This window comes from Streptomyces viridifaciens (assembly GCF_001888885.2).
Taxonomy (GTDB): Bacteria; Actinomycetota; Actinomycetes; order Streptomycetales; family Streptomycetaceae; genus Kitasatospora; species Kitasatospora aureofaciens.
In genome coordinates, this window is record NZ_CP090841.1 from 5707915 (window position 1) to 5763648 (window position 55734).

Here is a 55734-nt window from a genome sequence, read left to right on the forward strand (position 1 = left end):
GGGCGTGCTCAGCCCGGAGGACCTCGGCACCTCGGTCGCCCTGGCACTCAAGCGGCAGGGCGCGCAGGAGCTGATCTCCTCGATCCCGCACTGAGGCGGGGTTCGGTGCGCTGTGCCCCGGCGACCGGTGGATCCGGCGTCCGGTGGCCCCGTTGTCCGGTGGCCCCGGCGACCGTGGCCCCGGCGTCCTGTGAACCCGGCGTCCTGTGAACCCGGCGTCCTGTGAACCCGGCGTCCGTTCCGGCCGTTACGCGAGAACCGACCGGGTGTTCGGGGCGTCCGTTGAGGCGTGATCAGTGCGGTGCTCGGCGGGATGCCGAACTTCTGGCCCGGGCTGCTGCTCTCGCTGGTGCCGGCGGCCCTGCTGAACCGGCCGGTGGGGCGGCTGCTGCGGGCCCACTGGGTGGTGGGCTTCCTGCTGCTGCTCGGGCTCGGCGGGGTGGTCGTCGCGACGCTGCTGCCGGAGGCGTTCCGGCCGTCGGTGCTCCGGCACGCGGCGGAGGCCGCGCGGCACTGCTCGGTGGCGGGCGCCCGGCCGCGTTCGCCGTACGAGCTGCTGCACGTGCGGCACATCGAGCTCAAGCTGGCGACCTACGCGCCGGTGGGCTTCGCGGCCGCCCTGGCCGGGACGCGGCGACGGGCGGCGGTGGCGCTGCTGGGTACGGCGATGCTTCCGTTCGCGGTGTCGGGGCTGCAGTACGCGGTGCCCGCGCTCGGGCGGGCGTGTGACGTGCAGGACGTCTGGGACGGCGTGCAGGGCGTCGTGCTGGGGGCGGCGCTGGGGCTGGTGGTGGGACCGGTGGCCCGGGCGATGACCAGGGCGCGGGCGGTCTGACTACCGGTCGAGCAGGGGGAACAGGCGCGCCACGGCCGCGACCGGACGGGCCCCGGCGGGCCGCGTCCGCGGGTCGGTATCCCGGCCGCGGTAACGGGCGAGCAGCTGCCGCACGGCGTCCGCGACGGCGGTCAGCTCCTCGGGGGTGAGGTGGACGACGGTGCTGAACGCCTCGTCCTGCTGCCACTCGGCCGGGGCTTCGGCGCGCCGGGCGAGCCAGTGCCGGTAGCTCTCGTCCTCCAGGCCGCGGGCCAGCTCGCCGAACCCGTCGCCGGTCGTGGGCGGTTGGGCCTGGGCCAGTCGCCACGGCCGGGCCCGGCCGTCGGTGGCCGGGGCCTCCTCGATCACTCCGTACCGGGCGAGCTGCCGCAGGTGGAAGGAGCACAGGCCGGAGCTGTACCCGAGTCGGGCGGCGGCCTCGGTGGAGGTGAGGGTGCGGCGTTCGGCGAGCAGTTCCAGCAGCGCGGTGCGGACGGCGTGTTCGGGGAGGGCGCCGGTTCTGACGATGTCTTCGGTCACTTTGCAAAGTCTGCTACTTTGCAAAGTGGACAGCAAGGCCATCGAGCAGGTTCATCGAGATGAGGGGGAGCGACAGTGTCCGAGTCGCGCGAACGTCCGACCGTCCTACGGATCACCGAGGTGGGGGAGGAGATCCTCCGCCGCACCTGCCGCACGGCGACCGGGGAGGACTTCGGCAGCGAGCGCCTGGCCCGGCTGATCGACGACATGTTCGCCACCATGTACGTTGCCGACGGCTGCGGACTCGCCGCCAACCAGGTCGACGTGGACCTGCGCCTGTTCGTCTACGACTGCCCCGACGACGACGGCGTCCGGCACGTCGGGCACGTGCTCAACCCGGTGGTCGAGGAGCAGGACCCCGGCCGCCCGCTGATCGAGGACGTCGAGGGCTGCCTGTCCGTACCCGGAGCCAACACCCGGCTCGCCCGCCCGGCCCGCGCGGTGGTGCGCGGTGTCGACCAGCACGGCGAGCCCGTGACGATCGAGGGCACCGGTTACTTCGCCCGCTGCCTCCAGCACGAGACCGACCACCTGAACGGGGGCCTCTACATCGACCGGCTCTCCGCCCGCGACCGCAAGCGGATGATGAAGCAGACCGCCGACCGCCGCGAGCAGGTGTTCGCCGAGCGCGCCGCCAAGGCCGCGAAGACGGTCGGATGACGCCCGGATGACGCGGTCCGGGCGGGGGCGCGTCAGCCTGCTGGCGCATGCCCGACTGGCTCTGCCGGGGGAGGCGGTTCGATCCTGCGGTCGAGGTGGGGGCGGGGTGGTCGCGGCGAGGGTGGACGCATGTTGAAGAACATTCCGGTCGGTGACACCGAACGCCCCGTTCCCCGTTGGGCGTTGCGCCTCGCCAAGGCCCTACCGTTCGTCCTGCTGCCGCACTGTCTGTGGCGGCTGCCGTTCGCCTTCGACTTCACGATGGGCACGGTCGAGCCGGGCCGGCCGCCCCTCACCTGGTGGGCCGCCCCGTACGTCTTCGCGCTGAGCCTGGTCACCGAGGGGCTGGCGCTGCTCACCCTGGGCCTGGTCAGCGGGTGGGGCGAGGTGTTCCCGCGCTGGGTGCCGTTGCTGCGCGGGCGCCGGGTGCCGCCGCTCGGGCCGCTCGTCGCGACGCTGCTGGGCGGGCTGGTGCTGTTCGGACTGTTCGGGCTCCAGCCGCTCGCCTGGATCGGGGCGCTGGACGAGGTGGGCTTCAGCAACGGGTGGTGGGAGGCGCTGGCCCGGGTGTGCATCGGCCCCGCGGCGCTCTGGGGTCCGATCACCATCGCCCTCGGCATCGCCTACTACCGCCGCCGCACCGCGTGAACCCGGTCGCTGCGCAGGAAGTCGGACCGGCCGACTTCCTGCGCAGCGCCGCGTCTCAGTGCGTGCGGTAGTACTCGCCGACCGCGGCGAAGGCCTCCTTCGGCTCCCAGGGGAACCCGGGGAAGGTACTGCCCGGGCGGTCCTCGTGGACCTTGACGATGCCGTAGCTGGCCAGGTCGAGGTCCTCGCGCGGATCGCCGTCCGGGCGGTGGACGAAGTCGTGGAGCGCGAAGGTGAACACGAAGGCGGCGTCGATCCCGCCGGCGTCGAAGGCCGTCAGCAGTTCGCGCAGGTGGGCGGCCTGGCCGGGCTCGTCGCGCTGGTAGCTGCCGTCGAGGCGCACCGGCCCGTCGGGGCCGTACTCGACCACCGACAGGCCGAGCGCGCCCCGGTCGCCCGCGCCGCGGTAGGTGGCGGAGCCGAACTCGGTGACGGCGACCGGCTTGCCCTGGGCGGTCAGCTCGCGGACGCGGTCGGCGGTCCCGGCGGAACGGTAGAGGTCGAGCGAGACGACGTCGAAGGGCGTCCAGAGCTCGCGCTCGACGACCTCGGGGTCGAACAGCTTGCGTGAGTACGAGCCGCCCCGGACGAATCCGGTGTCGTAGCTGATTCCCCTGGCGCGCATGGTCTCCTGCCTCCACGGAGGATCGGAAACTTACGGTACGGCCAGTACCGTAGTTGCCGTGGCCCCAGCGCGGCAAGTAAGCATGGTGGCGGTACGGGCGGCAGCGAGGGCGGAGCGGGAGCATGGCCGGGCAGACGCGGCGGCGCGGAGCGGCGCTGGAGGAGGCGATCCTGGCGGCCGCCGTCGCGGAACTCGCCGAATCCGGGTACGCGGGGCTGACCATGGACAAGGTCGCCGCCCGCGCGGGCACCAACAAGAACGCCCTCTACCGGCGCTGGCCCAACCGGCTCGCCCTCGGTATCGCCGCCTACAAGCAGCTCGCCAAGGCCGCCCCGCTCCCCGACACGGGTGAACTGCGCGGCGACGTCCTGGAGTTGTTGCGCCAGGCGAACCGGCACTGGAGCTCCCCGCTCGGCGGCGTGCTGCGCGAACTGCTGGCCGCGGCCGGTGGCGCGACGGAGTTCCTGGCGCAGCTGCAGGACCAGTCCGGCGACGCCGCGGCCGCCCCCTGGCTGACCGTGCTGGGCCGGGCTGTCGCCCGGGGCGAGGCGGCGCCGGAGGTACTGCACCCGCGGGTGGCGACGGTGGCGGTGGTGCTGCTGCGCAACGAGTTCGTCGTCCGGGGCGTGCCGAGTGCGCCCGACGACGTGCTGGTCGAGATCGTGGACGAGGTGTACCTGCCGCTGGTCCGGCGCCGGAGCGCTAGCTGACCCGGTTCCCCTCGGTGAGGGTGGCGGCGAGGCGTTCGGCGGCGGCGGCGTCCAGCGGGGCGTGGCCGAGCAGGAAGCGGTACCAGAACAGTCCGTAGACCTGGTCCACGATCAGGTCCAGGTCGGCGCCGCCGTCCAGTTCGCCGCGTTCGCGGCCCCGGGCGAGGAGTTCGTGCAGCGCGGTCCGCCGGGTGGCGGTGAAGGTCTGCATCAGTTCGGCCAGGTGGGGGTCGCGGGCGGCCTCCCGGACGACGGTGCGCAGCGCGGAGGCGGTGGTGCTGCGCTGCGCGGCGTCGAAGGTGGTCTCGATGAAGGCGCGCAGGTCGGTGCGCAGGCTGCCGGTGTCCGGCTGGTCGGAGACGTCTCGGTCGGCGCGGTCGGTGAGGGCGTCCAGCAGGACCGCGCCCTTGGAGGGCCACCAGCGGTAGACGGTCTGCTTGCCGACGCCGGCCGTACGGGCGATGGCGTCGACGGTGACGGGTGTGCCGTCGGAGTCCGCGAGCAGGTGCAGCGCCGCGTCCAGGATCGCCCGGTGGGCCGCCTCGTTGCGGCGGCGGCCGGTGTGCGGCCGGGCGGAGGGGGCCTGTTCGGCCGCCCGCGGGTCGGTCTCGCTCATCGTGTTCCCTTTCGTTCTGCCCCCGCTTGACAAGACTAGCAGTCTCGGCAACCATCATTACCAGAACTGACGGTCTCGACAAGTTGGCGAACAGGTAGCCGGAAAGGCCAGAACCATGAGCACTGCATCTGCATCGAACGTCTTCGCCGGACAGCGCACCGTCGTGATGGGCGGCAGCTCGGGCATCGGCGAGGCGACCGCGACCGCCTTCGCGGCGGACGGCGCCGAGGTCGTGATCACCGGCCGCGACCGCGAGAAGCTGGACGCCGCCGTCGCCCGGATCGGCGGCAGCACCAGCGGCGTCCAGCTGGACGCGACCGACCCGGCCGCCCTGGCCGCCTTCTTCACCGCGACCGGCACCGTCGACCACCTGGTCGTCGCGGTCAGCGGCGCGGCCGGCAGCGGCGCGTTCGCCGATCTGGACCTCGCCGACCTGGCGCACGGCTTCGACGCCAAGTTCTGGCCGCAGGTCCGGGTCCTCCAGGCGGCCCTGCCGCACCTGCGCAAGGACGGCTCGGTCACCCTGATCACCGCCGCCTCGGCCCGCGCCGCCATCCCCGGCACCGCCGGACTGGCCGCCATCAACGGTGCCCTGGAGGCGATGGTCCCGCCGCTGGCCGTCGAACTCGCCCCGCTGCGGGTCAACGCCGTCTCGCCCGGCGTGATCGACACCCCGTGGTGGGACCGCGTCCCCTCCGAGCAGCGCACCGCCCTCTTCGACGGCCTGGCCGCCACCACCCCGGTCGGCCGGGTCGGCCGCCCCGAGGACGTCGCCCGGGCGATCCACATGTTCGCCGCCAACACCTTCGTCACCGGCGTCGTGCTCGACTGCACCGGCGGCGCCAACCTCCCCACCGGCCGCTGGGGGCGCCCTCAGCCCTGTTCGGGCCGGGCCCCGCCCGTCACCACTCCGCGACCCGGTAGTCCTTGAGGAACACCTCCGACACCGGGTCGCCCGCCTCGCCGCGGACGATCGGGTCGTAGACCCGGGCGGCGCCGTCCACGATGTCCAGCGGGGTGCGGAAGCCCCGGGCGGCGATCCGGGTCTTCCTGGGCGCCGGGTTCTCGTCGGTGATCCAGCCGGTGTCCACGGCGCACATGTGGACGCCCCGCGGGGCGAGCTCGGCCGCGCTGGTGCGGGTGAGCATGTTGAGCGCGGCCTTGGCCATGTTGGTGTGCGGGTGGCGTGCCGTCTTGTTGCGGACGGCGAACCGGCCCTCCACCGCGGTGACGTTGACGATGTAGCGGGCGCGGTGCGGGGAGGCGAGCAGCAGCGGCAGCAGCCGGTCGCAGAGCAGGGCCGGGGCGAGGGCGTTGACCAGCTGGGTCTCCAGCACCTCGGCCGGGTCGAGCGAACCGAGCGTGGCGGACCACGAGTTGGCGGGCGCGAGGTCGGGCAGCAGCCCGGCCTCGTCGGTGAGGTCCAGCAAGGAACCCGCCCCGGAGGGGAGTTGGGCCGCGCCGGTGAACGGCCGGAATCCCGGCGCCCGGGTGACGGCCCGGCGGTCGGCGGCCGGCAGGGCCGTGGTCTCGCCCGCCGCCAGCAGAGCGTAGGACTCGGGCGGGCGGCGCAGCGTCTGCGCGGCGTTGTTGACCAGGATGTCCAGTGGGCGGCCGTCGGCGCACAACTGATCAGTCAGGCCGAGGACTTGGCGCGGGTCGCGGAGGTCGATGCCGACCACCGTCAGCCGCTCCCACCACTGGTCGCTGCCCTCGGCGGCGCGGAAGCGGCGCACGGTGTCCTGCGGGAAGCGGCTGGTGACGGTCAGCTCGGCGCCGTCCCGCAGCAGCATCAGGGCGAGCTGGAAGCCGATCTTCACCCGCCCCCCGGTGAGCAGCGCCCGACGGCCCCGCAGGTCGGTGGAGAGGCCGCGGCGGGCGGTGTTGTCGGCCGCGCAGTCCGGGCAGAGCATGTGGTAGAAGCCGTCGACGCGGCGGTACGGCTGCTTGCAGACGTAGCACCTGCGCGGCACCTGCAGTTCGCCGACCGGCCCGGTGGGGACTGCGGTGAGCGGTGCGTCCTCGCGGCGGTGCCGGGCGCCGGTCGCGGTGGCGGCGAGCAGGTCGGCGTCGGCCTGCCGGAGCGCCTCCTTGGCCTCCTGGCGACGGCGCTTGCGGCTCTCCGTCACGAAGGAGCTGAGCTGCCGCTCGGCGTGCAGCCGGGTGCGGTCGTGGGAGGGTAGGCCGCGGAGGCGGCCCAGGGTGCGGCTGAACGCGCTGAGTTCCTCGGGGGTGAGGCCCGCCGCGCACGCGGCTTCGCTGGTCGTGGTGTCGATGATCAGCTGATGGTGGTCGTCCCGGACCGTCATGTCCGCCCCCTCGTTCCGTACAGGTGGGAGGGACTGTAGTTGACGGTCCGGAAGGATGAGATGCCAATTTCCGCCGGGGGTGGCCCGGGCGCTCAGCCGCAGTCGGGCGTCAGTGAACCGACCCGGCGGCCGTCGAGCTCGTGGGGTCCGAAGTGGGCGAGCTCCTGCTCGTCACCGGCGAAGTGGGGCTGGTCGTTCAGCCGGATGATGCAGCCGAAGTCGTTCGGGAGGGGGGCGACGGCCGAGCGCGGGTGGATCGGCGGCTCGATGTCGTCCAGTTCGCGCAGGCTGAAGCCCTCGCTCGTGACGTGCGCGTCCTCGTTGAGCAGGATGCGCCCGGTCTGGTGCGGACCATCGAACAGGCACAGGTGCCCCTTGGGACACCTCGGGGCGGTCGGCATGGCGTGGACGGCGGGCGCGGTGGCGGTGGCGAGGGCGATCGCGGCGGCGGGGGCGAGGGCGGCGCGGAGCAGGCGGTGACGCACGAGAGGTCCCAATCGTTCGGCACAGGGGAAGCGCAGGGAGCGCAGGGAGGCGACTACCATCCGTGTGGTCGTCGTCACCGCATGCTAGATGGTTCCCGGGCGAACGACGGAGCCGCGCGCCGGTTTCCGGACACCCGCGCCGGAACGCGCGGAGGTGCCGGCCGCCCTTCCCGGGCCGCCGGCACCTCGTTCCCGCTACCGGGCTCAGCCCGTGTACTGGCTGAAGATCTTCGCGAACTCGTACGGCTGCTGCGGGACGTTGGTGCACTTGGCCAGCGAGCCGCCGGTGCAGGCGTTGGCGTCCCGGGTGGCGTCCCAGAAGGCGAGCAGGCCGAGGTGGTTCCGCTTGGCGAAGGTCACCAACTGCTGGGCGGCGGCCTGGTTGTAGATCTGGTGGTCGTCGTTCTCGCCGATCATCGGGGTGACCCCGACCATGGCCCACAACTGTGTGTCGGTCTTCGCCGGGTAGAGCGCTTTGAGCTGGCCGAAGGTGGACCGGGCGGCCTGGACGGTGGCGTTGCCGTAGTCGGTGCCGGAGCGGTAGTAGTCCATCGCCATGACGTTGACCAGGTCGAGGTTGACCCCGGCGTCCCGGGCGGACTTGACGACGGCCACGCCGTCGCCGGTCAGGCCCTCGGGCAGGACGGGCAGGGTGAGCGAGACCTTGAGGCCGGGGTGGGCCTGCTGGAGTTTGGCGAGCGCGGCCGAGCGGCGGTCGTTGGAGGCGGTGTCGGCGATCGCCGCGCCCTCGATGTCGTAGTCGACGTAGCGCAGGTCGTAGGCGTTGACCACGGCGTCGTACTCGTTGAACAGCGAGTCCACCGAGGTGCAGGCGGCGGCGAGTTCGGTCCCGGCCGCGCCGCCGAAGGAGAGCTTGACGTCGCCGCCCGCCGCGCGCAGCGCGTCGATCTGGTCCTTGGCCCAACCGGTGCGCGGGTCGTAGGCGTTGAACCAGCTGGCCTTGCAGCCGACGCCGGTGACGAAGCCCATGCTGTAACCCCTGGCGCCGCCCGCCCTGGCCATGTCGGGCATGGACGGCGTGGGCCAGGCGCCCATGTCGATGTACGGGGCGACCGGGAGGGCGACGTTCGGCGGCGGGGTGGTCGGGCCGCCGGTGGGCGGAGTGGTCGGCGGGGTGGTCGGGGGAGTGGTCGGACCGCTGCCGCCGGGGCCGGCGAGCGTGACGTCGTCGGCGACGTAGCCGCCCTGCCCGTACCAGCCGTGCAGGTAGACGGTGACGCTGGTGGTGGTCGGGCCGGTGGTGAAACCGGCGGACAGCTGCTGCCAGTTGGAGCCGCCGGGGGTCCACACGGCGGGGTCGGTGACGCCGCTGCCGGTAACGCCGAGGTAGACGTACTGGCCCTGCACCCAGGCGCTGAGGCTGTACGTGGTGTTGGGCTGGACGCTCACGGTCTGGCCGCACTGCGCGGTGTCGCTCGCGCTCGCCGCCCCCTTGAGTGCGTACGTCCCGCTGTGGGCGCCGGAGTTGACGACGCTGCCGGTGCCGGCGGAACAGCTCCACGGGCCGAGGGCGCCGCTCTCGAAGCCGCCGTTGGCGAGCAGGTTCGCGTCGGCGGCGCCGGCGTTCCCGGCGAGGGTGGCGAGGCCGCCGGCGGCGAGCACCGCGGCGGCGGCGAGGCTCAGCAGTTCGGTCCGGCCGGTGGGGCGGCGGTGCGTGGGGGCGTGCTGGAGCGCACTGGGCATGGGGGTGCCTCTCGGGACGTGGGGCCGCCCGCGCCGTGAAGGGGGGGACACGGGGCGGGCGGCAGCATGGGGGCTGGTCCGGTGCGGGGAGGAGCGCGGTGCTGAGGATCAAACTGGACTAGACCAGCTGTGCACGTCAAGCACTTCCCGGCTTCCGGAAGCCGTCCCGGGCAGGTTTTAGGGCGGGTTTAAGGGCGGGTTTAAGGACCGCCCTCCCGCGGGCCGTCTCAGCCGCAGCAGGACTTGCACTCCTTCACCTGCACGTTGTCGAGCACCGGGCCGTACGGGCCGCCCACCGTGCTCTCGAAGGCCAGCGTGGTGCTGGAGTTCTGCGCGACGAAGCTGAACTGCCGTCCGACGTAGCCCATCGCGGCCCTGGTCCTGCCGGTGACGTCGAAGGAGTAGTCCTGGAAGTCCTGCCCGTCGATGAGCGCCCGCCCGGTCCGGAGGGCGACCCCGCCGTCGGGGTTGCCGGCCAGCGCGTACGTCACCGAGTAGGTGGCGCCGGGGACGGTGGTGAAGGTCTGGGCGATGGTGCCGGCGGCGTTGCCGTTGAGGTCGAGAGCCTGGTCGCCCTCGGCGGCCTGCCACATGCCCGCCCCGATCAGGTCGACACTGCCGCTGGTGACCCGCCACGGGCCGATGGTCTGCCCGGCGGCGAACTCGGTGAAGTTCCCCGCAGGCGCCTTGGGGGACTCGAAGCTGCCGTCGTCGAAGCGGCTGAACGCGCGGTGGCCGGCCGCCTGGGCCGGGGCGGCGAGCGCGGTGGTGGTCAGGGCGGTGGCGGCGACGGCCAGGGCGAGCGCGGCGGTGCGGGTGCGCGAGAACGACATGGGTTCCTCCCCGAGTTCCGTGACTTTTCGGTCACTTCCGTGGTGCCGGGCCGAGTTGATCGGCCGCGAACAGAGCGTCGACCGTCCCGGCGAGCCGTGCCAAGACCGGGCGGGCGGCGCCCGGTGGTGCGGGGTGCCCCGGGGCGGGCTCTCGCGCGCCGGTTTGGCGGGGGCGGGGCCGCCGGGGCCCGGCGGGCCGTGCGGGGACGAACACCCCGGGCCGACGGCCGGGTGGGGTAGCCCGGTGGTGAAACCGGAGCCGCGCGCCCCGTCCGCGCCTCCATGGTGGGTCGATGAGCATATGAACAGCCCGATGGTTGATGAGGGGTAGAGGCTGGAATCGCAGGCCAACCTGGAGCTGGTCGGGCGGGTCAGGGCGATCGCCGACCGGCTCGGCGCCACACCCGCCCAGGTCGCGCTGGCCTGGACGCTGGCGCAGGGCCGGTACGTCTTCCCGATCCCCGGCACCAGGACACCGCGCTACCTGCTGGACAACGCGGGCGCCGCCGGGCTCACGCTCTCCGCCGACGACCTGGCCGAGCTGGACGCGCTGCCCGCCGTCGAGGGCGGGCGCTACTACTGACCCTCAGCGCTCCTTCACCCACACCAGCTGCCGTCCGGTCTCGCCCGGGGCCCGGGCGGCGGCCTCGGTGACCCGGTCCAGCCGGTAGCCGAGCTTGCGCGGGACGGCCGCGCTGGCGCCGTTCGCCTGGTCGCAGCGGATCTCCACCCGGGCGATTCCCGGCAGGGCCAGGGCGGCCTCGGTCAGCGCCCCGGCCGCGGCGGTGGCGATGCCGCGGCCGACGTGCCGGGCGGCGACCCAGTAGCCGATCTCCAGCGCGCCCGGGCCGATCCGCCCGTGCAGGCCGAAGGCGCCGACCACCCGGCCGGGTGCGTCGTCCAGGTCGGCCAGGTACATGAAGTCCGTGCCGGCCTCCCAGGCGGCGGTGCCGGCCCGGGTCAGCTCGGCGGTCCGGGCCCGGGTGGGGGCCTCGGCCGCCCACTCCATCCAGGGCCGCAGGTGCTCCAGGTTGGCGCGGACGGCCCGGTTCAGCGCCGGGGCGTGGGCGCTGCGACGGCGGTGCAACCGCAGGCCGCCGGGCAGCCGCAGCAGTTCGGGCGGCCGTCCGGTGGTCGCCTCGGGCGCCTCCGTCGGTACCGCCGGGGCCGCCGTGCCCGCGGGTGCCGCCCGGGCGGGCTCGCAGGAGTGCGACTGTGCTCGGCTCATGGCCGCGATTATGTCCTTGCCCCGGACCTGCCACATCCGGAAGGGGGCGCGACCGGAGCTCCCGACCGGGGGTGCGGGCGGCGCGCCCCCGGCGCCTCAGAGCCGGACCATCACCTCGTCGAGATCCTTGCGCCGCAGGTCCGGCACGCGCGCCCCCTCGGCCGGGTAGCCGACCGGGATCACGTACGCCGCGCGCTCCTCCGCCGGGCGGTCGCACACCTCGTTGAGGAACCGCATCGGGCTCGGCGTGTGGGTCAGCGTCGCCAGTCCGGCCTGGTGCAGCGAGGCCAGCAGCAGCCCGACCGCGATCCCCACCGACTCCTTGGTGTAGTACGGGCGCGGCGAGTTGGGCCCCTTGTGCACCTCGAAGACCACGATCACGGCCGGCGCGTCCTCCAGGAACGGCTTGTGCCAGTCGGTGCCGATCGGCGCCAGTGCGGCCAGCCACTCCTCGGACGCCCGGTGGCTGTAGAACTCGCGCTCCTCGGCCTCGGCCGCCTCGCGCAGCAGCCGCTTGCGCTCCGGGTCGGTGATCACCACGAACCGCCAGGGCTGGACGTGCGCGCCGCTGGGCGCGGTGCTCGCGGTGCGGACCGCCCACTCGATCACCCCGTCCGGGATCGGGTGGCTGTCGTAGTCGCGGACGGTCCGGCGCTGCGCCATCACGTCGTGGAAGGCCTTGCTGCGGTCCTCGGCCTGGTGGGCCGGCACCGTCATGGGGGTGAGCGGGACGGTCGGGTGGGACGCCCCTGCCACTGCGCTGTCAACCATGGCCGACAGCACAGCACATGACGGCCACTCCGGGAAGAGGTAGAGACCAATTCCGGGAGTGGCCGTCCTGCGCCGGGGAGGGTTGGGGAGGGTTACAGCTCGTGCACCCGGCCGTCACGGACCTCGATCCGCCGGTTCACCGCCACGGTGTCCAGCATCCGCCGGTCGTGGGTGACCAGCAGCAGGGTGCCGGTGTACGAGCCGAGCGCCGACTCCAGCTGCTCGATCGCCGGCAGGTCCAGATGGTTGGTGGGCTCGTCCAGCACCAGCAGGTTGACCCCGCGCGCCTGCAGCAGCGCCAGCGCGGCCCGGGTGCGCTCGCCGGGGGAGAGGGTGCCGGCCGGGCGCAGCACGTGCGCCGCCTTGAGTCCGAACTTGGCCAGCAGGGTGCGCACCTCCTCGTCGGTGAACTCCGGTACGGCGGCCGCGAAGGCGTCCGCCAGCGGCTCCCCGCCCAAGAACAGGCCGCGCGCCTGGTCCACCTCGCCGACCACCACGCCGGAGCCCAGCACGGCGCTGCCGCCGTCGAGTTCGAGCCGGCCGAGCAGGGCCGCCAGCAGGGTCGACTTGCCCGCGCCGTTGGCACCCGTGATGGCGACCCGGTCGGCCCAGTCGATCTGCAGGTCCACCGGGCCGAAGGCGAAGTCGCCGCGCTTGGCGACGGCCGCTCGCAGGGTGGCGACCACCGAGCCGGAGCGCGGCGCGGTGGCGATCTCCATGCGCAGCTCCCACTCCTTGCGCGGCTCCTCGACCACGTCCAGCCGCTCGATCATCCGCTGGGTCTGCCGGGCCTTGGAGGCCTGCTTCTCGGTGGACTCGGCGCGGGTGGCGCGGGCCTTCTTGTCGTTGTCGCCGCCCTTGCGGCGGGCGTTGCGGACGCCGTGCTCCATCCAGTTGCGCTGCATCTGCGCCCGGGCCTCCAGCGAGGCCTTGGTGTCGGCGTACTCGTCGTACTCCTCGCGGGCGTGCCGACGGGCCACCGCCCGCTCCTCCAGGTACGCCTCGTAGCCGCCGCCGTACAGGTTGACCTGCTGCTGGTGCAGGTCCAGCTCCAGCACCTTGGTGACGGTGCGGGCCAGGAACTCGCGGTCGTGGCTGATCAGCACGGTTCCGGCGCGCAGGCCCTTGACGAAGGACTCCAACCGCTCCAGGCCGTCCAGGTCGAGGTCGTTGGTGGGCTCGTCGAGCAGGAACACGTCGTAACGGGAGAGCAGCAGCGAGGCCAGGCCCGCGCGGGCGGCCTGGCCGCCGGACAGCGCCGTCATCGGCAGGTCGAGGGAGACCTTCAGGCCGAGCGAGTCGGCCACCTCCTCGGCCCGCTCCTCCAGGTCGGCGCCTCCGAGGTCCAGCCAGCGGTCCAGGCTCGCCGCGTACGCGTCGTCGGCGCCCGGACGGCCCTCGACCAGCCCCTCGGTGGCCTCGTCCAGTGCGGCCTGGGCGGCCGCGACACCGGTGCGCCGGGCCAGGAAGTCGCGCACCGACTCGCCCTCCCGCCGCTCCGGCTCCTGCGGGAGGTGGCCGACGTTGGCGCTCGCCGGGCTGAGCCGCAGCGACCCGCCCTCGGGGGTGTCCAGCCCGGCCAGCAGCCGCAGCAGGGTCGACTTGCCGGCGCCGTTCACGCCGACCAGGCCGATCACGTCGCCGGGGGCAACGACCAGGTCCAGGCCGGAGAAGAGGGTGCGTTCGCCGTGGCCGGCGCTGAGGTCCTTGACTACGAGTGTGGCGCTCATGATGGGCCGATTGTAGGAGGACCGGGCCCCGAGCCGGAAAAGCCCGGGGCCGCGGCTGTGGCAGCCGCGGCCCCGGGGGTGATCCGTGGATCACTGCCTATCGGGTCACTTGGCCTTCTTGGAGAAGTAGTCGAACATGTGCGCCGCGACGTCCTCCAGGTAGGGGCCGGCCTCGTAGGTGTTGGCGCCGTTGCCGACGGAGGTGTCGCTGACCAGGGCCGGCTTGCCGTCCTTGGTGGCGTACCAGCCGCCGCCGCTGCTGCCGCCGGTCATGTTGCAGCCGATCATCAGCATCGCCGGGCGGTCCGGTGCACCGGGCTTCGCGGCCGGCTTGCCGCCGTCGCAGTGCTCCAGCTCGACGCCGTCGAAGGGCTTGCCCTCCGGGAAGCCGTAGTTGGAGACGGAGGCGAGCTGGTCACGCGGGGCGTTGAACCACAGCGGCACCGAGCCGCCGACGGTCTCCTCCAGCGACTTGCCGTTCGGGTCCGGGTTGGCGACCTTGATGATGCCGAAGTCGTACTGGCTCCAGGGGCCGCCCTTCTCCGGGTCGGCCTCCTGCGTCCACTGCGGGGAGACCATGCCGGCGGTCGCGCCCCACTCGCCGTACGGCTCGGCGTCCTCCAGCTTGGACTTCTGCTTGTTGCCGTTGCTCAGCACGCCGTTGCTGTTGAAGGCCGGGGCGAAGGTGATGTCGGTGTAGTACTTGTTGCCCTTGCCGCCGTGCAGGCAGTGGCTCGCGGTCCACACCAGGTTGCTCTTGCCCGGGTTGGCCGGGTCCGAGACGACGGTGCCGGAGCACACGTAGTCGTCGTTGCCGTCCTTGAAGAAGATCTTGCCGTTGACGTGCGTGTTCTTCGGGAACGGGTGCGCCACCGGCTTCGCCGCGACGACCGCGGGCAGGTCACCCGGCCCGGTCGGCGGCTGGGCGGCGGTGGGCTGGGCCGGGGCCGCGCCGGTCGGCTGCGCGGTCGGCTGGGCCGGGTCCTGCGTCGGGGCCTGGCCCGGCGCCTGCGGCAGCGGCTTCGGCTTGGCGTTGAGCAGCTTCTGCAGGGTCCAGTAGCCCTTGACCGCCGGGGTGATCACGTTGGCCTGGGCCCACTTGTCCCAGTCCTCCAGCTTCCAGGTCTTCAGCTCCTGGACCGTCGGCAGCTTGAGCGGCGCGGCGCCCGGCTTCCCGGAGGCGGAGGCCGCGACCGTCGGAGCCGTGCTCTGGGCACCGGCCGGGTCACTGTTGTCCGGCCCGCAACCGGTGGCGACCACCATGGTCAGCGCGGCGACGGAAGCGCCGAGGACGGCACGGCTCGGCCGGGATATCGGTGACATGAGTTCAAATCCCCCTGTTGACTACCGCCATACGCCCTGTTCCTCGGGTACGGCCTTCGGGCCGCAGGTATGGCAGGTGAGGAGTCTGCCATGCGGATGAGGAACTCCTTACATCCGCCCCTGGCCGGGACGGAGGCTGTCACCGGATCGGCACGGGATCGGCACCGGGCCTTCGCCGGGGGGAGGAAACGGCCCCGGCGGCAAGGCCGAACAAATCGGTTGCCCCCGTCCACCGGCCCGCCTAGCGTGGTCCGTGTCATCCGCCAGACAAGGAGAAGGCCGTTGATCTACTGAGGTCCCGGGACACCGCCCCGCCACGCCAGGCCCTGCTCCTGCCGCGTGGTGCGCGAGTGTGCGACCTCAGTCACGGCCCCGTGGCGCCCCTTAGCGCCGCCCTGTCCCTCGGCCGTTCCGGTTCCGCACCCGCGGTGTCTCCCCGTGTTGCTCCTCGTTCCTTCAGCAACCACCCGGGAGGCCTTGCATGGCACAACCCACCACCGCCGTCCTCTGCACCGACCTCGCGTTCGAGTGGCCCGACGGCAAGTCCGTCCTGGACGGATTCCACCTCGCCGTCGGCCCCGGCCGCACCGGACTGATCGGCCTCAACGGCGCCGGGAAGTCCACCCTGCTGCGGCTGCTCGCCGGCGAGCTCACCCCCACCGGCGGCACCGTCCGGATCGCGGGCGAACTCGGCTACCTGCCCCAGGGGCTGACACTCGACACCGGCCTGCGGGTCGACGAGGCGCTCGGCATCCGGGCCGCCCGCGAGGCCCTGCACGCCATCGAGTCCGGCGACACCGACCAGCGGCACTTCGACGCCGTCGGCGACGACTGGGACGTCGAGGAGCGCGCCCGCGCCACCCTCGACCGGCTCGGCCTGCACCGGCTCGGCCTCGACCGCACCACCGGCGAACTCTCCGGCGGCGAGGCGGTGCTGCTGCGACTGGCCGCCCTGCTGCTGCGCCGCCCCGACGTGCTGCTGCTCGACGAGCCCACCAACAACCTCGACCGGGCCGCCCGCGAGCGGCTCTACGAGGCGGTGGCCGGCTGGCACGGCGTCATGGTGATCGTCAGCCACGACCGCGAGCTGCTGCGGCACGTCGACCAGATCGCCGACCTCCGGGACGGCGAAGTCACCTGGTACGGCGGCAACTTCGACGACTACGAGCGCACCCTCGCAGCCCAGCAGGAGACGGCCGAACGGCTGCTGCGCAACGCCGAGGCCGAGGTCCAGCGCCAGAAGCGGGACTTGGTCGACGCCCGCAGCAAGTTGGAGCGCAGCGCCAGCTACGGCCGGAAGCGCTCGGTCACCCGCAACGACCCGCACATCTTCGCCGGAATGCTCAAACGCAAGGGCCAGGAGACGGCGGGCCGGCTCACCGGCATGCACACCGAGCGCCTGGAGGAGGCCAGGGCGCGGCTCACCGCGGCCGAGGAGGCGGTGCGCGACGACGCCGAGATCCGGGTCGACCTGCCGCGCACCGCCGTGCCGGCCGGGCGCGGGGTGCTCACCCTGCAGAAGGTCCGGCTGCCGGGGCTGCCCGGGCTGCCCGAGGGCGTCACCGTCGACCTCGACCTGCGCGGCCCCGAGCGGATCGCCCTGGTCGGCCGCAACGGTTCCGGCAAGACCACGTTGCTGCGCACCATCGCGGGCGAACTCGCCCCGCTGGACGGCATGGTCACCACCCAGGTGCCGCTGCGCCACCTGCCGCAGCGGCTCGACCTGCTGGACGACGAGCTGACGGTCGCGGAGAACGTCAAGCTGTTCGCCCCGGGCGCCGGGGACAACGCCGTCCGCGCCCGGCTGGCCCGTTTCCTGTTCCGCGGCGGCCGGGCCGACCAGCCGACCGGCACGCTGTCCGGCGGCGAGCGGTTCCGGGCGACGCTGGCCGCCCTGCTGTTGGCCGACCCGCCACCGCAGCTGCTGCTGCTCGACGAGCCGACCAACAACCTGGACCTCGCCAGCGTTCGGCAGCTCACCCAGGCGCTGGCCGCCTACCGGGGGGCGCTGGTCGTGGTCAGCCACGACCTGCCGTTCCTGCGCGGCCTTGGGCTGACCAGGTGGCTGGAGCTGGACGGCGGACTGAGGGCGGTGGATCCGATGTAGCTAGTGCTGCGAGTCCTGTGCGCCACGGGCCCCGTGGTCGTCCTGGGCGCCTTGGGCGAGCTGGGCGGCCTGGGCGTCGTGGTCGTCCGGTGAGTCCTGCGCCTCCTCGGCGAGCGCCCGGCGGGCCGTGCCCGCGACCAGCGTGCCCAGCCGGTCCAGCCCGACCACGAGGGCGCCGAGCACGACGAACTCGACGGTCAGCTGGGCGATCTGGCCCCAGACGTAGCCGTAGCCCTTGCTGGTCGGGTCGAAGAAGAAGTACGGGTAGGGCGTCGGGAAGTCGTCGAACAGGGCGTTGCGGGCGAGCACGACCGCCGCGTAGCCGAGCGGGAAGGCCAGCCAGAGCGGGATGTCCTTCCAGGCCGCCGCGTTGCGCGGCTTCAGCACCAGCCAGTCGACCAGCACCATCACCGGCGTGACGTAGTGCAGGAAGAAGGACGACCAGTGCGCCAGCCGGTCCGGCCCGCTGACCAGTCCGGGCAGCGGGTTGGCGCCGTGCTGGAGCAGGATGTGCGAGACCAGCCCGGTGATCAGGATGTACAGCGTGGCGGCCCCGCGCAGCCGGGGCGCGGGCGCGTCCACGGTGTCGCGCTCGGCCATCCAGTACACCGCGCCGATGAAGTAGCCGAGCACGATGACGTTGCTCTGCACGGTGAAGTAGACCAGCGAGGACTCGCCGAGGACCAGGCCGAGGCCCGCCGAGAGCACGATGCCCGCGCGCCACCACAGCGCCGGGCGGGTCCGGACGGTCATGCGGCCACCAGTTCGTTCCAGGCGATACGGGAGGTATCGGACAGTTGATCGGAAGTTCGTACTCTACGTGCTGCGCCCGGGAGATCGGAATCCGCGTTCCGGACCCGCGGACCGCCGGGCGGCCGCGGGTTCAGCCCGGGAGCACGAACCCCGACTCGTACGCCGCGATCACCGCCTGGGTGCGGTCCCGGGCGCCCAGCTTTGCCAGCACGCTGCCGACATGGGTCTTCACCGTCTCCTGGCTCACCACCAACTGCCGCGCGATCTCACCGTTGTTCAGTCCGGTGGCCATCAGCCGCAGCACCTGACCCTCCCGCTCGGTCAGCCGCCCGATCGGCCCACGGTTCGGGGCGGCCTCCCGCCGGCCGCCCGCGCCGTGCCGCAGCGCGAGTTCGCGTACGGCCGCCGGGAACAGCAGCGAGTCCCCGCGCGCCACCAGTCGCACCGCCTGGACCATCTCCTCCGCCCGCGCCCGCTTCAGCAGGAACCCGGCCGCGCCCGCGCGCAGCGCGTCGTACACGTGGTCGTCGTGCTCGAAGGTGGTGACCACCAGGATCCTCGGCGGCTCGGCCATCCCGCCGACCAGCTGTTCGGTGGCCCGGATGCCGTCGATGCCGGGCATCCGGACGTCCATCAGCACCACGTCCGGGCGCAGTTCGCGCACCAGCGGGACGACCTCGGCGCCGTCGGAGGCCTCGCCGACCACGGAGAGGTCGGGCTCGGCGTCGATCACCACCCGCAGGCCCATCCGGACCAGCCGTTCGTCGTCCGCGATCACCACCCGGATGGCACCGCTCCCGTCGGTCCGGTGCCCACTGTCCTGTTCGGTGCCCTGTGCGCTGTCCCGTGCGCGGTCCTGTTCGGTGTCGTGTTCGGTGCTCATCCCGCGGTCCCTCCCACCGGCAGCCACACAGCCAGCCGCCACGTCGTTCCGTCCTCGCTCGGCCCCACGGCGCTGCCGCCGTGCAGGGCCGTCGCGCGTTCCCCGATCCCACGAAGCCCGCGCCCGCCGCCGGGGCGGCTCGGGCGGGCCGGGCCCAGCGGGTTGGTCAGTTCGATCTCCAGCCGGTCGGCGTCGAGCGCGACCCGCAGTCCGGCCGGGGCGGGCCCGGCGTGCCGCAGCACGTTGGTCAGTCCCTCCTGCACGATGCGGTACGCCTCGCGGGAGACCTCGGCCGGCAGTGCCCCCAGGCCGGGCGCCAGCTCGGCGTCCACCGTCACGCCGGTGCGGGCGAGTTGGCGCAGCAGGTCGTCCAGCCCGGCCAGGGTGGGCCCGGCCGCTCCGGCGGCGGCGTCCTCCTCCTCGCGCAACAGCCCGAGCACGGTGTCCAGTTCGGCGACGGCCCCGCGGGCGGTCTCCTCGATCGCCCGCAGCGCCTCGGCGGCGAAGTCCGGGTCGGTGCGCAGCACCCGGGCGGCCGCCGAAGCCTGGATGCCGACCGCGCTCAGCGCGTGCCCGACCGAGTCGTGCAGCTCGCGGGCCAGCCGGTTGCGCTGGGCGAGTACGGTGGCCCGCCGCTCGGCGGCGGCCAGCCGCTCCTCCGGAGTGGGACCGAGCAGGACGGGCGCCCAGCGGGCCAGCAGTGCGCCGCAGGCGGCACTGGTCCCGACGATCAGCAGCAGCAGGGCGAGGCCCAGCGCCGGGCCGGTGAGCATCCAGCCGGGGAAGCGGTCCGTCCAGAACCTGGCGAGTTCCTCACTCCCTACGAAGCCGAACAGCAGCACCACCGCGAACGGCACCCCGGCCAGCGTCATCCCGGCGACCACCCCGCCGGAGAACAGGTGCAGCACGAACCAGAGCGCGGTACGCCGACGGGCCGCCCAGGACCGGGCCGGCCCGGTGGCCAGCTCCTCCGGCCGTGCCACCGCGCACAGCGCCCGGGCGGCCGCCCCTTCCAGCCCCCGGACGGTCGGCACCAGGGCGGTGACCGCGGCCATCGGCAGCGAGGTGAACAACGCGAGGAACTGCAACAGGACTCGGCGCACCTCCCCCTGGTCGGGATTGAGCGCTCCGAGCGCCACCACCGACAGCAGGTAGTACGGCATGAGCAGCGCGCCACCCAGCACTAGGTGCACCCAGCGCAGTCGGGCCCGCCGCCCGAACAACGCCGCTCCCGCCCGCCGAATCCGGCCGCCCCCCGTGTCCACCCGGGTGACTCTACGACAGCGCCGCGCGCCGCGGCCGCCCGTTCGACCAGCGCCACCGCGCCGGCGGCCAGCACCAGCACCGCGGTCAGCACCTGTGCGGCCTGGACCAGGGCCAGCGGGCCGGTCGTCCCGGCCGCGGTGGCGCCGAAGGCGACCAACTGCCAGCAGCCCCAGCCGAACAGCGACCCGGCAGCCGTCCAGACCACCAACAACGGTACGCGCAGCGGCCTCAGAGGCCGGAGCCGGAACACCAGCACCAGCAGCCCCGCGGGGGCGGCCACCGCCATCACCGCCGTCACGGCGTCCATCACCGCCACACCCCTGGACCGGTCCTGTGCCAGGGCAGCCGGCAGCCCGGCCGTGCCACCCGCCGCCCAGTACGCCCGCGCCACCGCGGTACCGAGCCCGAGCAGCGCGGCGACGCAGGCCAGACTGCGCTGCACGGCCAGGGTGGGGGAGCGCGGCAGGTCGCCGGTCCCGGCCCGCAGCAGTGCGGCCCAGCGGTGCCGGGCGTACAGGACGAAGGCGGTGATCAGCGCCAGCCCCTGGACGGCGAACCCGCCGTACACCACGGGGAAGACCCAGCCGCCGAGGCCGCCGCCGGGTTCCTGGCCCGTGTTCCGCTCCGGTCCCAGGAGCAGACTGCTCAACAGGTACAGCGGCAGCGCCAGCAGGATGGTGCCGAGCAGCCCGGTCGCCACCCACATCGGGAAGAGCACCAGCCCGGCCGGGGCCCGTCGTCCCCAGGGCCGGACGAAGGCCAGCGCCAGGGCCGCGGCTATGGCGTCCATTCCGACGGTCAGCAGGTTCACCAGCCACAGCTCGTCCATCGCCCCGGGATCGCCCGATCCCACAGGGTGCCCGGTCAGCCACAGCGCCTTGAGCGTCAGGTACGGTCCCGTCGCCGCCACGGCGGTCCACCCGGCGAGGGCCCGTACCCGCCCTTCGTCGATCCTCATGCCCCCAGGCTGCCTCCGGACCCGGCCCGCGGCCTCCGCCGTGGGGGCGAACCCCCTCCCTCCGGCGGGGGATCCCCGGCCCTGCCGTTCACGCCATCCGGTGGATCAGGCGGTCCTCATGGTCCACCCGCCCGTCCGGGTCCGCCACCAGCCCGAGCCGCCCGGCGAGCCGGCGCGAGGGCAGGTTGTCCTCCCGGATCAACGCCGTCACCGGGATCCCCGGGAATCGCGGCAGCGCCTCCGCCATCGCCGCCCGGCACGCCTCCGCCGCGTAGCCCTTGCCCCAGGCGGACGGCCGGAACCGGTAGTACAGGTTGAACACCGGCTCCCCGTCCAGGCTGTGCAGGAACAGCCCGGCGACCCCGATGACGACCTCCGGCTCCTCCCGGGTCGACACCATGCAGTACCCGACCCCGTCCCGCGGCCAGTCCGCCACGAACCCGGCCAACTGCTCCCGCGCCTGCGCGATGTCCCGCTGCGGCCCGTCCGGGTTGTACCGGTTGGTCTCCGGATCCCCGTGGATCGCGAACATCGCCTCGGCATCCCCCTCCTGCGGCCGCGTCAACACCAGCCGCTCGGAAACGGCGACGATCGTGCGTCCGGTGACGACGGCCTGCTCAGCGGTGGTCATGCTGCTTCCCCCGATGTCGTACGTAATGGATCGCTCGCACGATAGACCATTACGCCGACATTCGCCCGCCCCATTTTCCGTCCCTACACGATCGGCTCGCATCCGATCGCCCTGCCCCCGGCGGTGAGGAACTGCTTCCAGGTCTCGTCGCTGTCGGGGACGAGCTTCTGGATGCCGTCCCAACTCATTCGGAAGTAGGCGGGCTTGCCGTGGCAGGTCGTCACCATCTCGCCGGGTTCCACCCAACGGGCCCGGCCGAGCCCCGGCTCGTCCTTCGGGGCGCCCACGGTCAGCAGCCGCGGCTCGGTGCCGATGGTGAAGGCGGCCGAGGACGTCGGGTCCCCGGTCGAGTGGATGCGGCAGGCCCACAAGGGATCGGTGGCGGTGGTCACGGTCTCCCGGAGACCGGTACTCCCGGGGGCTTCGGCGAGGGTGAGCCCGGGTAGACCGCAGACGGCGTTGCGGTCCAGGTCGTGCTCCTTCCCCGCCTCGGACAGCTCCCGGGGTGCTGGCATCGGCGCCTTTCCGCAGGCCCGCTGCATCGCGACGCGGTTGGCAGCCGACACGGCGAGTCCGGCGAGCTTCCGGGCGCCTGGCCTGTCGCTGCCACCGGATCGGACCGCGACCCGCAGCCCGCTGCCGCAGTCCTCGGGGAGCAGCGCCCACGCCCGGTGGTCGAAGGCCGCGCCGGCCGCGCCGCCGTTGGCCGAAGCGCCGAACATCCGGGCCTCCGCCTCGTCCGCGTTGTCCGCCAGGATGGAGAGGCCGGTGTCCTTGCGGAGTTCCACCGTGACCGACCGCTCGTTCCCGAACACTCCGTAACTCACCGTCGCCGTGCAGAACGCGGTGCCGCTGCGCAGGCTCCCGTCGCCGTACTTCTGCTCACCGACCGTGCCCGGCCCGAGCGCATCGTGCAGCGCGTCGGCGCTCACCGCCCCCTCACAGACGCTGCCCGGCCCGAAGGCATTGCTCAGGTTGCCTACGAGGAACGCCCCCACCCCGGCCGCGACCACCGCCAGCGCCACCCCAACGACCGCCGCCCGCGCCCGCAGCGCCCGCGTGGTGAACCCGCGCCGCTCGAGTGCCGCACCGATCCCCTCGGCCGTCCCGTCGGAGGGCGTTCCGTGCTGTCGTCCCGTCACCGGGTCACCCCTTCCCAAAGGCTGCGTTGTGGGCCTGGGTGATCGATGTGTAGTAGTGGACATTGGCCGAGTCGGTCAGTTGGTCGAGCAGGACATCACGACTTGGCACGCCCATGTCGGCGGCCTTCCGCTGGAGCATGACCTGCATTTGCGACTGTCCCGTGGTGTAGAGGCTGCTGAGGTCGCCTTGCGCCTTGGTGTCGATCGCTGCGTTGACCTTGTTCGCCCAGTCGGACGTGGCGACGTCGACGTAGCGTTGGGCGATGTCCCCCACTGGCAGCCAGTCCGTGCCCGGCAGCATGTTCGCGAGCGTGCCGATGTAGTGGTAGTCCATCTTGGCTTTCCAGTTGGTCGTTGCCGACCTTGACCAGGAACGCCTTGTCGTACTTGCCGCCGCCTCCCATGAGAGTCGTCAGCGCCGGGTAGTTGTCGTTCCACCCCGCCGCGGAGCCGCCCGGGCGGCGGGCGGCCGCGAGGAGGCCGTCCTCCCAGTCCTTGCCCATGCCGCCGTCGCGGGTGGCGGTGGCGAGGGCCACGGACAGGCCGCCGTAGACGTCCTGGTAGCCCTTGGCATTGTGGTTGCCGTGGGCGAGGTCGCCGTAGACCTTGGAGTACTCCAGCAGGGCCTCCGGACCGGTCTTGCCACCGTAGTTGAGGCCGTTGAGCAGCGTGGTGGAGAAGTCCTTGTTCTCCGCGTTGGCGGCCAGCAGGGTCTGCAACTGCTTGAGCTGGTCGTCGGAGAGGCTGCCGCCCTTGGACGTCAGGTCGGTGGCCCGCTTGGCGTCGGCGACCGGGCCACCGCCGCCCGGCGTGGGGTTGAAGGCGGTGGTGCTGGTGCCGATGTCGCTCTGGAGGTCGACGGTGGCGCGCTGGTCGGCGGTGGTGGCCTTCTCGACGGCCTTGGCCAGGCGCTCCGATATGGCCTTGGCCTTGGCCTTGGCGTCCAGGTCCTTCGCCAACTTGTCGCTGTCCGGGTCGTTCCTGGCGCCCTTCGGCAGGCTCCAGCTGACCGTACCGTCGGCGGAGACGGTCAGGTCCTGGGTCTGCGCGTCGTGGAGGGCGGTGTCGAGGTCGCGGCGGGCGGCGGCGAAGTCCTTGGCCGCGGTCTTCATGATCGCGGCGAGGGCGAGGGCGAGGGCGGTGGCGACGGCCGAGGCCTGCTTGAAGTCCCCGTCGATGCCCTGCATCACCTTGGTCGCCTCGTCGGCGGCATCGCCCTTCCAACCCGCCCGCTGGGCGGTGCTGGTGAGGTCCTTGGTGACCCGGCCGTCCAGGGAAGTGAGGGCCTTGGCGACCCCGGCCCATGCTTCGGCCGCGTCGGAGACGCCGGAGAAGTCGGCCTCGTGCAGTTCCTTGAAGGAAACCATCCGTTTGTTCCCCCTGTCCTGGTCAGCGGGCCGCGTTCAGGTCGGCGACCGTCGTGATTTCGTTGCCGTGGTAGTACTCGCGGGTCCGGTCCAGGCTGGTGGCGGCGTTGTCGACCTTGTCGTGCAGGGTCTTGCTCTGCTGCAGCCACCGCTCGGTGGCGGTGGTGAGGGCGCTGCCGAAGGAGAAGCCGCGGATCCTGGTCGACGCGGTGCTCGCGTACTCGGTGAGGCTGTGCGAACCGGGCCCCGCCTTGGCGTTGGCGTTGTCGAGGTCGGTGGCGATCTGCCGGGCCAGCCCGGCGGAGGCGGTGAGTTCGTACGGGGTGTCCAGCTGGGTGGTGGGCCTGTCCGGCGGGAGGAGCGGGAGGGGCGGCACGGTGTTGCCGTTGTCGGCCGGCGCCGGAGGCGCGTACGGCGACTTCTTGGTGGTGCTCGGCATCGGGTCCGTGGCCGGGGCCACCGGGCCGGTGGTGAAGTACGGGCTGACCATGTGTGTGCAATCCTCCCCAGCTGTACAGATGGTTCGTGCGCCATCTGCGACATGACGACCGTACAGGCCCGCTCCGTCAGTGCACCGACGCACCCTCCGTGGTGCCATTGGCACGGGGTGTGGTCGGGTTCGTCGGAGTCCGTCGCGGGTTCGTGGCGGGGGATCGGGGGTGGGCGAGGTCTTGTTACCGGCGGGTCGCTTGCCTATCATCGCGAGTGTTACAGCTTTACTGTCAAACCCCGAAGGGTTCTGCAGCCAGTGGGTGACACGAGCAGTCCGGCGGGCCGTGCGGGTGGTCCGGGGCCGTTGGCGGGTGTGCGGGTCGTCGAGCTCGCGGGAATCGGGCCGGGGCCGTTCGCGGCCATGCTGTTGGGCGATCTCGGGGCGGACGTGGTGCGGGTGGACCGGCCGGAGCCGTCGCCGCTCGGGACGGATCCGGCGCACGACCTGAGCAACCGGAACAAGCGGTCGGTGCTGGTCGACCTCAAGTCGCCCGAGGGGCCTGGGCTGGTGCTGGACCTGGTCGAGCGGGCCGACCTGTTGATCGAGGGCTACCGGCCGGGGGTGGCGGAGCGGCTCGGGGTGGGGCCCGAGGCGTGTCTGGCGCGCAATCCGGCGCTGGTGTACGGGCGGATGACCGGTTGGGGGCAGTACGGCCCGCGGGCCGCCACCGCCGGGCACGACCTCGGCTACGCGGCGGTGGCCGGGGTGCTCGGGATGGTCGCCTCGCCGGGAGGGGCCGAGGCGCCGCCCGGAATCCCGGCGAACCTGCTCGGCGACTACGCGGGCGGCTCGCTCTACCTGGTCGTCGGCCTGCTGGCCGGGCTGCACCACGCCCGGGCCACCGGCGCCGGCCAGGTGGTCGACGCGGCGATCGTCGACGGTGCGGCGCACCTCGGCAGCATGCTGTGGGGGCTGCTCGCGGCCGGCCACTGGCAGGACCGCCGGGGCGTCAACCTGCTGGACGGCGGTGCCCCGTTCTACGCGATCTACCGGGCGGCCGATGGCGGGCACCTCGCGGTCGGCGCCCTGGAGCCGCGGTTCTACGCCGAGTTCGCCCGGCTGCTGGAGCTGGGCCCGGACGCGCCCGGCCAGTACGACCTCGCCCGCTGGACCGAACTGCGCACCCTGATCGCCGCCCGCTTCGCCACCCGGACCAGGGCCGAGTGGGAAGCCGTCTTCGCCGGCTCGGACGCCTGCGTGGAGCCGGTGCTGACGATGCGCCAGGCAGCCCGCGAGGAGCACCTGCTGGCGCGCGGGACGTACGTCGAGGCGGACGGCGTGACCCAGCCCGCTCCCGCCCCCCGCTTCTCCGCCACCCCCGGCGCGCTGCGCCGCCCGCCGGCCCGGCCGGGTGCGGACACCGCGGAGGTCGCCCGGGACTGGGCCGTTCCGTCCCTCGACTCCGCGGCCGACGGCACGGAACCATCCAACTCCGCAGCAGAGCAAGGAGAGTAGCGTTGCAGCGCGAGATCTTCACCGAGCAGCACGAGGACTTCCGGGCCACCGTGAAGGCCTTCCTCGCCAAGGAGGTGCTGCCGCACTACGACCGCTGGGAGAAGGCCGGCATCGTCGACCGCTCCGTCTGGCTGGCGGCCGGCCGGCAGGGCCTGCTCGGCATCGCCGCGCCCGAGGAGTACGGCGGTGGCGGTACCCCGGACTTCCGTTACGCCGCCGTGCTCGCCGAGGAGTTCGCCCGGGCCGGTGCCTCCGGGCTGGCGATCGGGCTGCACAACGACATCATCGGCCCGTACCTCACCTCGCTCGCCACCGAGGAGCAGAAGCGCCGCTGGCTGCCCGGCTTCTGCAGCGGCGAACTGATCACCGCGATCGCGATGACCGAGCCCGGGACCGGCTCCGACCTGCAGGGCATCCGCACCCAGGCGGTCGACCGGGGTGACCACTTCCTGCTCAACGGCGCCAAGACCTTCATCTCCAACGGCATCCTGGCCGACCTGGTGATCGTGGTCGCCCGCACCACCCCGGAGGGCGGTGCGCACGGACTGAGCCTGCTGGCCGTCGAGCGCGGCACCCCGGGGTTCGAGCGCGGCCGCAACCTCGACAAGATCGGCCAGAAGGCCCAGGACACCGCCGAGTTGTTCTTCGAGGACGTCCGGGTGCCGAAGGAGAACCTGCTCGGCGAGCTCAACGGCGGCTTCATCCACCTGATGCAGAACCTCGCCCAGGAGCGGCTCACCATCGCCGCCGCGGCGATCGCCGGCGCCGAGTACCTGGTCGAGATCACCACCGAGTACGTCAAGCAGCGCGAGGCCTTCGGCCGTCCGCTCGCCAAGCTCCAGCACGTCCGCTTCGAGATCGCCGAGCTCGCCACCGAGTGCGCGATCACCCGGACCTTCGTCGACCGCTGCATCACCGAGCACAACCGCTACGCGCTCACCCCGGCGGACGCCTCGATGGCCAAGTGGTGGGCCACCGAACTGCAGAAGCGCACGGCCGACCGCTGCCTCCAACTCCACGGCGGCTACGGGTACATGAGCGAGTTCCCGGTCGCCCGGGCGTTCACCGACGGCCGCATCCAGACGATCTACGGCGGGACCACCGAGATCATGAAGGAGATCGTCGGTCGCTCCATCCTCGGCTGAGCGCCCGCCCTTCCTGCGCACACCGGGCCGCCCTCGGCATCCTCTGCCCCGCTCCGCACCCTCTGCCCCGCTCCGCCACCCCAGGACCCTCAGGAACCCCCCTGCCCCGAAAGGCATTTCCATCGTGACCACCGAAGCGTACGTCTACGACGCGATCCGCACCCCGCGCGGCCGCGGCAAGGCCAACGGCTCGCTGCACGGCACCAAGCCGATCGACCTGGTCGTCGGCCTGATCCACGAAATCCGCCGCCGCCACCCCGAGCTGGACCCGGCCGCGATCGACGACATCGTGCTCGGCGTGGTCTCGCCGGTCGGCGACCAGGGCTCCGACATCGCCCGGATCGCCGCCATCGCGGCCGGCCTGCCCGACACCGTGGCCGGCGTCCAGGAGAACCGCTTCTGCGCCTCCGGCCTGGAGGCCGTCAACCTGGCCGCCGCCAAGGTCCGTTCGGGCTGGGAGGACCTGATCCTGGCCGGCGGCGTGGAGTCGATGTCCCGGGTCAAGATGGCCTCCGACGGCGGCGCCTGGTTCGCCGACCCGATGACCTCGTACGAGACCAACTTCGTCCCGCAGGGCATCGGCGCCGACCTCATCGCCACCATCGAGGGCCTCTCCCGCACCGACGTGGACGCCTTCGCCGCCGAGTCCCAGGCCCGCGCCGCCAAGGCCCAGGCGGACGGCCTGTTCGACCGCTCGGTGGTCCCGGTGCGCGACCGCAACGGCCTGGTCGTGCTGGAGCGCGACGAGTTCATCCGCCCCGGCACCACCGTCGAGACCTTGGCCGGCCTCAAGCCCTCCTTCGCCGCGATCGGCGAGGCCGGCGGCTTCGACGCCGTCGCCCTGCAGAAGTACCACTGGGTGGAGGCCATCGACCACGTCCACCACGCGGGCAACTCCTCCGGCATCGTGGACGGCGCCGCCCTCGTCGCGATCGGCAACCGCGAGGTCGGCGAGCGGTACGGGCTGCGCCCGCGCGCCCGGATCGTCTCCGCCGCCGTCTCAGGCTCCGAGCCGACCATCATGCTCACCGGCCCCGCCCCGGCCACCCGCAAGGCGCTCGCCAAGGCCGGCCTCGCCGCCGCCGACATCGACCTGGTCGAGATCAACGAGGCCTTCGCGGCGGTCGCCCTCCGCTTCATCCGCGAACTCGGCTTCCGGCACGACCAGGTGAACGTCAACGGCGGCGCGATCGCCCTCGGTCACCCGCTGGGCGCCACCGGCGCGATGCTGCTCGGCACCGTCGTCGACGAGCTGGAGCGGCGCGACCTGCGCTACGGCCTGATCACCCTGTGCGTGGGCGGCGGCATGGGCGTCGCCACCATCGTCGAGCGCGTCTGACTCCCTCCCTCCCCGGTAGACCTGGAGACCCTGAAACTCATGAGCGACACCACCACCATCCGCTGGGAGCAGGACCAGGACGGCGTGGTCACCCTCGTCCTCGACGACCCCACCCAGTCCGTCAACACCATGAACGAGGCCTTCACGGCCGACTTCGAGGCCGTGGTCGAGCGACTGGCCGGACTGGCCTCCTCCGACGCGCTGCGCGGGGTCGTGATCACCTCCGGCAAGAAGACCTTCTTCGCCGGGGGAGACCTGCGGATGCTCTCCGCCGCCCGCCCGGAGGACGCCGAGGCCGTCTTCGAGAAGTCCATGCGGATCAAGCGCTCGCTGCGCAAGCTGGAGACCCTCGGCAAGCCGGTCGTCGCCGCCGTCAACGGCAGCGCGCTCGGCGGCGGCCTGGAGATCGCCCTCGCCTGCCACCACCGGATCGCGCTGAACACCCCCGCCAGCCGGATCGGCCTGCCCGAGGTCACCCTCGGCCTGCTGCCGGGCGGCGGCGGTGTGGTCCGTACGGTCCGGCTGTTCGGCATCACCGACGCCCTGCTGAAGTACCTGCTGCAGGGCCGCCAGTACCGCCCGGCGCAGGCGCTGGAGCACGGTCTGGTGCACGAACTGGTGGACAGCACAGAGGAGTTGACTGCCCGGGCCAAGGCCTGGATCGAGGCCAACCCGACTGCCGTGCAGCCCTGGGACGTCAAGGGGTACAAGATCCCCGGCGGCACCCCCGCCACCCCCGCGTTCGCCGCCAACCTGCCCGCCTTCCCCGCCAACCTGCGCAAGCAGCTGAACGGCGCCCCCTACCCGGCGCCGCGCAACGTGCTCGCCGCCGCGGTGGAGAGTGCCCAGGTCGACGTCGACACGGCGATGGTGATCGAGGCCCGCTACTTCACCGAGCTGGCCTGCGGGCAGACCAGCAAGAACATGATCCAGGCGCTGTTCTTCGACATGCAGGCGGTCAACTCCGGTGCGGGGCGCCCCAAGGGCGTCGAGAAGCGGCCGGTCCGCAAGGTCGCGGTGCTCGGCGCCGGGATGATGGGCGCCGGGATCGCGTACGCCTGCGCCAAGGCCGGCATCGAGGTCGTGCTCAAGGACGTCAGCGTCGAGGCCGCCGAGCGCGGAAAGGCCTACTCCGAGGGGCTGTTGAACAAGGCCATCGCCCGCGGCCGCTCCACCGAGGCCAAGCGCGACGACCTGCTCGCCCGGATCACCCCCACCTCCGAGACCTCCGACCTGGCCGGCTGCGACGCGGTGATCGAGGCGGTCTTCGAGAACACCGAGCTCAAGCACAAGGTGTTCAAGGAGATCGAGGGCGTGGTCGCCCCCGACGCACTGCTGTGCTCCAACACCTCCACCCTGCCGATCGGCGTGCTCGCCGAAGGCGTCCAGCGCACCGGCGACTTCATCGGCCTGCACTTCTTCTCGCCGGTCGACAAGATGCGCCTGGTGGAGATCATCCGCGGCCCGGAGACCGGCGACGAGGCGCTCGCCCGGGCCTTCGACCTGGTCCGGCAGATCGACAAGACGCCGATCGTGGTCAACGACTCGCGCGGCTTCTTCACCTCGCGGGTGATCGGCCAGTTCCTCAACGAGGGCGTCGCCATGGTCGGCGAGGGCATCCACCCCTCCTCGATCGAGCAGGCCGCCGCCCAGGCCGGCTACCCCGCCAAGGTGCTCTCCCTGATGGACGAGCTCACCCTCACCCTGCCGCGCAAGATCCGCGACGAGTACCGGCTCGCGGTCGAGGCCGCGGGCGGCACCTGGACGCCGCACCCGGCGGACGCGGTGGTGGACCGGATGGTCGACGAGTTCGGCCGCCCCGGCCGCAGCGGCGGCGCCGGCTTCTACGAGTACGGCGAGGACGGCAAGCGCGGCCGGCTCTGGCCGGGGCTGCTGGAGCACTTCTCCCGGGAGGGGGAGGTCGAGGTGCCTTTCGAGGACCTCAAGGAGCGGATGCTGTTCAGCGAGGCGCTCGACTCGGTGCGCTGTCTGGAGGAGGGCGTGCTGACCTCGGTCGCCGACGCCAACGTGGGCTCCATCCTGGGCATCGGCTTCCCGGCCTGGACGGGCGGCGTCCTCCAGTACATCAACGGCTACCGGGGCGGCCCGGCCGGCTTCGCGGCCCGCGCCCGCGAACTCGCCGCCACGTACGGCGAGCGGTTCGCGCCGCCGGCGCTGCTGGAGCGGATCGCGGCGGAGGGGCGGACCTTCACCGACTGACCCGGGCCGAGGACCACCCCGGGCGCTTCGGCCGGGGTGGATCATGGTGAGGCCGTGCCGCGCGCGGCCTCACCCGGTTCCCGGCGCGGTTCCTCATCCGGTTCCCGGCGCGGGTCAGTGGCGCGGTTCGTCGCCCAGTTCCTCGCCCAACTCCTCCCGCAGCGACCGCTGGTACGCGGTGACCAGGGCCTGCGCCACCATCGGCTGGATGTGGTCGGTCAGCTCCTTCATCCGGGCCAGCTCCGCCGGGTCCGGCTCGCTCTCCCGGTACGGCTTCCACACCGTCTCCCGGAACAGCCGCTGCAACTCCCGGGCCGTCGCCCGGCTGTGCTCCAGCACCACCGCCCGGGCGGCCAGCAGCGTCTCCAACGGGATCGGCACGTCCAGGATCCTCACGCCCAGCGGCAGCAGGCCCGGGTCCGCCCGGAACACGTCGGGGTCGGCCGTCCGCTCCAGCGCGCCCATCGCGACCAGGCGTTCCAGCTGCTCCTCCGACAGCCCACGGCCGGCCCGCCGTTCCAACTGAGCCCGGCCCATCTCCTCGGCCGCCTCGGGTGTCCAGGACGCCACCAGTGCCCGGTGGATCGCCAGGCCCAGCGGTGTGCTGTCCTCGGGCAGCCGCGCCAGGTACCGCTCGATCGCGGCCAGCGTCAGCCCCTGCCGCTGCAACTCCTCGATCAGCCCCAGCCGGTCCAGGTGCGCCGCCCCGTACAAGCCCACCCGTCGCGGCCCCAGCTCTGGCGGCGGCAGCAGGCCCTTGGTCCCGTAGAACCGCACCGTCCGCACCGTCACCCCGGCCCGTGCCGCCAACTCGTCCACCGTCAGCCGCACCTCGCCCACCCCGGCGCCGTGCTCCCCCATCTGCTGCCTCCCACGCTGGCACACTCCTGCTGTGACAGCAGCAGTGTGACAGTGCGGTGCGATCAGGTCCATCGCGGGAGTGGTGGCCGTGGCCCTGGCGGTGCGAGCCGTTGGGCCCTGGAACGAGCGAACCGGCACGCGCCCCGGTGTGCGGGGGGGGCGTGCCGGTCGGTCCGGTTGCCGAGCGACCGGTGGTCGGCGCTCGGGGGCCGGTGTTCGGTGCTCCGTGGTCGGTGGTGCCGCTCGGTGGTGCCGCTCGGTCGAGGCAGGTCAGGCAAGGGCGGCGTGGTGGCGGCGGGTGACCTCGGGGTGGGCCCGGGTGTAGCCCTTCCACTCGTTGAAGCCGAAGTCCGCGAAGAGCGGGTTGGCCGGGTCCTCGGTCGCGCCAGGGGCGTGGTGGGCGAGGGGGAAGTCGAGCGGCTCGATGTGGGCGTCGAGGCGGGGGTTGTAGAAGAACGGGACGGAGAAGCGCTCACGGGCTCCGGCTGGGCTGACCACGCGGTGGCTGGTGGCCTTGAGGTAGCCGTCGGTGGCCACTTCCAGCAGCTCGCCGAGGTTGACCACGAAGGCGCCGTCGAGCGGGGGGACGTCCAGGAAGGTGCCGTCCGGGCGCTCGACCTGGAGGCCGCCGACGGTGTCCTGGAGGAGCAGGGTGATGAAGCCGTAGTCCTTGTGCGCGCCGACGCCCTGGCCCGCGCCGTCCGGGGCGGTGCCGGGGTAGCGGACCAGCTTGAGGCGCAGGTGGGGGTGGCCCGCGAAGGCGTCGTCGTAGAAGTCGGGGCGGGCGCCGATCGAGGCGAGGAGCTCGTGCAGCAGGCGGCGGGCGACCGTGCCGAGGTGGTCGATCCAGCCGAGCGCGGCGGTGCGCAGCTCGGGGAGCGCGGTCGGCCACTGGTTGGGTCCCTCCAGCCACCAGTACGGCGGCTCGCCGGCGCCAGGGGCGTGCGGGGGCAGTTCGGCGCCGATGTCCAGCTGGTCGCGCCAGTCCTGGCTGCCGCCGGTGCGCTCGTCGCCGGTACGGGTGTAGCCGCGGTAGTGCGGGGAGTTGAGGTTGCTCACGGCGAGCCGGTCGGCCTCGGGGAGGGCGAAGAAGGCGCGCATGGCTCCGGTGAGCGCGGCCTTTTCCTCCTGGGTCACGCCGTGGCCGACGAGTTGGAAGAAGCCGACACCGGTGGCCGCGGCGCGGAGCTCGTCGTGCAGTCGGCGGCGGTCCTCCGGGGTGCCGTCGGCGAGCGAGAGGTCGATCACGGGGAGGGCCTCGGGGTGCGCCTCCGGGGTGGAGCCGGTTCCGGATATGCCAGTTCCGGATATGGGCGTGTACTGCTGCGTCATGTGTGACATCCGCTGGTCTCGTCCCGGCTGGTCCCGGTGGTCGACCAGGGATGGCCGGAGACGCGCCTGGTGCGGCGGGTGCTCCGGTAACCGGGAGGTGGTGGCGGCCGCTCGGGACCGCCGTGAGGGTGGGTAAAGCGAGGTTCAGCCGGAGCGTCGACAGGACATGCTGGTCACGCGGAGCAGGTCCACGTGACGGCGGCGAACAAGGATGAGCACCCGACCAGCCTAAATGACGCGCTCCGCGGCGGGCGAGCCCCCTACCGAGGAGGGGCCACTTCTTAATTGTCCGCGACTTGTCAAGAATTGCGATGGTTGGTGATCGGTGGCGCCGTTCCGCTCAGTGGCTCCTTCCAAATGGCGGCTCCCTTTCCTCCAGAGGTGTCGAGACCTTCAGGAGTTGTTGAGGTAGGCCAGGACGGCCAGGACGCGTCGGTTGTCGTCATCGGAGGGCTGGAGGTCGAGCCGTACGAAGATCGACGCGGTGTGTTTGGCGACCGCCCGCTCGGTGATCACCAGTTGCTGGGCGATCGCCGCGTTCGAGCGGCCCTCGGCCATCAGTCCGAGCACCTGCCGCTCCCGAGGGGAGAGGGTGGAGACCGGGCCGGCCGAGGAGTTGTGGGTGAGCAGCCGGGTGATCACCTCCGGGTCCATCGCGGTGCCGCCCTGGGCGACTCGCCGGACGGCGTCGAGGAACTGCGCGCCGTCCAGTACGCGGTCCTTGAGCAGGTAGCCGATTCCGCCGGAGCTGCCGGCCAGCAGCTCGCGGGCGTACAGCTGTTCCACGAACTGCGACAGCACCAGCACCGGCAGACCCGGGTGGGCCTGCCTGGCCGCCAGGGCCGCGCGCAGCCCCTCGTCCGTGAAGGTCGGCGGCAGCCGCACGTCGACCACGGCGATGTCGGGCCGGTCGGCGGCCACGGCGGCGAGCAACTGCTCGCCGTTCTCGACCGCCGCGGTCACCTTCATGCCGTTGGCCTCCAACAACCGGGTCAACCCGTCCCGGAGGAGGAAGAGGTCTTCGGCGATGACAACGCGCACGGGATCTCCAGGTTCACGATGGTCGGACCACCGGACGGGCTGCTGATCGCGAGCACCCCGTCGAAGGCGGCCAGTCGGCGTTCGGTTCCGCTGAGGCCGGTTCCCCGGGACGGTTCGGCGCCTCCGCGCCCGTCATCGGTGACCGATATCCGCAGCAGCCCGTCACTGTGCCCTATCTCGATCCATACGTGCGAGGCCTCGGCGTGTTTCACCACGTTGGCCAGCAGTTCGCTCACCGCGAAGTAGGCGGCCGACTCCACCGGAGCCGGGGCCCGGCCGGGCAGACCGCCGGTGAAGGTGACCGGCAGCGGCAGGTCCAGTGCGGTCGCCTCGATCGCGTCTGCCAGGCCGCGGTCGGCCAGAACCGGTGGGTGGATGCCCCGGACCAGGTCCCGCAGCTCGCCCAGTGCCTTCACCGAGGACGTCCGGGCCTCCGCCAGCAGCGGCCCGAGGGCGTCCGGGTCGTGCTTCACCTGCTCGGCGACGGTCAGCAGCATGCCCAGTGCCACCAACCGGGCCTGGGCCCCGTCGTGGAGGTCCCGCTCGATCCGGCGCAGCTCGGCCGCTCCGGCGTCGATGGTGTCCGCCCTGGTGCGCGCCAGGTGGCTCACCCGGCGGGCGAGTTCGGCCCGTCGGGAGGGCCCGAGCAGGGAGCGGGCGGCCTTCTCGTGGATCCGCAGGACGGGCGGGGCGGCCCACAGGAGGGCGAACGGGGCCACCCAGACGCCCATGCCGTAGACGAGGACCAGTGGGAAGAGCAGTCCGTTCCGGCCGAAGATCTCCAGGGCGATCGGGGTCAGCACCACGACCGCGGCGGTGAACAGCACGGCGAGGCCGGTGAGGAGCGCCCAGGCGAGATCCCGCCAGGTCGCCGGGTCGGTCAGCCAGCCGCCGGAACGCAACCGCTGCCAGGAGCCGGAACCGCTGCCCGGCCGGCGGTACGGCTCCGGGATCGGCCGTCCGCTCCACCGGTCGACGACCCGCCGGCTCTCGGTCGCGATCCAGCGTGCGCCGAACAGCCCGAGCACCAGCAGCGAGGGCGCCAGCCAGAGCGAGACGGACCGGCTTCCGGGCGCGGCGCCGCCGTACAGGTGGGCCGCCGTCACCGCGAGCGCGCCCGGGGCGAACAGCGCGGCCCCGACCGCCCGGCCGCCGCCCCCGGTGGCCCAGCAGAGCGCCCAGGCGGCGACCGGCGCCATCGGCACGAGCAGGATCAGCGGCCCGCCGGGGGAGCCGAACGGCCGGGACTCGTCGGGGCCGAACAGCGCGGAGGCCAGCAGGATCGGCCCGGCCAGCAGGGAGACCAGCCCCGTCACGGCCAGCGTCGCCACGTACCAGGCGCGCACGCTGTCCACACAGGCCCGGCCCACCCGCCGGGCCACCTTGCCGGTCATTTCGGCCTCCATCTCGCACCCCTCCGTCCTGAGCCCCCGCCCGGGGCTCACAAGCCTTGGCCCGGCGCCCCGTTCCGATCTTTCGCTGGGTCAGTCTGCCCCGCGCGGAAGCCCGATGCTCTAGGCCTGAACACCCAGTTCGGGGTGTATCTGGATACACCCCCAGGACGCCGCTCAGACGGCTGTCCGTACCCGCCCGCGGATTCCTAGCGTGATGTTCCGTCAGCCGGTCCGGGCTCCCCCGGTGCCGGACCCCGAACCGTGGAGGGCCCGTGAACGCGCCGATCATCAGGATCCGCGGCGTCAGCAAGACGTACGACCGATCCGACAGCGCCCGTCCCGCCCTGGCCGGGCTCGACCTGGAGGTACGGGCCGGCGAGGCGCTGGCCGTGCTCGGCCGCTCGGGCAGCGGCAAGTCCACCCTGCTGAACCTGATCGCCGGCCTCGACCGCCCGAGCGAGGGCGGCGTCGAGGTGGACGGCGTGGCCGTCCACGAACTCGGCGAGGCCGCGCTGGCCGAGTACCGGCGGACACGGATCGGCATGGTGTTCCAGTTCTTCAACCTGCTGGACGACCTGAACGTGGAGGACAACGTGCTGCTCCCGGCCCAACTGGCCGGGATGAAGCGGGAGCAGGCCAGGGCCAGGGCCGGGGAGCTGCTGGAGCGACTCGGGGTGGTCCGGCACGCCAAGGCCTTCCCCGGCCGGCTCTCCGGCGGTGAACGCCAGCGCGTCGCGGTGGCCCGGGCCCTGATGAACCGCCCGCCGCTGCTGCTGGCCGACGAACCGACCGGGGCGCTGGACACCGCCTCCGCCGCCGACGTCCGCGACCTGCTCCGCGGGCTCAACGCGGAGGGCCAGACGATCCTGCTGGTCACCCATGACAACGCGCTCGCCGAAGCCTGCGCAGACCGGACGATCGAACTGCTGGACGGCCGCCTGGTCCGGGACACGGCGGCGGCGCCGACGTCGGGGGGTGGCCGATGAGTGCGATGAGCAAGGTGGTCCGGGCGGGAGTCGGCCGCAAGCGGGTGCAGACCCTGGTCATGGTGCTCACCACGATGATGTCGGTGACGGCGTGCATCCTCGCTCTCGGGCTGCTGGTCGCCGCCCAGGGCCCGTACGAACGCTCCTTCACCGACCAGCACGGCGCGCACCTCAACGTGGTGTACGACCAGAGCAAGGTGAGCCCCGCACAGCTCGCCGCGGCCGCGCACGCGCCCGGCGTCACGGCCTCGGCCGGTCCCCTGCCAGCCGTGACGGTCCAGCCGCGCTCGGGCCCGGAGACCACGCTGCCGCCGGCCGGCAGCCCGCTGCCGTCGATGACGCTGGTCGGCCGCGCCCAGCACGGCCCGATGGACGACCTGCGGATCACCAAGGGCCGCTGGATCGCGAGCCCCGGCGAGGTGGTGTTCCTGGACGGGCACTCCCCGCTGGCCGTCGGCGACAGCATGGAGCTCCCCGACCTGCCCGGGCACCCGACGCTCAAGGTCGTCGGCCTGGCCACCTCCGTCTCCTGGAGCGCGGACGGCTGGGTCGCCCCCGAGCAGGTGGCCGGGCTGACCGCGCCGGGCACCACGCCCGCCGCCCAGTACCTCTACCGCTTCGCCCACGCCGGCAGCGACGCCGAGATGGAAGCCGACCACGCGGCGATCGCCGCTGCGGTGCCGAACGGTGCGATCACCAAGGCGACCACCTACCGGCCCGTCAGGGAGGAGGCCAACCGCACGGCCTCGACCTTCGTCCCGTTCGTCACGGCCTTCGGGGTGCTCGGACTGGCCATGTCGGTGCTGATCATCGGCGTCGTGGTCAGCGGTGCGGTGAGCGCCGCCACCCGGCGGATCGGCATCCTCAAGTCCCTGGGCTTCACCCCCGCCCAGGTGGCGCGCGCCTACGTAGGCCAGGCGCTGATCCCCGCCGGGATCGGCACCGCGCTGGGTGTTCTCGGGGGCAACCTGCTGTCCGTACCCGTGCTCGGGATCGCCCACAAGGCGCTGCGGGGCGGTCTGCTCGGCATCCCGATCTGGGTGGACGTGGTGGTCGCGGTGGCGGCCCTGGGCGCGGTGGTCGGCACGGCGCTGGTGCCGGCGCTGCGGGCCGGACGGCTGCGCACGGTGGAGGCGCTCGCGGTCGGCCGGACGGCGCCCGGGGCCAAGCGGGCGGCCGCCGGGGGAGCGGCGGGGCGGGCCGGAGCGGCGGGCCTGATGTCCCGGGTGCAGGACCTGATCGGCCGGCTGCCGGTGCCGCGCGCACTCAGCCTCGGGCTGGCGTCCCCGCTGAACCGCCCGGGCCGCTCGGCCACCACCGCCGCCGCGGTGGTGCTCGGGACGGTCGGGGTCACCCTGTGCGTCGGTCTGACGCTCTCCCTGAGCTCCCTCCAGGGCGGGCTGGAGGCCGACCGCGCGGGCAAGGTCGTGGTCCAGGCCCCGTTCGACGGTTCCAAGCCCGTCGACCACGTGGACGAGGCGGCCGTGGTGAAGGCGATCGAGTCCCGCCCCGGCACCAAGGCCTGGTACAGCAGCGTGCCGGTCGCGGCCACCGTGGCCGGGAACACCGGACGCACCGAGGTGGTCGCATTCGCCGGCGACGCCTCGTGGAGCGGCTTCCAACTGGTCTCGGGCCGCTGGTTCCACGGCCCCGGTGAGGTGACGGTCAGCGCGGCCTTCCTTCGGACCGACCAGAAGAAGGTCGGTGACACCGTCACCCTCACCGACCACGGGCGCAACACCCCGGCGAAGATCATCGGCGAGGTCCTGACCACCCAGGACGTGGTGTTCACGGACCGGTCCTCGCTGGAGCCGCTCGGCGGTGCGATCCACGCCGAGGCGATCTCGTTCCACATCGACCTGACCCCGGGGGCCGACGTGAAGGCCTACGCGGACGGGTTGGACGCGGCCGTGTCGCCGATGGGCCTGAGCGCCGACCCGGGCGAGGCGCACATCAACATCGTGGTGCTGGCGATGAACACCCTGGCGGGCACACTCACACTGCTGCTCTCCGTGGTGGCCGGCCTCGGGGTGCTCAACACGGTGCTGCTGGACACCCGGGAACGGGTGCACGACCTCGGGGTGCTCAAGGCACTCGGGATGTCGCCCCGGCAGACCACCGGGATGGTCCTCACCTCGGTCTGCGGCAGCGGACTGCTGGCCGGGTTGGTCGGGGTCCCGATCGGGGTCGTGGTGCACCACCTGGTGATGCCCGCAATGGCCAACGCCGCCGGGATCGATGTGCCGGACGTGGACCTCACCGTGTTCGCCCCATCGGTGGTGGGGCCCCTGATACTCGGCGGCCTGGTGCTGGCCCTGGTCGGGGCCCTGCTGCCGGCCACCTGGGCCGCCCGCACCCGGACGGTCACCGCGCTGCGGACCGAGTGACGGCAGGGGCGGCACGGACGGCCCGGGACGCCGGGGATGGCCGGGACGGTAGCGCCGGTAGCGACGGCAGCAACCGCGGGGGAGCGGCTCCGGTCACCCGGTGGGCTGACCGCCGGGCGATCGGCCGGAGGGCGGGAGCCGCTTCCCCGGGCCCGCCCCCCGACCCGCACCGCCCGCCCGCCCCCCGACCCGCACCGCCCCCTTACCCGCACCGCCCGCCGGCCGCGCCCCCGCCCGGCTCAGGAGAGCCGTGCCGCCGCGTACGCCTCCATGGCGGCGCGCTGGTAGCCGGCCAGCCCCGCGGCGATGGCCTCGTACGCGGCGCTCCACTGCTCGTTATCCGTGCACGAGCGCGCGATGGCGAGGTAGTCCGCCACGGCGACCGTCCGGAGCCCGCTGAGCAGTTGATACTCCTCGTCGATCATGTGCTGCACGGGCTCGGCGTCGGCCGGGTGGCCGGCCGCCATCAGCTCCGCCAGTCGGACCATCCGCGCGGTCCGCTCGCGTTGGCCGGCCTCGATCTCGGCCGGGGTCATCGCGGCGGTCGCGCGCCGGGTCGCCTCGGCGTGCTCGGGGAAGTCGCGCAGGCTGGCGTCGACATCGGCGGGCTGGATGCCCTCGAAGAGGTTCTCGGGTCGGTTGATGCTGGTCATGGGCGTGCCATCCTTCCGGGAGCGTTCCAGGTCGGCGATCGTGCGCGAGACGGTGGTGGCCAGGGCGTCGAGCCGGTCGCGCTCGACGACCAGTCGGCGGTGGTGGCTCCGCAGGGACTCCAGTTCGTCCACCTGGTCGCCGATGATCCGGGCGATCTCGGCGAGCCCCACACCCAGTGCCCGCAGCACGAGGATCTGCTGCAGCTGCAGCAACTGCCGTTCCTCGTAGTAGCGGTGGCTGTTGGAGCCGATCCAGGCCGGAGGCAGCAGCCCAATCTCGTCGTAGTGCCGCAGGGTCCGGGCGGTCACGCCCGACATCCGGGCGACCTCCGCGATCGGCCAGGCCATTGCCGTCTCCTCACTCGAGTCCTGCGCTTCCACGCGCTCGGTCCCACGTCCATCGACGTGCACGTTCGGTCGGACCGGGGCCGGTTCCTCCGGCCCTGGTCACGACCGTAGGAGCTGCCGCTGCGGAAGCTTCAAGTCGACCGCCGCGCCGAGCCGGTCACGGCACCGACCCCCTGCCTCCCGCAGCCTCGGCCGCCGAGCGGAGCGCCTCCACCATGGCCCCGAGCACCGGTTGCCCCCAGGCCCCCTCCCGTACGGCGGCGTGCAGCGCACGGACCGGTTCCGGACCGCGCACCCGGTGCACCGTGACGCCGGGGTGCCGCTGGGTCAGGCCCAGCTCGGGCAGCAGCGAAACCCCCAGCCCCGCCGCGACGAAGCCCTGTGCGGTCAGGTAGTCCGCGCCGTCCACCGTGACTGCCGGACGGAATCCGGCCGCCTCGCAGGCGTCGTGCACGAGGCTCCGGCAGGGCCCGGGCGGTTCGGCGCCCACCCAGGGCTCCTCGGCCAGCTCGGTCAGGTCCAGGACACGCCGTGCGGCCAGCCGGTGCCCCCGGGGCAGTACGGCGCGGTACGGATCGTCGTGCAGGTGAACCAGTCGCAGGCCGGCCGGGGCCTCGTCGGCCCAGAACACCACGGCCAGGTCGGCCCGGCCGTCCCGCACGTCGGTGAGCTGGTCCGTCGGTTCGGTCAGGCCCAGGTCGAGCCGCACGCCCGGGTGCTTCCGGCGGAAGGCGGCCACGGCCGGGGCCACCAGGGTGGCCCCGGCCGTGGCGAAGTAGCGGACGGTCAGGCTGCCGCTGCGCCCGGCTCGCAGGTCGGCCAGCGCCGCACCGGCCTCCGCGACCTGCCGGTCGATGGCCGCCGCGTGCCCGGCGAGCAGCAGCCCGGCTGCGGTCGGCCGTACGCCCCGCCCGATCCGCTCCAGCAGGGCCGTCCCCGTCTCCCGCTCCAGCGTGGTCACCTGCTGGCTGACGGCGGACGGGGTGTAGCCGAGCGCGGCGGCGGCAGCGCTCACCGAGCCGTGGTCGACCACGGCGCGCAGCACCTGCATCCGGCGGATGTCGAGCGAGGCGTTCATGTAGCTCAGCTTAAGCATTCTGAAGAACTTTTCGCTTGTGCTATGTGATCATCCGGCGCGATCGTCGTCCGACACCTCGTTCATCAACCAACCGGAAGGCACCCCGTGCTGCGGACGGCCGTCCTCGCCCTGTTCTGGGGCTCGGGCTTCCTCTGGATCAGGATCGCGCTGCAACACGGGCTCACCCCGGTGCAGATCACCGTGTTGCGGGCCGCCCTCGGCGCCGCCGTCCTGCTGCTGCTCGCCTGCTCCGCCCGGCAACGCCTCCCGCGCGGCGGCGCCCTCTGGCGGCGGCTCGCCGTGGCGGCGTTCTTCTGCAACGCCCTGCCGTTCCTGCTCACGGCGTACGGCGAACGCAGCGTCGGCTCCGGCACGGCCGGAGTGCTGCATGCGACCACCCCGCTCTGGTCCTTGCTGATAGGCCTCGCCCTCGGCACCGACCGAACGACCGGCACCGACCGAACGACCCCGCTGCGCCTCACCGGCCTGCTGCTCGGCTTCGCCGGAGTGCTGCTGATCCTCGCCCCCTGGCGCGAGAGCGGCGGCATCAGCACCCCCGGGGCGCTCGCCCTGCTGGGCGCGGCCGCGAGCTACGCGGTCGCCTTCGCCCACATGGCCCGGGCACTCGCCGGGACGGGCACCGCCCCGCTCGCCCTCTCCGCCGCCCAGCTCACCGCCGCCGCCGGGTTGAGCGCGGTAGCCCTGCCCGCGGGCGGCCCGCTGAACCCGTTCAGCGGCTTCAGCGGCGCCGATCCGGTCGGCCTGGCCGCCGTGACCGTCCTCGGCGTCGCCTGCACCGGACTCACCTTCCACCTCAACTACCGCCTGATCGCCACCGAAGGCCCCACCAGTGCTGCCGCCGTCGGCTACCTGCTGCCCGTCGTCTCCACCGTGCTCGGCGCACTGGTCCTCGGCGAGCGGCTGACCGTACGGGCGGTCGCCGGGACGGCCGTCGTCCTCGCCGGAGTGTTCCTGGTGAAGCACCGGCCGAAGCCCCGCACCGTCGTTCCGCTGCTCACCGACTGAAACGGACCATGCGCCCCGACTCCCTCTGGCGGATCCCGGACTTCCGCGTCCTCTTCGCCGCGACCGCCCTCACCCAACTCGGTACCAACGTCGGCTACGTGGCGGTCCCCCTGGTGGCCGTTGCCGCGCTCGGCGCGGGCCCCGGGCAGGCCGGCCTGCTCGCCACCCTGAGCACCCTCGCCTTCCTGCTCATCGGTCTGCCCGCCGGTGCCTGGGTCGACCGGATGCGCCACCGCCGCGTCCTGGTCGTCGCGGACCTGGTGAAGGCCGTGCTCTACGCCTCCGTCCCGCTCGCCTGGTGGTTCGGCGGCCTCAGCCTCGGGCAGCTGTACGCGGTCGCGCTGCTCACCGGTGGCGCCACGGTGTTCTTCGACGTGGGTGCGCAGAGCGTGCTGCCCGGGCTGGTCGGTCGCCGGCACCTGGTGGACGCGAACGCCGCCGTGGTCGGCCTGATGGCGATCGGCAACGTCGCCGGACGCGGCGCGGGCGGGATCCTGGTCCAACTGCTCACCGCACCGCTGGCGATCGCCGTGACCGCACTCAGCCACCTCGGCTCGGCGCTGCGGCTCACCGCGCTGCGCCGCACCACCACCCCCGCGACCACCACCCCCGCGACCCCTACCGCAGCCCCCACCCCCGCGACCCCAGTCCCCACGGCCCCCACCCCCATGGCGCCCACCCCCGGCCTCGGCGCACAGATCACCGAAGGCCTGCGACATGTCCTCGGCGCCCCGGAACTGCGGGCACTGGCCGTCACCGCCGCCCTCAACAACCTCGGGTCGCAGCTGTTCAACACCCTCCTCCCGGTCCTCTTCGTACGGGAACTGCACCTACCGGCAGGGGCGTTGGGCCTGTTCTGGGCGGTCGGCGGGGTCGGCATCCTGCTCGGCTCGCGCTGCGCCCGCCCGATCTGCGCCCGACTCGGCGACGGCCGCACCCTCGCGCTGGCGGGCCTGTGCCTGGCGCCCGCCGGGCTGCTGGTGCCGCTGATCGGTGACGGGCCGCGGCTGCTCCTGGCCGGGGCCGGCTGGCTGCTGGTCTCGCTGAAGACCGGCATGGACAACGTGCTCGGGGTGAGCCTGCGCCAACGGATGACCCCGGACCCGCTGCTCGGCCGGATGAACGCCACCTTCCGGTTCCTGCTCTTCGGCGCGCTCGCGGTCGGCTCCGCGATCTCCGGGCTGCTCGGCGAACTGTTCGGCACGCACGCCACGCTCTGGCTCGGCGGGGCGGTGCTCGCGACCGCCTTCCTGCCGGTCTACCTGTCCCCGCTGCGCACCCGCCGCCGACCGCCCGTGGCACCGCCCGTGGCACCGCCCGGAGTACTGCCCGGGGCACCGCCCGCGGTGGACGCGGCTACCAGCCCGGGCCGGCGCCGTGCCCCGGCTGCCAGTCCAGTCCCGGGTTCGGGCGCGGACGAAGGGTGCGCACCAGCGAGGTGACCGCCGAGACCACCACGGTCAGCAGCACGTAGAACAGCAGCAGCGCCCAGAACGGCGTGGTGGACAGGCTCCGGTGCTCGAACCGGCACCAGGCGTCCGGCGGAAGCCAGGACGCACCCGTCTCCAGCAGCCGCCCACCGCCCGAGACCAGGCCGCGCTCGCAGCGGTCCCCGTAGTCCAGCGACCGTACGTACAGCAGGGCGTACAGGGCGCCCGCCGAGGCGAGGGAGAGCGCGGCGCTGATGCCGAGGAGCACCGTCCGTCTTCGCCCGGCCGCCGTACGGATGTTCGTCACCGAGGCAGCGTACCGGCGCAACGGCCCGGCCGGCCCGGATCACGGCCCGGCCGGCGCGGATCACGGTCCGGCTGGTCCAGCCGGCCCGGATCACGGCCGCCCGGCCCGGCACCGTACGCACCTCGCAGCGGCTCACCCGAGCAGCCCGCCCAGGTGTCCGTCCTCGGCGAGCAGCCGCCAGGAGCGGCCCGGTGAGGCGAAGGCCTCCGGGTCGACACCCTCGACCAGCCGGTCCACCACGGTGCTCAGCAGCGACTGCGGGTCGAACACCGCCCAGGTGTCCCGGCCCCGGCCGTGCTCCCAGCGCTCCCACTCGGCGCGCAGCCGCTCGTACGTCCACAGCGCGTAGAGCAGGGCGGACAAGTCGCGGTTGAGGTAGGCCTCGGGCTGGCCGTCGTCGTACCAGTCCGGCAGTTCGAGCCGGCCGGTGGCGCCGTCCAGGGCGATCGTGAGGTCGGTCGGCCAGTCCCCGAGTGCGAGGAAGTCCCGCTGGTACGGGCGCTCCTCCTCGCCGTCGAAGTACTCGGGGTACGCCTCCGCCATGGTGACCAGCGGCTCCGCGCACACCCCGAACATCGCCCCGCCGAGCGGCAGCCCGACCTCGGTGAGCAGCCGCCGGGTCGGTTCGTGCGCCAGGGCGGCGGGCAGCCCTTCCGGCCGGAACCGGTGCACCAGGCCCGCCCCGCCGTCCTCGTCGGTGAGCGCCGCGAGCTCGGCCACCAGCTCCGGGCCGACCTCGTACGCGGGCCCGTCAGGGCCGCCGGGCAGCGCACCCCAGCCCAGTGCCCGCACCAGCAGTGCCGTCCCCCAGTGCGCGGGTGGGGCGTCGCCCCCGAACAGCCGGGGGTCGATCTGCCGCAGCCGCCGCTCGGCCCCGGCCATCACCTGGGCCACCACCGTGGGCCCGCGCCGCCCGTCCAGCGCCTCCGGCCGCCGGGCCGCCTCGCCCACCGCCTCGATCTCCCGCACCAGTGCGGCCAGCGCGGTCAGGTCGGAGGCCAGCCGGTCCCGCCGGGGGCCACCGTTGCCCAGGCACACCTCGCCGGTGGTCCCGTCCAGCAGCACCAGGTCACCGACGGCGGCGAAGGGCGTGCAGTAGTCCGTCTCCCCGAGGACGAACAGCCGCTCCGCCCCGCTGGTCGGGAAGGCCCTCAGCGGCCCGGCGTCGAGCGCCCCGAAGTCCAGGAACGCCCCGGTCGTGGGCAGCCCCTCCCGCACCAGGAACTCCCGGCTCCCCTCGTGCACCACCCCGCCCGGAACCCCGGACACCCGCACACACCCCACTGCCCCCGCCCTTCCCCGCTCCGCCCCCTGACCCACCCGACCCTAGCGGGCCGACCCGACACCGCCACGGGCGGTTTCGTCGTCCGTCAGCGGTCGGGCAGGGGGCCGACAGGGCGGTAGAGGGCGGTGGCGACGGTGGGCAGGAGGTGACGTCCGGGCAGTAGCCGGTGGAGAGGTTGCTGACCCTCTCGACCTCCCAGCCCCCGCCGACGGCTCCGCCGCCTCCCGACCGCCGGAACCCGGTCTCCCCGGCACTCAGCACCAACTCTCCGCCTGCGCGGGCCACATGTTCGCTGCGGCGCGGAGCGAGCCGCAGGGCCCCGCCCAGGTCTGCCCACCACCTCACCACCTCACCAGCCCACCACCTCACCGCCCCATGGATCCCCGCACGGCGCCCCGCGATCAGGCGAGTCCGCCGGCCTGTCGGGCAGCCTGTTCCACGCGGTCGTGGTGGGCCTGCCACCAGGCGGTGTCGCCGGGGGCCGTGTTGGGGCCGTGGGAGCGCTGGCCGGTGGCGCCGTCGATGAGTTCGCGGACCAGATCGGCGTGGCCGACGTGGCGGTGGGTCTCGGCGATCACGTGGACGAGCACCCGGTGCAGGGTCTGCTTCGGGCGGCCGCCGAAGGGGAGTTGGCCGATCGCGTCCAGTGGCAGCGCCTCGATGGTGGCGTCCGAGTGCGCCCAGACCCGGCGGTAGCGTCCGAGGATCTCCTCGGTGCTCTCGTCCGCCCGGGCCCACAGGTCGGCGTTCGGCTCTGCGGTGCCGATGATCCACAGGGGGGTCGGTTCGGGGAAGGGGCGCCCGAAGGTCTCGCCGAGGTAGAGCGCCTCGGCCCCGGTGACGTGCTTGATCAGCCCCAGCAGGTTGGTTCCGGTGGGGGTGAGCGGTCGACGGAGGTCGTACTCGGAGAGGCCTTCCAGCTTCCACATCAGGGCGTCGCGGGCATCCTGGACGTAGATCAGCAGGTCGTTCTTGTCGTCTGTGTTCACCGTCATGGGATGAGTTTGTTGACCGTCGGGAGCCTGTCCACCCGTTTATCGCATGACGAAACGTCAAGGACGGTGGACGACGTCGAAGACCTGCTTCTGCAGGCCGTTGCCGTAGACCTCGTGCTCGACCAGCTTCAGCTTCTGGGCGTCCTTGTCCGTGGTGCTGAACAGGCGCTTGCCGGCGCCGAGCAGTAGGGGGTAGACGAGCAAGTGGTAGCGGTCGATCAGGTCGGCGTCCGAGAGGCTGTGGTTCAGGGCGGCGCTGCCGTGGAGGATGATCGGACCGCCCTCGGTCTCCTTCAGGGCGGCGACCTGGTCGACCGAGCGCAGGATGGTGGTCTCACCCCAGTTCGGGACCAGGTCGTCCTCGGTGAGGGTGGTGGAGACGACGTACTTCGGCATCGTCCGGTAGCGGGCGAACTCCGCCATGTCCGGCCACACCGGACTGAACGCCTGGTAGCTGACCCGGCCCATCAGCATGGCGGTGGCCTCCTCCTGCTCCCGCCCCTTGATCTCGTACGCCTGGGGGAGGAACTCGACGTCCTTGAAGGTCCAACCGGAGTTCCGGTAGCCGGGTTCGCCGCCGGGGGCCTCGACGACGCCGTCGAGAGAGACGAAGGCGGTGCTGATCAGGGTGCGCATGGGTGGTTCCTCGGTTCTCGTGGCTCTGAGTCAGGTGTGGCTCTGGCTTTGGATCTGGATCTGGTCTGTGCCTGGGTCTGGGGCGGTCGGATGTGGGTCCGTCAGGCGGCCGGGGCGGCGGCGAAGACGGGGACGGCGGTGCGCCTGGGGAAGCGGGTGAGGTACTCGCGGAGGGTGTGCAGGTGGAAGGGCCAGCCGCGGCGCAGCGCGTCGTACTCATCCTGCCAGTCGTCGCCGAGCAGGCCGCTGTGGACGACACGGAGTACGGTGCTGCCGCCGTCCTGTCCCTCGATCAGGTACTCGAAGGCCATGAACCGGCCGTCCTCGGCGGCGGTCGTGCGGGTGGCCAGTCGCCTGCCGGGCTCGTAGGCGGTGATGACGGCCTCCTCGCGGTGGCCGCCGGTCTCCATGGTGGCGGTCCCGCCCTCGCGCGGGTCGAGTTCGTTGCGCCCCATGAACCAGGAGCCGATGCCTGGCTCGGGCGATCACCTCCCAGACCTGCTCCGGGCTCGCCGGCCTGTCGGCAGCTCGGTCGGCCGAGGGCTGTCGCGCGTTCGACGCACCCGCTACGGAGCGTAACGGGGTGGAGGCGCTGCGCCGGACTTGAATCTTTGCGAACGGATGTTCGATCCTGGGGCTGTGCCCGTTTTCGAATCTGTTTTCGAATCTGCCGCTGAGCAGCCCGAACGCCCCGCGCTTCGGCCGGTGGCGCTGACGGCTGCCGTGCCCGAGGACGGGCAGGCGGCGGCGAGGCGCGGGCTGGTGCCGGTGGTACCCGCGTTGCGGGAGGTGCTGCCGGACGGCGGACTGCGGCGGGGGACGGCGGTGTCGGTGGCGGGCGGGGACGCCGGACTGCTGCTGGCCCTGGCCGCCGGGGTGCGGGAGACCGAGGGCGGCTGGGCGGCGGCCGTCGGGCTGCCGGACCTGGGGCTCGCCGCCGCAGAGGGGTACGGGCTGGACCTGCGCCGCCTGCTGGTCGCGGACGACCCGGGGGCGCACTGGCCCGAGGTGGTGTCGGTGCTGGCCGGCGCGGTCGAACTGATCATGCTGCGCCCGGACGGGCCGGTGCCCCCGAAGCTGGCCACCCGGCTGGCCGCCGTGCTGCGGCGCAGCGGCTGCGTGCTGCTGGTGGCCGGGCCGTGGCCGGGCGCGGTGCTGCGGCTGGGGGTGCGGTCCGGGCGCTGGTTCGGGCTGGGGGACGGCTACGGGCAGCTCACCGGGCGGCAGGTGGAGGTGGTGGCCGAGGGACGCGGTTCGGCGGTGCGCGGCCGGACGGCCCGGCTCTGGCTGCCGGACGAGCACGGCGCGGTGCGCCCGGTCCAGCAGCATCCGGTTCAGCATCGCCCGGTCCGGGAACAGCCGCAGCCCGTGGCCGGCCCCGTGGAACCGGCGGCACCACTCGTGGCGGCGGTGGTCTGACATGTCGACCACGCCGACCACGCCAACCACGCCAACCACATCGACGACTCCCGGCGACGGCAGGACCCCCAGGGTGCTGGTGGTCTGGTGCCCGGACTGGCCGGTGGTGGCCGTCACCGGCGACGACCCGGTGGCGGTGACCGAGGGCGGGCGGATCCTCGCCTGCTCGGCGGGCGCCCGGGCGGCCGGGGTGCGGCAGGGGCAGCGGCTCAAGCTGGCCCAGCGGCTCTGCCCGGAGCTGGAGCTGCGCGACCGCGACCCGGAGGCCGAGGCCCGCCGCTTCGAGCCGGTGGTCGCGGCGGTGGAGGCGTTCACGCCACGGGTGGAGGTGATCCGTCCGGGCCTGTGCGCCATCCCGGTGAAGGGTCCGGGCCGCTACTTCGGCGGCGAGGAGGCGCTGGCGGCGATGGTGGGCGCGGCGGTGACGGAAGCCCTCGAACGGCCCCCCGTCCCGGACGCCGTCCCCGGCGCAGTGACGGTGCCCGGGACCGAAACCGCAAACGACCCCGACTCCGACCCCGACCCCACACCCCAACCCGAAGCCGGAGCCGAAACAGCCCCTCGAACCACCCCCCACGCCCAGATCGGCGCGGCCGACGGCCTGTTCGCCGCCGTCCTCGCCGCCCGCGCCGGGGTGCTGGTCCCCGCCGGCCGTACGGCGGAGTTCCTCGCCCCCTACCCGGTGGGCACGCTGGGCGACGAGGCGCTGGCGGAACTGCTCGGGAGGCTCGGTCTGCCCACCGTCGGGGCCTTCGCCGCGCTGCCGCCCGAGGCCGTCGCGGACCGCTTCGGCCCGGCCGGGACGGTCGCGCACCGGCTGGCCCGGGGCCTGCAGCCGCGCCCGTTGGTGCCGCGCGACGAGGAGCCGGACCTCGCCGTCGAGCAGCGCTTCGACCCGCCGGAGCCGCTGGCCGAGCCGCTGGTGTTCGTCGCCCGCACGCTGGCCGAGCAGCTGCACCAGCGGCTGGCCGAAGCCGGGCTGACCTGCCGCCGGGTGGCCGTCGAGGTGGCCTGCGCGGACGGTCGGACGGCCTCGCGGCTGTGGCGGCACGAGGGCCGGCTGTCCGCGACGGCGTTGGCCGAGCGGGTCCGCTGGCAGCTCCAGGCCTGGCAGGGCATGGGTACCTTCACCGGCGACCGCGGTGACCGCGGTGACCGCGGCGGTCAGGCGGGTTTCACCTTGCTCCGCCTCGCCCCCGACGGGCTCTCCCCGGACCAGGGCCGCCAGCTCGCCCTGTGGGGTCAGGCCGTCGCGGACGACCGGGTGGAGCGCGCGGTGGCCCGGGTGCAGGCGGTGCTCGGGCACGCCGGGCTGCGCCGGATCGAGCCGGCCGGCGGGCGCGGCCCGGGCGAGCAGCAGGTCAGGGTGCCGTGGGGCGAGCCGTACGAGGCGGCGGCCCCGGCCGAAGCGCCCTGGCCGGGGCGTCTGGCGGAGCGGTCGGCGGACCTCTGGCCGGCCGTTGTGCTGCGCGAGCCGGCTCCCGTACGGGTGCTGGACGAGGAGGGGCGGCCGGTCACGGTGGACGGCCGGGCGGGGGTGTCGGCCCGGCCGGCCCTGGTCGTGGTCCGGGGCCGGGAGGAGCGGGTGGCGGGCTGGACCGGGCCCTGGCCGGCGGTCGAGTACTGGTGGGACCAGTCGCTCGCCCGCCGCCGGGCGCGGTTCCAGATGGTGGTGGACGGCGGCCGGGCGCTGCTGCTCACCGTGGAGGGGGGTGCGTGGTACCTGGAGGCCGGTTACGACTAGCGGCCGGCCAAGCGACCGGCTGCGGCCGAGGACCCGCGGCCCGAGGACCAGCGGCCCGAGGGCCCGCGGCAGCAGGGGGGCAGGACGAGCACGAGAACGACGAAGGCAACCCCCGATGGGCTTCACCAGCCACCCCACCCTCCCCTGGAGCGAGCTGCACCGCCGGATGACCGGCGCCGCGCCGGACCGTACGGTCGTCCCGCTGCGCCGCCGCGTCGAGGAACCCCCGGTCGTGAGGTCCGAGGGCCCCGGCCCCGCCGAACCCTGGGCCGAACTGCACGTCCACTCCGCCTTCAGCTTCCTGGACGGCGCAAGCGACCCGGAGGACCTGGTCGCCGAGGCCGCCCGGCTGGGCGTGGAGACCCTGGCGATCACCGACCACGACGGCCTGTACGGCGCCGTCCGGCTCGCCGGTGCGGCCCGGGGGACGGGCGTGGCCACCGTGTTCGGCGCCGAACTGACGCTCAGCCGCGAAGGCGGCACCGAACGCGGCACCGAACGCGGCACGGCGCGCGACACCGAACACGGCACCCAGCACGGCACGGCGCGCGCCACCGACCGCGCCACCGAACACCTGCTGGTCCTCGCCCGCGACCCGGCCGGCTACCGCCGCCTCTCCGCCGCGATCGCCGCCGCCCAGCTGGCCGGCGGCGCCAAGGGCCGCCCGGTGTACGACCTCGCCACGCTCGCCGGGGCACACGACGGCCACTGGGCGGTGCTCACCGGCTGCCGGCTCGGCCGGGTCCCGGCCGCGCTCCCCGACCGGGACGAGGCGCAGCGGCGACTGCGCACCCTCACCGAGGCGTTCGGCCGCGAGAACGTCCACGTCGAGCTGATCGACCAGTGGCTGCCCGGCGACGACCGGCGCAACGACGCCCTCGCCGCGCTGGCCGCCGAACTGCGGCTGTCCGTCGTCGCCTCCACCAACGCCCACCACGCCGGCCCCGCCCAGGGCCGCCTCGCGCAGAGCCTGGCCGCCCTGCACGAACGCCGCACCCTCCAGGAGGCGGCCGGCTGGACACGGGCGGCCGGCACCGCGCACCTGCGCTCGGGCCGGGAGATGGCCGCCCGACTGGCCCGCTTCCCCGGCGTGCAGCGGGCCACGGCCGAACTCGGCCGGGCCTGCGCCTTCGACTTCGCCAAGCTGGACCCGGAACTGCCCGGCTACCCCGTCCCGGAGGGCGAGACCGAGATCAGCCACCTGCGCGCCCTGGTCGCAGCCGGCGGCCCGGCCCGTTTCGGCCCCGGCAACGCCGCTGCCCGCCGCCAGCTCGCCAGGGAACTGGACGTGATCGAGGACCTCGACCTGGCCGGCTACTTCCTGATCGTGCACGACATCGTGGACTTCTGCCGGAGCCAGGACATCTGGTGCCAGGGCCGCGGCTCGGCCGCCAACTCGGCGGTCTGCTACGCCCTCGGGATCACCGCCGTCGACCCGATCCACTACAAGCTGCTGTTCGAACGCTTCCTCTCCACCGCCCGGGACGGCCCGCCCGACATCGACCTGGACATCGAGAACCGCCGCCGCGAGGAGGTCATCCAGTACGTCTACCGCCGCTACGGGCGCGAGCACGCCGCCCAGGTCGCCAACGTGATCACCTACCGGCCCCGGCTGGCGATCCGCGACGCCGCTCGGGTGCTCGGCTACCCGCAGGGCCAGGTGGACGCCTTCAGCCGGCAGACGGACTTCCGTTCCGCGCCCGGCGCGGACGCCGTCATTCCCGCCGACGTACTCTCGCTCGCCGCCCAACTCCACGGCCTGCCGCGCCACCTGGGCATCCACTCGGGCGGCATGGTGCTCACCAAGGAGCCGATCGGGGAGATCTGCCCGACCGAATGGGCCCGGATGCCCGGGCGTTCCGTGCTGCAGTGGGACAAGGAGTCGACCGCCGGCGCCGGACTGGTGAAGATCGACCTGCTCGGCCTCGGCATGCTCGCCGCGCTGCACGACGCCTGCGACCTGGTCGCCGAACACCACGGCCTGCGCTACGACCTGGCCGGCATCCCGGACGACGACAAGGGCGTGTACGCGATGCTGCGCCGGGCCGACACCGTCGGGGTGTTCCAGGTCGAGTCCCGGGCGCAGATGGCCACCCTGCCCAGGCTCAAGCCCGACCACTTCTACGACCTGGTGGTCGAGGTCGCGTTGATCCGACCCGGCCCGATCCAGGGCGGTTCCGTCCACCCGTACCTGCGCCGCCGTGCCGGGGTGGAGCCGGCCGGCTGCCCCCACCCGCTGATGGAGAACGCCCTCGGCAAAACCCTCGGGGTGCCGCTGTTCCAGGAGCAGATGATGCAACTCGCCATCGACTGCGCCGGGTTCACGCCGTCCGAGGCCGACCAGCTGCGCCAGGCGATGGGTGCCAAGCGCTCGCGCGAGCGGGTCGCCAGGCTGCGCGAGCGGCTGCTCACCGGGATGGCCGAGCGCGGCATCCCGCCCGAGGTGGCCGAGGACGTCTACGGCAAGATCGAGGCCTTCTCCAACTACGGCTTCCCGGAGAGCCACGCGATCAGCTTCGCGTACCTGGTGTACGCCAGTGCCTGGCTCAAGTACCACTTCCCGGCGGCCTTCACCTGCGCCCTGCTGGCCAACCAGCCGATGGGCTTCTACTCGCCGCTCAGCCTGGTCGCGGACGCGCGGCGGCACGGCGTCCGGGTGCGCGGGGTGGACGTCAACGCCAGCGGCCCGCGCCCCACCCTGGAACCGTACCGGGGCCCGACCCCCGAGCCGCCGCTGACCGCCGGCCGCCCGCAACCCGCCATCCGGCTCGGCCTGGAGACGGTGCGCGGCATCGGCACCCCGCAGGCCGAGGCGATCGCGGCCGGACAGCCGTACGCCGACCTGGAGGACTTCGCCCGCCGCACCGGCCTGCCCGCACCCGTCCTGGAGGCGCTGGCGACGGCCGGCGCCTTCGACTGCTTGGGTCTGACGAGGCGTCAGGCACTCTGGGCGGCCGGGGCGTTCGCCGGAATCTCGGCCGAACTGCTGCCCGGCACCACCCCCGGCACCGCGGCGCCCGAACTGCCCGGCATGAGCCCGGTCGAGGAGACCATCGCCGACCTGTGGGCCACCGGCACCTCCGCCACCAGCCACCCGCTCCAGCACCTGCGCGCCCACCTGGACCGCGGCGGCGCGCTCCGCGCCGACCAACTCCCGGACGTGCCACCGGGAACGGCGGTGGTGGTCGGCGGCCTGGTCACCCACCGGCAGCGGCCGCCGACGGCCGGCGGGGTGCTCTTCCTCAGCCTGGAGGACGAGACCGGCCTGATCAACGTGATCTGCAACCGCCCGGTCTGGGAGTCCCAGCGCCGCACCGCCCTGGACCGGGCGGGCCTGCTGGTGCACGGCCACGTCGAACGCGACCGGGGCGCCACCAACCTGATCGCCACCCGGCTCACCCCCCTGCGGATCGGCCTGTGAGCCCTGGGCCCTCCCGCGACTCAGCCGGGGTAGCGCACGAGCGCGCTCAGATCCAGGTCGAAGTCGAACGGATCGGGAATGCGCATGCCGTCGCCGAACTTCCGGTCGTGCCGCACGTGGTAGCGGTCGCGGTTCGGTTCGGAGAACAGCGTGACCACCCCCTCCCGCGGATCGACGATCAGGTAGAGGGGGATGCCCATCACCGCGTAGTCGCGGAGCTTGTCCACCCAGTCGGTCCCCGGATTGGAAGGCGAGACCACCTCGACCGCGACGAGGGCCTCCTCGGCGAGCGTGGTGTTGCCTTCCCGGGCGAGGGAAGTGATCGGAAGGTAGGTCAGATCGGGGGTCCGCTCCTTCGTCACGTCGGGGGTGGTCAGCGCGCTGTTGCCGCTGAGCATGTAGCCGTCAGGGGCGTGGCGCTCGAACTGCCGCTGGACGAGTCCGAGGTTCAACTGGTGAATGCTGGAAGGGGCCGCCTGCATGATCAGCGTGTCGCCGGACCATTCGACGCGGACGCCGTCGGGGGCCGTGCGCAGTACCTCCTCGACGTATTCGCGGTGCTGCTCGTAGAAGCTCATGGCGCCTCCTCCGGTCTGTGCGTTCGGCCGACTCGAAGTCTATGCACAGACCTGCCCCGGGCCGTTCAGGCGCCGGAGGCCGCCGCCCGGCCCTTGCCGGGGGGCCCGGCGAAGGTCTGGGCGATCGGCAGCCAGGCGGTGGCGACCGGGCCGGTGGCGGTGAGGGCCAGATCGTCGCGGTGGCGGCGCTGGGTGACCAGCAGGCAGAAGTCCAGGGCCGGGCCGGTCACCACGTCCGCCGCGTCCGCCGGGCCGAAGGCCCAGGTGCTGCCGTCGGGTGCGGTCAGTTCGAGCCGCACCGGGTGCTCCGGCGCGGGCAGCCCGTGGGCCGCGAACGCGAAGCCCAGGGTGCGCAGGCCCAGGTGGGCGATGTGCCGCAGCCGGGCGGTGGGTTCCCGGGTCACGCCGAGCGCGTCCGCGACGTCCTGGCCGTGCGCCCAGGTCTCCATCAGCCGGGCGGTCGCCATCGAGGCGGGCTTCATCGGCGGGCCGAACCAGGGCAGCCGGGCGTCGGCGGGGGCGGCGGCCAGGGCGTCCTGCACCTCGGCCCGGCCGGTCCGCCAGCGGGCGAGCAGGGCGGCGGGGGCGGCGGCCGCGCCCTCCCGGGCGCCCTCCTCGACCGGGTCGGCCCCGGTGGCCAGCAGGGCGGTGAAGCTGCCGCCGAGCGACGCGGTGAAGCCCTCCGGGTCCCGGGCGGCCAGTGCCGTCCAGTCGTCGGTCCAGGCCAGGTGGGCGATCTGGTGTGCGACCGTCCAGCCCTCGGCCGGGGTGGGCCCGGCCCAGCCGTCGGCCGGCAACCCGGCCACCAGCGCGTCCAGGACGGCGCTCTCGGCCCGCAGGTCGGCCAGCAGGCCGTGCAGGACGTCGCCCGCGGCGTTCGGGTCGGTCATCGGCTTCCCCTCGGTTCAAGGCAGTCGCTACCCGTCGGTAGCCCCGCCGCCGCACCCTACGCCCGGCCCGGCGCCGGTGCCCGCCACTCCACGAAACAGGCACGTCAGGACTCTCGCCACCGGCCCCACCGCATGTGACAATTCCGCGATGACGGGCCCTGAGGCTGCGGACACCCTCACCGCTGCGCGAACCGACGACCCCGAACTCGCCGTGCGTGCGGCCGAGCTGGTTCGCGACGCCGTGCTCGGCGATCTCGCCCGCCGGGTGGTGGCCGAGTGCGGCGCCGACGTCGGCCTGGTCGGCGTGCCCGAGCCGCTGCCCGGGAGCCGTCCCGGCAGCGAGGGCATGGTGCTGCGCCACTGGGCCGGCACCCGGGCGGACCTGCTGCACGACGTGCCGGTGCCGGCCGGCCTGGGCCTCGGCGGTCGGGCGCTCGCCGAGCGCGCGCCCACCTGGGTGCCGGACTACCGGGCGGCGACGACCATTTCGCACCACTACGACGCGGCCGTGGCCGCCGAGGACCTGTACGCGATGCTCACCGTCCCGCTGATGGACGGCGGTACCGTGCACGGCGTGGTGTACGCCTCGCTGCGCACCGTCGTGCCGTTCGGAGACGTCCGGATCTGCGCCGTCGGCAAGCTGGCAGCGGCGGCCACCCGGGCGCTCGCCGGAGCTGCGGCCTGGAGCCGGGAGGAGCCCCGGCCGGAGAGGCCCCGATGGGAGAGGCCCCGGCCGGAGAGGCCCCGATCGCAGGTGCCCCGACCGACCGCCCCCGTACCGCCGTTGACCCGGCGCGAGCACGAGGTGCTGCGCTGGGCGGCGACCGGCCGGACCAATCCGGAGATCGCCGCCCAACTGGGCCTCACCTGCAACACCGTGACCGGCTACCTGAAGTCCGCGATGCACAAGCTCGGCGTCCGGAACCGCACCGAACTCGCCCTCACCGCGAAGGAGTCCGGCCTGGTCAGTTGACCTGGCGCTCCCGTCCGCTCCAGTACGGCTCGCGCAGCCGGAACTTCTGCAGCTTCCCGGTGGCCGTCCGAGGCAGTGCGTCCCGGAACTCCACCGAGGTCGGCGACTTGTAGCCGGCCAGCCGCTGCTTGCAGTGGGCGATCAACTCCGCCTCGGTGACGGTCCCCTGGCCGTCCCGGAGCACCACCAGCGCCT

The 55734-nt window shown here is 73.4% G+C and carries 53 protein-coding genes (2 of these 53 cut by a window edge); 20 read left to right on the plus strand and 33 right to left on the minus strand.

Going from position 1 to position 55734, the window contains the following annotated elements; genetic code table 11:
• On the plus strand, nucleotides 1–94 hold the 3' portion of the coding sequence (hemC, locus tag BOQ63_RS32805) for a hydroxymethylbilane synthase (protein ID WP_072655436.1). Its footprint begins 842 nt before the window's first position; the window shows 94 of its 936 coding nt (coding positions 843–936); the start codon falls outside the window, past its left edge; it ends in the stop codon at nucleotides 92–94.
• 195 nt (nucleotides 95–289) lie between these two features.
• Nucleotides 290–835 carry a hypothetical protein gene (locus BOQ63_RS32810; RefSeq protein ID WP_030551038.1) on the plus strand — a complete coding sequence of 182 codons (546 nt, stop codon included), beginning with the start codon at nucleotides 290–292 and terminating at the stop codon, nucleotides 833–835.
• On the opposite strand, the gene BOQ63_RS32815 is transcribed toward BOQ63_RS32810, so the two are convergent.
• On the minus strand, nucleotides 836–1354 hold the full coding sequence (locus tag BOQ63_RS32815) for a winged helix-turn-helix domain-containing protein (RefSeq protein WP_030281534.1): 519 nt from the start codon (nucleotides 1352–1354) through the stop codon (nucleotides 836–838).
• A 75-nt stretch (nucleotides 1355–1429) separates the two neighbouring features.
• Here BOQ63_RS32815 and def point away from each other — a divergent pair, with 75 nt between their 5' ends.
• Both def and BOQ63_RS32825 read left to right on the plus strand, forming a co-directional pair.
• Nucleotides 1430–2014 (plus strand): peptide deformylase, encoded by a 585-nt coding sequence (gene def / locus BOQ63_RS32820; RefSeq protein ID WP_037828802.1) that lies wholly within the window; start codon nucleotides 1430–1432, stop codon nucleotides 2012–2014.
• Between the two features lie 129 nt (nucleotides 2015–2143).
• A complete protein-coding gene (locus BOQ63_RS32825) occupies nucleotides 2144–2662 on the plus strand; it encodes a hypothetical protein (protein ID WP_030281531.1) in 519 nt (172 codons plus the stop codon).
• Nucleotides 2663–2717: 55 nt separating this feature from the next.
• Here BOQ63_RS32825 and BOQ63_RS32830 read toward each other — a convergent pair whose 3' ends face one another.
• Entirely contained in the window at nucleotides 2718–3287 is a 570-nt protein-coding gene (locus tag BOQ63_RS32830; RefSeq protein ID WP_197698003.1) for a hypothetical protein, read from the minus strand.
• A gap of 122 nt (nucleotides 3288–3409) precedes the next feature.
• Here BOQ63_RS32830 and BOQ63_RS32835 point away from each other — a divergent pair, with 122 nt between their 5' ends.
• Complete coding sequence (locus tag BOQ63_RS32835) at nucleotides 3410–3997, plus strand: TetR/AcrR family transcriptional regulator (protein WP_030281527.1); 588 nt, start codon at nucleotides 3410–3412, stop codon at nucleotides 3995–3997.
• Here BOQ63_RS32835 and BOQ63_RS32840 read toward each other — a convergent pair.
• Nucleotides 3990–4613, minus strand: coding sequence for a TetR/AcrR family transcriptional regulator (locus BOQ63_RS32840; protein WP_072655437.1), 624 nt, complete (start codon nucleotides 4611–4613; stop codon nucleotides 3990–3992). The genes BOQ63_RS32835 and BOQ63_RS32840 overlap by 8 nt on opposite strands.
• Before the next feature lie 115 nt (nucleotides 4614–4728).
• Here BOQ63_RS32840 and BOQ63_RS32845 point away from each other — a divergent pair, with 115 nt between their 5' ends.
• Nucleotides 4729–5544: an SDR family oxidoreductase gene (locus BOQ63_RS32845; RefSeq protein ID WP_499504648.1), complete on the plus strand. Its 816-nt coding sequence runs from the start codon at nucleotides 4729–4731 to the stop codon at nucleotides 5542–5544.
• Here BOQ63_RS32845 and BOQ63_RS32850 read toward each other — a convergent pair.
• The 4 genes from BOQ63_RS32850 to BOQ63_RS32865 all read right to left on the minus strand — a co-directional run bounded on the left by BOQ63_RS32850 (nucleotide 5516) and on the right by BOQ63_RS32865 (nucleotide 9944).
• Nucleotides 5516–6922, minus strand: coding sequence for an SDR family NAD(P)-dependent oxidoreductase (locus BOQ63_RS32850; protein ID WP_079183850.1), 1407 nt, complete (start codon nucleotides 6920–6922; stop codon nucleotides 5516–5518). The genes BOQ63_RS32845 and BOQ63_RS32850 overlap by 29 nt on opposite strands.
• A gap of 92 nt (nucleotides 6923–7014) precedes the next feature.
• Nucleotides 7015–7407 (minus strand): hypothetical protein, encoded by a 393-nt coding sequence (locus tag BOQ63_RS32855; RefSeq protein ID WP_072655439.1) that lies wholly within the window; start codon nucleotides 7405–7407, stop codon nucleotides 7015–7017.
• A 204-nt stretch (nucleotides 7408–7611) separates the two neighbouring features.
• On the minus strand, nucleotides 7612–9111 hold the full coding sequence (locus BOQ63_RS32860; protein WP_079183851.1) for a carbohydrate binding domain-containing protein: 1500 nt from the start codon (nucleotides 9109–9111) through the stop codon (nucleotides 7612–7614).
• 227 nt (nucleotides 9112–9338) lie between these two features.
• Nucleotides 9339–9944 carry a choice-of-anchor C family protein gene (locus BOQ63_RS32865; protein ID WP_030551022.1) on the minus strand — a complete coding sequence of 202 codons (606 nt, stop codon included), beginning with the start codon at nucleotides 9942–9944 and terminating at the stop codon, nucleotides 9339–9341.
• Nucleotides 9945–10296: 352 nt separating this feature from the next.
• Between BOQ63_RS32865 and BOQ63_RS32870 the strand changes: the two genes are divergently transcribed.
• Nucleotides 10297–10527 carry an aldo/keto reductase gene (locus BOQ63_RS32870; RefSeq protein ID WP_318299409.1) on the plus strand — a complete coding sequence of 77 codons (231 nt, stop codon included), beginning with the start codon at nucleotides 10297–10299 and terminating at the stop codon, nucleotides 10525–10527.
• Nucleotides 10528–10530: 3 nt separating this feature from the next.
• Here BOQ63_RS32870 and BOQ63_RS32875 read toward each other — a convergent pair whose 3' ends face one another.
• The 4 genes from BOQ63_RS32875 to BOQ63_RS32890 form a co-directional block, all read right to left on the minus strand.
• Nucleotides 10531–11172, minus strand: a complete 642-nt coding sequence (locus tag BOQ63_RS32875) for a GNAT family N-acetyltransferase (RefSeq protein WP_191093608.1) — start codon at nucleotides 11170–11172, stop codon at nucleotides 10531–10533.
• A 96-nt stretch (nucleotides 11173–11268) separates the two neighbouring features.
• On the minus strand, nucleotides 11269–11943 hold the full coding sequence (locus BOQ63_RS32880; RefSeq protein ID WP_030281512.1) for a nitroreductase family protein: 675 nt from the start codon (nucleotides 11941–11943) through the stop codon (nucleotides 11269–11271).
• Nucleotides 11944–12035: 92 nt separating this feature from the next.
• On the minus strand, nucleotides 12036–13673 hold the full coding sequence (locus tag BOQ63_RS32885) for an ABC-F family ATP-binding cassette domain-containing protein (RefSeq protein ID WP_030281509.1): 1638 nt from the start codon (nucleotides 13671–13673) through the stop codon (nucleotides 12036–12038).
• A gap of 105 nt (nucleotides 13674–13778) precedes the next feature.
• Nucleotides 13779–14996: a trypsin-like serine peptidase gene (locus BOQ63_RS32890; protein ID WP_191093609.1), complete on the minus strand. Its 1218-nt coding sequence runs from the start codon at nucleotides 14994–14996 to the stop codon at nucleotides 13779–13781.
• 481 nt (nucleotides 14997–15477) lie between these two features.
• On the opposite strand from BOQ63_RS32890, the gene BOQ63_RS32895 reads away from it, so the two are divergent.
• A complete protein-coding gene (locus BOQ63_RS32895; RefSeq protein ID WP_030281506.1) occupies nucleotides 15478–17103 on the plus strand; it encodes an ABC-F family ATP-binding cassette domain-containing protein in 1626 nt (541 codons plus the stop codon).
• Here the strand turns inward: BOQ63_RS32895 and BOQ63_RS32900 are convergent, their stop codons facing one another.
• From BOQ63_RS32900 to BOQ63_RS32935, 8 genes are all read right to left on the minus strand, one after another.
• Nucleotides 17104–17856: a Pr6Pr family membrane protein gene (locus BOQ63_RS32900; protein ID WP_167344930.1), complete on the minus strand. Its 753-nt coding sequence runs from the start codon at nucleotides 17854–17856 to the stop codon at nucleotides 17104–17106.
• Between the two features lie 130 nt (nucleotides 17857–17986).
• Complete coding sequence (locus tag BOQ63_RS32905) at nucleotides 17987–18739, minus strand: response regulator (RefSeq protein WP_078938679.1); 753 nt, start codon at nucleotides 18737–18739, stop codon at nucleotides 17987–17989.
• The gene (locus tag BOQ63_RS32910) at nucleotides 18736–19932 is read right to left on the minus strand and encodes a sensor histidine kinase (protein ID WP_223886105.1); all 1197 of its coding nucleotides are present in this window, start codon (nucleotides 19930–19932) and stop codon (nucleotides 18736–18738) included. Before BOQ63_RS32910 ends, BOQ63_RS32905 begins: the two co-directional genes overlap by 4 nt.
• The gene (locus BOQ63_RS32915) at nucleotides 19923–20963 is read right to left on the minus strand and encodes a hypothetical protein (protein ID WP_050366867.1); all 1041 of its coding nucleotides are present in this window, start codon (nucleotides 20961–20963) and stop codon (nucleotides 19923–19925) included. Before BOQ63_RS32915 ends, BOQ63_RS32910 begins: the two co-directional genes overlap by 10 nt.
• A gap of 88 nt (nucleotides 20964–21051) precedes the next feature.
• Complete coding sequence (locus BOQ63_RS32920) at nucleotides 21052–21594, minus strand: GNAT family N-acetyltransferase (RefSeq protein ID WP_046385948.1); 543 nt, start codon at nucleotides 21592–21594, stop codon at nucleotides 21052–21054.
• 83 nt (nucleotides 21595–21677) lie between these two features.
• Complete coding sequence (locus BOQ63_RS32925; protein WP_072655446.1) at nucleotides 21678–22736, minus strand: hypothetical protein; 1059 nt, start codon at nucleotides 22734–22736, stop codon at nucleotides 21678–21680.
• A gap of 95 nt (nucleotides 22737–22831) precedes the next feature.
• Nucleotides 22832–24103: a hypothetical protein gene (locus tag BOQ63_RS32930; protein ID WP_072655447.1), complete on the minus strand. Its 1272-nt coding sequence runs from the start codon at nucleotides 24101–24103 to the stop codon at nucleotides 22832–22834.
• A 22-nt stretch (nucleotides 24104–24125) separates the two neighbouring features.
• A complete protein-coding gene (locus BOQ63_RS32935; RefSeq protein WP_072655448.1) occupies nucleotides 24126–24593 on the minus strand; it encodes a hypothetical protein in 468 nt (155 codons plus the stop codon).
• A gap of 315 nt (nucleotides 24594–24908) precedes the next feature.
• On the opposite strand from BOQ63_RS32935, the gene BOQ63_RS32940 reads away from it, so the two are divergent.
• The 4 genes from BOQ63_RS32940 to BOQ63_RS32955 all read left to right on the plus strand — a co-directional run bounded on the left by BOQ63_RS32940 (nucleotide 24909) and on the right by BOQ63_RS32955 (nucleotide 30755).
• On the plus strand, nucleotides 24909–26051 hold the full coding sequence (locus tag BOQ63_RS32940) for a CaiB/BaiF CoA transferase family protein (RefSeq protein ID WP_030281487.1): 1143 nt from the start codon (nucleotides 24909–24911) through the stop codon (nucleotides 26049–26051).
• 2 nt (nucleotides 26052–26053) lie between these two features.
• Nucleotides 26054–27196, plus strand: a complete 1143-nt coding sequence (locus tag BOQ63_RS32945) for an acyl-CoA dehydrogenase family protein (protein WP_030281485.1) — start codon at nucleotides 26054–26056, stop codon at nucleotides 27194–27196.
• Between the two features lie 124 nt (nucleotides 27197–27320).
• Nucleotides 27321–28535 carry an acetyl-CoA C-acetyltransferase gene (locus tag BOQ63_RS32950; RefSeq protein WP_072655449.1) on the plus strand — a complete coding sequence of 405 codons (1215 nt, stop codon included), beginning with the start codon at nucleotides 27321–27323 and terminating at the stop codon, nucleotides 28533–28535.
• 39 nt (nucleotides 28536–28574) lie between these two features.
• Nucleotides 28575–30755, plus strand: coding sequence for a 3-hydroxyacyl-CoA dehydrogenase NAD-binding domain-containing protein (locus BOQ63_RS32955; RefSeq protein ID WP_030281481.1), 2181 nt, complete (start codon nucleotides 28575–28577; stop codon nucleotides 30753–30755).
• Between the two features lie 114 nt (nucleotides 30756–30869).
• Here BOQ63_RS32955 and BOQ63_RS32960 read toward each other — a convergent pair whose 3' ends face one another.
• From BOQ63_RS32960 to BOQ63_RS32975, 4 genes are all read right to left on the minus strand, one after another.
• A complete protein-coding gene (locus tag BOQ63_RS32960; RefSeq protein WP_046385542.1) occupies nucleotides 30870–31616 on the minus strand; it encodes a MerR family transcriptional regulator in 747 nt (248 codons plus the stop codon).
• A gap of 270 nt (nucleotides 31617–31886) precedes the next feature.
• The gene (locus BOQ63_RS32965) at nucleotides 31887–32948 is read right to left on the minus strand and encodes an isopenicillin N synthase family dioxygenase (protein ID WP_094742863.1); all 1062 of its coding nucleotides are present in this window, start codon (nucleotides 32946–32948) and stop codon (nucleotides 31887–31889) included.
• A gap of 393 nt (nucleotides 32949–33341) precedes the next feature.
• On the minus strand, nucleotides 33342–33989 hold the full coding sequence (locus BOQ63_RS32970) for a response regulator (RefSeq protein WP_030281475.1): 648 nt from the start codon (nucleotides 33987–33989) through the stop codon (nucleotides 33342–33344).
• Nucleotides 33941–35383: a sensor histidine kinase gene (locus tag BOQ63_RS32975; protein ID WP_223886106.1), complete on the minus strand. Its 1443-nt coding sequence runs from the start codon at nucleotides 35381–35383 to the stop codon at nucleotides 33941–33943. The genes BOQ63_RS32970 and BOQ63_RS32975 overlap by 49 nt, the downstream gene beginning before the upstream one ends.
• Before the next feature lie 272 nt (nucleotides 35384–35655).
• Here BOQ63_RS32975 and BOQ63_RS32980 point away from each other — a divergent pair, with 272 nt between their 5' ends.
• Together BOQ63_RS32980 and BOQ63_RS32985 are read left to right on the plus strand one after the other, a co-directional pair.
• Nucleotides 35656–36369 (plus strand): ABC transporter ATP-binding protein, encoded by a 714-nt coding sequence (locus BOQ63_RS32980; protein WP_197698004.1) that lies wholly within the window; start codon nucleotides 35656–35658, stop codon nucleotides 36367–36369.
• Nucleotides 36366–38756: an FtsX-like permease family protein gene (locus tag BOQ63_RS32985; protein ID WP_150476204.1), complete on the plus strand. Its 2391-nt coding sequence runs from the start codon at nucleotides 36366–36368 to the stop codon at nucleotides 38754–38756. The genes BOQ63_RS32980 and BOQ63_RS32985 overlap by 4 nt, the downstream gene beginning before the upstream one ends.
• Before the next feature lie 239 nt (nucleotides 38757–38995).
• Here the strand turns inward: BOQ63_RS32985 and BOQ63_RS32990 are convergent, their stop codons facing one another.
• Entirely contained in the window at nucleotides 38996–39757 is a 762-nt protein-coding gene (locus BOQ63_RS32990; protein ID WP_030281466.1) for a MerR family transcriptional regulator, read from the minus strand.
• A 157-nt stretch (nucleotides 39758–39914) separates the two neighbouring features.
• Nucleotides 39915–40808, minus strand: coding sequence for a LysR family transcriptional regulator (locus BOQ63_RS32995; protein ID WP_078939101.1), 894 nt, complete (start codon nucleotides 40806–40808; stop codon nucleotides 39915–39917).
• A gap of 132 nt (nucleotides 40809–40940) precedes the next feature.
• On the opposite strand from BOQ63_RS32995, the gene BOQ63_RS33000 reads away from it, so the two are divergent.
• Complete coding sequence (locus tag BOQ63_RS33000) at nucleotides 40941–41861, plus strand: DMT family transporter (RefSeq protein ID WP_370863284.1); 921 nt, start codon at nucleotides 40941–40943, stop codon at nucleotides 41859–41861.
• An 8-nt stretch (nucleotides 41862–41869) separates the two neighbouring features.
• Nucleotides 41870–43303 (plus strand): MFS transporter, encoded by a 1434-nt coding sequence (locus tag BOQ63_RS33005; RefSeq protein WP_063737903.1) that lies wholly within the window; start codon nucleotides 41870–41872, stop codon nucleotides 43301–43303.
• Here the strand turns inward: BOQ63_RS33005 and BOQ63_RS33010 are convergent.
• The 5 genes from BOQ63_RS33010 to BOQ63_RS33030 form a co-directional block, all read right to left on the minus strand.
• Complete coding sequence (locus BOQ63_RS33010; protein WP_141763785.1) at nucleotides 43218–43598, minus strand: hypothetical protein; 381 nt, start codon at nucleotides 43596–43598, stop codon at nucleotides 43218–43220. The two genes, BOQ63_RS33005 and BOQ63_RS33010, sit on opposite strands and share 86 nt — an antisense overlap.
• Before the next feature lie 132 nt (nucleotides 43599–43730).
• Nucleotides 43731–44867, minus strand: coding sequence for an SUKH-4 family immunity protein (locus tag BOQ63_RS33015; RefSeq protein ID WP_167395808.1), 1137 nt, complete (start codon nucleotides 44865–44867; stop codon nucleotides 43731–43733).
• Nucleotides 44868–45284: 417 nt separating this feature from the next.
• Complete coding sequence (locus BOQ63_RS33020; RefSeq protein ID WP_030281456.1) at nucleotides 45285–45878, minus strand: DinB family protein; 594 nt, start codon at nucleotides 45876–45878, stop codon at nucleotides 45285–45287.
• A 57-nt stretch (nucleotides 45879–45935) separates the two neighbouring features.
• Nucleotides 45936–46514: a dihydrofolate reductase family protein gene (locus BOQ63_RS33025; RefSeq protein ID WP_030550991.1), complete on the minus strand. Its 579-nt coding sequence runs from the start codon at nucleotides 46512–46514 to the stop codon at nucleotides 45936–45938.
• Nucleotides 46515–46615: 101 nt separating this feature from the next.
• On the minus strand, nucleotides 46616–46969 hold the full coding sequence (locus tag BOQ63_RS33030) for an SRPBCC family protein (RefSeq protein WP_223886107.1): 354 nt from the start codon (nucleotides 46967–46969) through the stop codon (nucleotides 46616–46618).
• 250 nt (nucleotides 46970–47219) lie between these two features.
• On the opposite strand from BOQ63_RS33030, the gene imuA' reads away from it, so the two are divergent.
• The 3 genes from imuA' (at nucleotide 47220) to BOQ63_RS33045 (ending at nucleotide 53098) form a co-directional block, all read left to right on the plus strand.
• Complete coding sequence (gene imuA' / locus BOQ63_RS33035; protein WP_107048719.1) at nucleotides 47220–47933, plus strand: DnaE2-dependent mutagenesis accessory factor ImuA'; 714 nt, start codon at nucleotides 47220–47222, stop codon at nucleotides 47931–47933.
• 1 nt (nucleotide 47934) lies between these two features.
• On the plus strand, nucleotides 47935–49677 hold the full coding sequence (locus tag BOQ63_RS33040; RefSeq protein WP_150476205.1) for a DNA polymerase Y family protein: 1743 nt from the start codon (nucleotides 47935–47937) through the stop codon (nucleotides 49675–49677).
• A 115-nt stretch (nucleotides 49678–49792) separates the two neighbouring features.
• Nucleotides 49793–53098 (plus strand): error-prone DNA polymerase, encoded by a 3306-nt coding sequence (locus BOQ63_RS33045; RefSeq protein WP_150476206.1) that lies wholly within the window; start codon nucleotides 49793–49795, stop codon nucleotides 53096–53098.
• A gap of 20 nt (nucleotides 53099–53118) precedes the next feature.
• Here BOQ63_RS33045 and BOQ63_RS33050 read toward each other — a convergent pair whose 3' ends face one another.
• Together BOQ63_RS33050 and BOQ63_RS33055 are read right to left on the minus strand one after the other, a co-directional pair.
• The gene (locus BOQ63_RS33050; protein WP_072655456.1) at nucleotides 53119–53676 is read right to left on the minus strand and encodes a Uma2 family endonuclease; all 558 of its coding nucleotides are present in this window, start codon (nucleotides 53674–53676) and stop codon (nucleotides 53119–53121) included.
• A gap of 65 nt (nucleotides 53677–53741) precedes the next feature.
• Nucleotides 53742–54566, minus strand: coding sequence for a TIGR03084 family metal-binding protein (locus BOQ63_RS33055; RefSeq protein WP_046387000.1), 825 nt, complete (start codon nucleotides 54564–54566; stop codon nucleotides 53742–53744).
• Between the two features lie 148 nt (nucleotides 54567–54714).
• Between BOQ63_RS33055 and BOQ63_RS33060 the strand changes: the two genes are divergently transcribed.
• Nucleotides 54715–55539 (plus strand): LuxR C-terminal-related transcriptional regulator, encoded by an 825-nt coding sequence (locus tag BOQ63_RS33060; RefSeq protein WP_030281445.1) that lies wholly within the window; start codon nucleotides 54715–54717, stop codon nucleotides 55537–55539.
• Here BOQ63_RS33060 and BOQ63_RS33065 read toward each other — a convergent pair.
• Nucleotides 55532–55734, minus strand: the end of a protein-coding gene (locus BOQ63_RS33065) for an AMP-binding protein (protein WP_030281443.1). Its footprint extends 1333 nt past the window's final position; the window shows 203 of its 1536 coding nt (coding positions 1334–1536); the start codon falls outside the window, past its right edge; the stop codon is at nucleotides 55532–55534. The genes BOQ63_RS33060 and BOQ63_RS33065 overlap by 8 nt on opposite strands.

Coding starts and splice junctions, on each gene's coding strand:
- BOQ63_RS32825 (WP_030281531.1), top strand. CDS start 2,144: ATGTTGAAGAACATTCCGGTCGGTGACACCGAACGCCCCGTTCCCCGT.
- BOQ63_RS32830 (WP_197698003.1), bottom strand. CDS start 3,287: ATGCGCGCCAGGGGAATCAGCTACGACACCGGATTCGTCCGGGGCGGC.
- BOQ63_RS32835 (WP_030281527.1), top strand. CDS start 3,410: ATGGCCGGGCAGACGCGGCGGCGCGGAGCGGCGCTGGAGGAGGCGATC.
- BOQ63_RS32840 (WP_072655437.1), bottom strand. CDS start 4,613: ATGAGCGAGACCGACCCGCGGGCGGCCGAACAGGCCCCCTCCGCCCGG.
- BOQ63_RS32845 (WP_499504648.1), top strand. CDS start 4,729: ATGAGCACTGCATCTGCATCGAACGTCTTCGCCGGACAGCGCACCGTC.
- BOQ63_RS32850 (WP_079183850.1), bottom strand. CDS start 6,922: ATGACGGTCCGGGACGACCACCATCAGCTGATCATCGACACCACGACC.
- BOQ63_RS32860 (WP_079183851.1), bottom strand. CDS start 9,111: ATGCCCAGTGCGCTCCAGCACGCCCCCACGCACCGCCGCCCCACCGGC.
- BOQ63_RS32865 (WP_030551022.1), bottom strand. CDS start 9,944: ATGTCGTTCTCGCGCACCCGCACCGCCGCGCTCGCCCTGGCCGTCGCC.
- BOQ63_RS32875 (WP_191093608.1), bottom strand. CDS start 11,172: ATGAGCCGAGCACAGTCGCACTCCTGCGAGCCCGCCCGGGCGGCACCC.
- BOQ63_RS32880 (WP_030281512.1), bottom strand. CDS start 11,943: ATGGTTGACAGCGCAGTGGCAGGGGCGTCCCACCCGACCGTCCCGCTC.
- BOQ63_RS32885 (WP_030281509.1), bottom strand. CDS start 13,673: ATGAGCGCCACACTCGTAGTCAAGGACCTCAGCGCCGGCCACGGCGAA.
- BOQ63_RS32890 (WP_191093609.1), bottom strand. CDS start 14,996: ATGTCACCGATATCCCGGCCGAGCCGTGCCGTCCTCGGCGCTTCCGTC.
- BOQ63_RS32895 (WP_030281506.1), top strand. CDS start 15,478: ATGGCACAACCCACCACCGCCGTCCTCTGCACCGACCTCGCGTTCGAG.
- BOQ63_RS32900 (WP_167344930.1), bottom strand. CDS start 17,856: ATGACCGTCCGGACCCGCCCGGCGCTGTGGTGGCGCGCGGGCATCGTG.
- BOQ63_RS32905 (WP_078938679.1), bottom strand. CDS start 18,739: ATGAGCACCGAACACGACACCGAACAGGACCGCGCACGGGACAGCGCA.
- BOQ63_RS32915 (WP_050366867.1), bottom strand. CDS start 20,963: ATGAGGATCGACGAAGGGCGGGTACGGGCCCTCGCCGGGTGGACCGCC.
- BOQ63_RS32920 (WP_046385948.1), bottom strand. CDS start 21,594: ATGACCACCGCTGAGCAGGCCGTCGTCACCGGACGCACGATCGTCGCC.
- BOQ63_RS32930 (WP_072655447.1), bottom strand. CDS start 24,103: ATGGTTTCCTTCAAGGAACTGCACGAGGCCGACTTCTCCGGCGTCTCC.
- BOQ63_RS32935 (WP_072655448.1), bottom strand. CDS start 24,593: ATGGTCAGCCCGTACTTCACCACCGGCCCGGTGGCCCCGGCCACGGAC.
- BOQ63_RS32955 (WP_030281481.1), top strand. CDS start 28,575: ATGAGCGACACCACCACCATCCGCTGGGAGCAGGACCAGGACGGCGTG.
- BOQ63_RS32960 (WP_046385542.1), bottom strand. CDS start 31,616: ATGGGGGAGCACGGCGCCGGGGTGGGCGAGGTGCGGCTGACGGTGGAC.
- BOQ63_RS32965 (WP_094742863.1), bottom strand. CDS start 32,948: ATGACGCAGCAGTACACGCCCATATCCGGAACTGGCATATCCGGAACC.
- BOQ63_RS32975 (WP_223886106.1), bottom strand. CDS start 35,383: ATGACCGGCAAGGTGGCCCGGCGGGTGGGCCGGGCCTGTGTGGACAGC.
- BOQ63_RS32985 (WP_150476204.1), top strand. CDS start 36,366: ATGAGTGCGATGAGCAAGGTGGTCCGGGCGGGAGTCGGCCGCAAGCGG.
- BOQ63_RS32990 (WP_030281466.1), bottom strand. CDS start 39,757: ATGGCCTGGCCGATCGCGGAGGTCGCCCGGATGTCGGGCGTGACCGCC.
- BOQ63_RS32995 (WP_078939101.1), bottom strand. CDS start 40,808: ATGCAGGTGCTGCGCGCCGTGGTCGACCACGGCTCGGTGAGCGCTGCC.
- BOQ63_RS33005 (WP_063737903.1), top strand. CDS start 41,870: ATGCGCCCCGACTCCCTCTGGCGGATCCCGGACTTCCGCGTCCTCTTC.
- BOQ63_RS33020 (WP_030281456.1), bottom strand. CDS start 45,878: ATGACGGTGAACACAGACGACAAGAACGACCTGCTGATCTACGTCCAG.
- BOQ63_RS33025 (WP_030550991.1), bottom strand. CDS start 46,514: ATGCGCACCCTGATCAGCACCGCCTTCGTCTCTCTCGACGGCGTCGTC.
- BOQ63_RS33030 (WP_223886107.1), bottom strand. CDS start 46,969: ATGGGGCGCAACGAACTCGACCCGCGCGAGGGCGGGACCGCCACCATG.
- BOQ63_RS33040 (WP_150476205.1), top strand. CDS start 47,935: ATGTCGACCACGCCGACCACGCCAACCACGCCAACCACATCGACGACT.
- BOQ63_RS33045 (WP_150476206.1), top strand. CDS start 49,793: ATGGGCTTCACCAGCCACCCCACCCTCCCCTGGAGCGAGCTGCACCGC.
- BOQ63_RS33050 (WP_072655456.1), bottom strand. CDS start 53,676: ATGAGCTTCTACGAGCAGCACCGCGAATACGTCGAGGAGGTACTGCGC.
- BOQ63_RS33055 (WP_046387000.1), bottom strand. CDS start 54,566: ATGACCGACCCGAACGCCGCGGGCGACGTCCTGCACGGCCTGCTGGCC.
- BOQ63_RS33060 (WP_030281445.1), top strand. CDS start 54,715: ATGACGGGCCCTGAGGCTGCGGACACCCTCACCGCTGCGCGAACCGAC.